At 69.1% G+C, this 56645-nt stretch carries 56 protein-coding genes (2 of these 56 only partly in view); 37 read left to right on the plus strand and 19 right to left on the minus strand.

Annotated features, from left to right (window positions below; translation table 11 throughout):
• Positions 1–1077, plus strand: the final stretch of a protein-coding gene (gene smc / locus DDQ50_RS06575) for a chromosome segregation protein SMC (protein WP_116755834.1). Its footprint begins 2475 nt before the window's first position; only the last 1077 of its 3552 coding nucleotides appear in the window; its start codon lies beyond the left edge, outside the window; it ends in the stop codon at positions 1075–1077.
• Between the two features lie 112 nt (positions 1078–1189).
• On the opposite strand, the gene DDQ50_RS06580 is transcribed toward smc, so the two are convergent.
• The 3 genes from DDQ50_RS06580 to DDQ50_RS06590 all read right to left on the minus strand — a co-directional run bounded on the left by DDQ50_RS06580 (position 1190) and on the right by DDQ50_RS06590 (position 4369).
• Entirely contained in the window at positions 1190–2833 is a 1644-nt protein-coding gene (locus DDQ50_RS06580; protein ID WP_116755835.1) for an alpha-amylase family protein, read from the minus strand.
• A gap of 186 nt (positions 2834–3019) precedes the next feature.
• Complete coding sequence (locus DDQ50_RS06585) at positions 3020–3637, minus strand: hypothetical protein (protein WP_116755836.1); 618 nt, start codon at positions 3635–3637, stop codon at positions 3020–3022.
• A 138-nt stretch (positions 3638–3775) separates the two neighbouring features.
• Positions 3776–4369 carry a hypothetical protein gene (locus DDQ50_RS06590; RefSeq protein ID WP_133245926.1) on the minus strand — a complete coding sequence of 198 codons (594 nt, stop codon included), beginning with the start codon at positions 4367–4369 and terminating at the stop codon, positions 3776–3778.
• Positions 4370–4405: 36 nt separating this feature from the next.
• On the opposite strand from DDQ50_RS06590, the gene ftsY reads away from it, so the two are divergent.
• A complete protein-coding gene (gene ftsY / locus DDQ50_RS06595; RefSeq protein ID WP_116755838.1) occupies positions 4406–5278 on the plus strand; it encodes a signal recognition particle-docking protein FtsY in 873 nt (290 codons plus the stop codon).
• Here ftsY and DDQ50_RS06600 read toward each other — a convergent pair whose 3' ends face one another.
• The 4 genes from DDQ50_RS06600 to DDQ50_RS06615 form a co-directional block, all read right to left on the minus strand.
• Entirely contained in the window at positions 5279–7216 is a 1938-nt protein-coding gene (locus tag DDQ50_RS06600; RefSeq protein ID WP_116755839.1) for a beta-galactosidase, read from the minus strand.
• A gap of 72 nt (positions 7217–7288) precedes the next feature.
• The gene (locus tag DDQ50_RS06605; RefSeq protein ID WP_116755840.1) at positions 7289–8155 is read right to left on the minus strand and encodes an LLM class flavin-dependent oxidoreductase; all 867 of its coding nucleotides are present in this window, start codon (positions 8153–8155) and stop codon (positions 7289–7291) included.
• Positions 8152–8688, minus strand: a complete 537-nt coding sequence (locus DDQ50_RS06610) for a gamma carbonic anhydrase family protein (protein WP_116755841.1) — start codon at positions 8686–8688, stop codon at positions 8152–8154. Before DDQ50_RS06610 ends, DDQ50_RS06605 begins: the two co-directional genes overlap by 4 nt.
• 48 nt (positions 8689–8736) lie before the next feature.
• Positions 8737–9702 (minus strand): aldo/keto reductase, encoded by a 966-nt coding sequence (locus tag DDQ50_RS06615; RefSeq protein ID WP_165829725.1) that lies wholly within the window; start codon positions 9700–9702, stop codon positions 8737–8739.
• A gap of 252 nt (positions 9703–9954) precedes the next feature.
• On the opposite strand from DDQ50_RS06615, the gene ffh reads away from it, so the two are divergent.
• From ffh to DDQ50_RS06630, 3 genes are all read left to right on the plus strand, one after another.
• A complete protein-coding gene (gene ffh, locus DDQ50_RS06620; RefSeq protein WP_116755843.1) occupies positions 9955–11511 on the plus strand; it encodes a signal recognition particle protein in 1557 nt (518 codons plus the stop codon).
• A gap of 60 nt (positions 11512–11571) precedes the next feature.
• Positions 11572–12108, plus strand: a complete 537-nt coding sequence (locus tag DDQ50_RS06625; RefSeq protein WP_116755844.1) for a YbhB/YbcL family Raf kinase inhibitor-like protein — start codon at positions 11572–11574, stop codon at positions 12106–12108.
• A gap of 90 nt (positions 12109–12198) precedes the next feature.
• Complete coding sequence (locus DDQ50_RS06630; RefSeq protein ID WP_116755845.1) at positions 12199–12999, plus strand: LLM class F420-dependent oxidoreductase; 801 nt, start codon at positions 12199–12201, stop codon at positions 12997–12999.
• Positions 13000–13062: 63 nt separating this feature from the next.
• Here DDQ50_RS06630 and DDQ50_RS06635 read toward each other — a convergent pair whose 3' ends face one another.
• On the minus strand, positions 13063–13485 hold the full coding sequence (locus DDQ50_RS06635; RefSeq protein ID WP_116755846.1) for an ester cyclase: 423 nt from the start codon (positions 13483–13485) through the stop codon (positions 13063–13065).
• 165 nt (positions 13486–13650) lie between these two features.
• On the opposite strand from DDQ50_RS06635, the gene DDQ50_RS06640 reads away from it, so the two are divergent.
• Positions 13651–14076, plus strand: coding sequence for a BP74-related protein (locus tag DDQ50_RS06640; protein ID WP_205663578.1), 426 nt, complete (start codon positions 13651–13653; stop codon positions 14074–14076).
• Positions 14077–14156: 80 nt separating this feature from the next.
• On the opposite strand, the gene DDQ50_RS06645 is transcribed toward DDQ50_RS06640, so the two are convergent.
• A complete protein-coding gene (locus DDQ50_RS06645) occupies positions 14157–15299 on the minus strand; it encodes a glutamate--cysteine ligase (protein WP_205663579.1) in 1143 nt (380 codons plus the stop codon).
• 128 nt (positions 15300–15427) lie between these two features.
• Between DDQ50_RS06645 and DDQ50_RS06650 the strand changes: the two genes are divergently transcribed.
• The 5 genes from DDQ50_RS06650 (at position 15428) to trmD (ending at position 18638) form a co-directional block, all read left to right on the plus strand.
• Positions 15428–16357: a DMT family transporter gene (locus DDQ50_RS06650; protein WP_116755847.1), complete on the plus strand. Its 930-nt coding sequence runs from the start codon at positions 15428–15430 to the stop codon at positions 16355–16357.
• Positions 16358–16571: 214 nt separating this feature from the next.
• Entirely contained in the window at positions 16572–17009 is a 438-nt protein-coding gene (gene rpsP / locus DDQ50_RS06655) for a 30S ribosomal protein S16 (RefSeq protein WP_116755848.1), read from the plus strand.
• Positions 17010–17012: 3 nt separating this feature from the next.
• Entirely contained in the window at positions 17013–17249 is a 237-nt protein-coding gene (locus DDQ50_RS06660) for an RNA-binding protein (RefSeq protein ID WP_116755849.1), read from the plus strand.
• Positions 17249–17938: a ribosome maturation factor RimM gene (rimM, locus tag DDQ50_RS06665; protein ID WP_116755850.1), complete on the plus strand. Its 690-nt coding sequence runs from the start codon at positions 17249–17251 to the stop codon at positions 17936–17938. The genes DDQ50_RS06660 and rimM overlap by 1 nt, the downstream gene beginning before the upstream one ends.
• Before the next feature lie 13 nt (positions 17939–17951).
• Positions 17952–18638, plus strand: a complete 687-nt coding sequence (trmD, locus tag DDQ50_RS06670; RefSeq protein ID WP_116755851.1) for a tRNA (guanosine(37)-N1)-methyltransferase TrmD — start codon at positions 17952–17954, stop codon at positions 18636–18638.
• A 76-nt stretch (positions 18639–18714) separates the two neighbouring features.
• Here trmD and map read toward each other — a convergent pair whose 3' ends face one another.
• Entirely contained in the window at positions 18715–19491 is a 777-nt protein-coding gene (gene map / locus DDQ50_RS06675; protein WP_116755852.1) for a type I methionyl aminopeptidase, read from the minus strand.
• Positions 19492–19621: 130 nt separating this feature from the next.
• Between map and DDQ50_RS06680 the strand changes: the two genes are divergently transcribed.
• From DDQ50_RS06680 to DDQ50_RS06715, 8 genes are all read left to right on the plus strand, one after another.
• Complete coding sequence (locus DDQ50_RS06680) at positions 19622–20104, plus strand: hypothetical protein (protein ID WP_116755853.1); 483 nt, start codon at positions 19622–19624, stop codon at positions 20102–20104.
• A gap of 138 nt (positions 20105–20242) precedes the next feature.
• Positions 20243–20584, plus strand: coding sequence for an STAS domain-containing protein (locus DDQ50_RS06685; RefSeq protein ID WP_116755854.1), 342 nt, complete (start codon positions 20243–20245; stop codon positions 20582–20584).
• The gene (locus tag DDQ50_RS06690) at positions 20581–20985 is read left to right on the plus strand and encodes an ATP-binding protein (RefSeq protein ID WP_116756146.1); all 405 of its coding nucleotides are present in this window, start codon (positions 20581–20583) and stop codon (positions 20983–20985) included. Before DDQ50_RS06685 ends, DDQ50_RS06690 begins: the two co-directional genes overlap by 4 nt.
• A 10-nt stretch (positions 20986–20995) precedes the next feature.
• The gene (locus DDQ50_RS06695) at positions 20996–22168 is read left to right on the plus strand and encodes a PP2C family protein-serine/threonine phosphatase (RefSeq protein ID WP_133245927.1); all 1173 of its coding nucleotides are present in this window, start codon (positions 20996–20998) and stop codon (positions 22166–22168) included.
• A gap of 202 nt (positions 22169–22370) precedes the next feature.
• Positions 22371–22721, plus strand: a complete 351-nt coding sequence (gene rplS / locus DDQ50_RS06700; protein ID WP_116755856.1) for a 50S ribosomal protein L19 — start codon at positions 22371–22373, stop codon at positions 22719–22721.
• A 243-nt stretch (positions 22722–22964) separates the two neighbouring features.
• Positions 22965–23684 (plus strand): signal peptidase I, encoded by a 720-nt coding sequence (gene lepB, locus DDQ50_RS06705; RefSeq protein ID WP_240614294.1) that lies wholly within the window; start codon positions 22965–22967, stop codon positions 23682–23684.
• A gap of 94 nt (positions 23685–23778) precedes the next feature.
• Positions 23779–24432, plus strand: coding sequence for a ribonuclease HII (locus tag DDQ50_RS17235; RefSeq protein ID WP_240614295.1), 654 nt, complete (start codon positions 23779–23781; stop codon positions 24430–24432).
• A gap of 40 nt (positions 24433–24472) precedes the next feature.
• Positions 24473–24796, plus strand: a complete 324-nt coding sequence (locus DDQ50_RS06715) for a DUF2469 domain-containing protein (RefSeq protein ID WP_116755858.1) — start codon at positions 24473–24475, stop codon at positions 24794–24796.
• Positions 24797–24799: 3 nt separating this feature from the next.
• On the opposite strand, the gene DDQ50_RS06720 is transcribed toward DDQ50_RS06715, so the two are convergent.
• The gene (locus DDQ50_RS06720; RefSeq protein ID WP_116755859.1) at positions 24800–25228 is read right to left on the minus strand and encodes a VOC family protein; all 429 of its coding nucleotides are present in this window, start codon (positions 25226–25228) and stop codon (positions 24800–24802) included.
• A 207-nt stretch (positions 25229–25435) separates the two neighbouring features.
• Here DDQ50_RS06720 and DDQ50_RS06725 point away from each other — a divergent pair, with 207 nt between their 5' ends.
• The 5 genes from DDQ50_RS06725 (at position 25436) to DDQ50_RS06745 (ending at position 30402) form a co-directional block, all read left to right on the plus strand.
• Positions 25436–25801, plus strand: coding sequence for a YraN family protein (locus DDQ50_RS06725; protein ID WP_116756148.1), 366 nt, complete (start codon positions 25436–25438; stop codon positions 25799–25801).
• Positions 25798–27330, plus strand: coding sequence for a YifB family Mg chelatase-like AAA ATPase (locus tag DDQ50_RS06730; RefSeq protein WP_116755860.1), 1533 nt, complete (start codon positions 25798–25800; stop codon positions 27328–27330). Before DDQ50_RS06725 ends, DDQ50_RS06730 begins: the two co-directional genes overlap by 4 nt.
• A complete protein-coding gene (gene dprA / locus DDQ50_RS06735) occupies positions 27327–28541 on the plus strand; it encodes a DNA-processing protein DprA (RefSeq protein WP_240614256.1) in 1215 nt (404 codons plus the stop codon). The genes DDQ50_RS06730 and dprA overlap by 4 nt, the downstream gene beginning before the upstream one ends.
• A gap of 61 nt (positions 28542–28602) precedes the next feature.
• Positions 28603–29439 carry a phosphodiesterase gene (locus DDQ50_RS06740; RefSeq protein WP_116755861.1) on the plus strand — a complete coding sequence of 279 codons (837 nt, stop codon included), beginning with the start codon at positions 28603–28605 and terminating at the stop codon, positions 29437–29439.
• 60 nt (positions 29440–29499) lie between these two features.
• Positions 29500–30402, plus strand: a complete 903-nt coding sequence (locus DDQ50_RS06745; RefSeq protein ID WP_116755862.1) for a tyrosine recombinase XerC — start codon at positions 29500–29502, stop codon at positions 30400–30402.
• A gap of 12 nt (positions 30403–30414) precedes the next feature.
• Here DDQ50_RS06745 and DDQ50_RS06750 read toward each other — a convergent pair whose 3' ends face one another.
• Positions 30415–30984: a M23 family metallopeptidase gene (locus tag DDQ50_RS06750; RefSeq protein ID WP_116755863.1), complete on the minus strand. Its 570-nt coding sequence runs from the start codon at positions 30982–30984 to the stop codon at positions 30415–30417.
• Positions 30985–31135: 151 nt separating this feature from the next.
• On the opposite strand from DDQ50_RS06750, the gene DDQ50_RS06755 reads away from it, so the two are divergent.
• The 3 genes from DDQ50_RS06755 (at position 31136) to tsf (ending at position 34899) form a co-directional block, all read left to right on the plus strand.
• Positions 31136–32596 (plus strand): sugar porter family MFS transporter, encoded by a 1461-nt coding sequence (locus DDQ50_RS06755; protein WP_116755864.1) that lies wholly within the window; start codon positions 31136–31138, stop codon positions 32594–32596.
• 245 nt (positions 32597–32841) lie between these two features.
• On the plus strand, positions 32842–33927 hold the full coding sequence (gene rpsB / locus DDQ50_RS06760) for a 30S ribosomal protein S2 (protein WP_116755865.1): 1086 nt from the start codon (positions 32842–32844) through the stop codon (positions 33925–33927).
• Between the two features lie 144 nt (positions 33928–34071).
• On the plus strand, positions 34072–34899 hold the full coding sequence (gene tsf, locus DDQ50_RS06765; protein WP_116755866.1) for a translation elongation factor Ts: 828 nt from the start codon (positions 34072–34074) through the stop codon (positions 34897–34899).
• 88 nt (positions 34900–34987) lie between these two features.
• On the opposite strand, the gene DDQ50_RS06770 is transcribed toward tsf, so the two are convergent.
• Positions 34988–35740 carry an aminoglycoside 3'-phosphotransferase gene (locus tag DDQ50_RS06770; RefSeq protein ID WP_116755867.1) on the minus strand — a complete coding sequence of 251 codons (753 nt, stop codon included), beginning with the start codon at positions 35738–35740 and terminating at the stop codon, positions 34988–34990.
• 237 nt (positions 35741–35977) lie between these two features.
• On the opposite strand from DDQ50_RS06770, the gene pyrH reads away from it, so the two are divergent.
• The 7 genes from pyrH (at position 35978) to DDQ50_RS06805 (ending at position 40768) form a co-directional block, all read left to right on the plus strand.
• On the plus strand, positions 35978–36694 hold the full coding sequence (gene pyrH / locus DDQ50_RS06775) for a UMP kinase (protein ID WP_116755868.1): 717 nt from the start codon (positions 35978–35980) through the stop codon (positions 36692–36694).
• 77 nt (positions 36695–36771) lie between these two features.
• On the plus strand, positions 36772–37326 hold the full coding sequence (frr, locus tag DDQ50_RS06780) for a ribosome recycling factor (RefSeq protein ID WP_116756150.1): 555 nt from the start codon (positions 36772–36774) through the stop codon (positions 37324–37326).
• 5 nt (positions 37327–37331) lie between these two features.
• Positions 37332–38303, plus strand: a complete 972-nt coding sequence (locus tag DDQ50_RS06785; RefSeq protein ID WP_116755869.1) for a phosphatidate cytidylyltransferase — start codon at positions 37332–37334, stop codon at positions 38301–38303.
• Between the two features lie 49 nt (positions 38304–38352).
• Positions 38353–38904: a DivIVA domain-containing protein gene (locus tag DDQ50_RS06790; RefSeq protein ID WP_116756151.1), complete on the plus strand. Its 552-nt coding sequence runs from the start codon at positions 38353–38355 to the stop codon at positions 38902–38904.
• Positions 38905–39086: 182 nt separating this feature from the next.
• Entirely contained in the window at positions 39087–39680 is a 594-nt protein-coding gene (locus DDQ50_RS06795) for an aggregation-promoting factor C-terminal-like domain-containing protein (RefSeq protein ID WP_240614257.1), read from the plus strand.
• Between the two features lie 47 nt (positions 39681–39727).
• On the plus strand, positions 39728–40027 hold the full coding sequence (locus tag DDQ50_RS06800; RefSeq protein ID WP_116755870.1) for a hypothetical protein: 300 nt from the start codon (positions 39728–39730) through the stop codon (positions 40025–40027).
• 6 nt (positions 40028–40033) lie between these two features.
• Positions 40034–40768 (plus strand): alpha/beta hydrolase, encoded by a 735-nt coding sequence (locus tag DDQ50_RS06805; RefSeq protein ID WP_116755871.1) that lies wholly within the window; start codon positions 40034–40036, stop codon positions 40766–40768.
• Between the two features lie 64 nt (positions 40769–40832).
• Here DDQ50_RS06805 and DDQ50_RS06810 read toward each other — a convergent pair whose 3' ends face one another.
• Positions 40833–41882: an AI-2E family transporter gene (locus DDQ50_RS06810; RefSeq protein WP_116755872.1), complete on the minus strand. Its 1050-nt coding sequence runs from the start codon at positions 41880–41882 to the stop codon at positions 40833–40835.
• 17 nt (positions 41883–41899) lie between these two features.
• A complete protein-coding gene (locus DDQ50_RS06815; protein ID WP_116755873.1) occupies positions 41900–43636 on the minus strand; it encodes a coiled-coil domain-containing protein in 1737 nt (578 codons plus the stop codon).
• A 349-nt stretch (positions 43637–43985) separates the two neighbouring features.
• Here DDQ50_RS06815 and DDQ50_RS06820 point away from each other — a divergent pair, with 349 nt between their 5' ends.
• On the plus strand, positions 43986–45806 hold the full coding sequence (locus tag DDQ50_RS06820; RefSeq protein ID WP_116755874.1) for a DUF8094 domain-containing protein: 1821 nt from the start codon (positions 43986–43988) through the stop codon (positions 45804–45806).
• Positions 45807–45811: 5 nt separating this feature from the next.
• A complete protein-coding gene (locus DDQ50_RS06825; protein ID WP_116756153.1) occupies positions 45812–46786 on the plus strand; it encodes a tetratricopeptide repeat protein in 975 nt (324 codons plus the stop codon).
• Positions 46787–47444: 658 nt separating this feature from the next.
• Here DDQ50_RS06825 and glgB read toward each other — a convergent pair.
• Positions 47445–49697 (minus strand): 1,4-alpha-glucan branching protein GlgB, encoded by a 2253-nt coding sequence (gene glgB, locus DDQ50_RS06830; RefSeq protein ID WP_116755875.1) that lies wholly within the window; start codon positions 49695–49697, stop codon positions 47445–47447.
• A 97-nt stretch (positions 49698–49794) separates the two neighbouring features.
• Positions 49795–51954 (minus strand): alpha-1,4-glucan--maltose-1-phosphate maltosyltransferase, encoded by a 2160-nt coding sequence (locus DDQ50_RS06835; protein ID WP_165829726.1) that lies wholly within the window; start codon positions 51952–51954, stop codon positions 49795–49797.
• A gap of 183 nt (positions 51955–52137) precedes the next feature.
• On the opposite strand from DDQ50_RS06835, the gene glgP reads away from it, so the two are divergent.
• The gene (gene glgP, locus DDQ50_RS06840; protein ID WP_116755876.1) at positions 52138–54708 is read left to right on the plus strand and encodes an alpha-glucan family phosphorylase; all 2571 of its coding nucleotides are present in this window, start codon (positions 52138–52140) and stop codon (positions 54706–54708) included.
• A gap of 69 nt (positions 54709–54777) precedes the next feature.
• Here the strand turns inward: glgP and DDQ50_RS06845 are convergent, their stop codons facing one another.
• Both DDQ50_RS06845 and DDQ50_RS06850 read right to left on the minus strand, forming a co-directional pair.
• Positions 54778–56079, minus strand: coding sequence for a glycosyltransferase (locus DDQ50_RS06845; protein WP_116756155.1), 1302 nt, complete (start codon positions 56077–56079; stop codon positions 54778–54780).
• A gap of 5 nt (positions 56080–56084) precedes the next feature.
• Positions 56085–56645, minus strand: partial view of a glycoside hydrolase domain-containing protein gene (locus DDQ50_RS06850; protein WP_116755877.1) — the end only. 1692 nt of this gene lie beyond the right edge of the window; 561 of the gene's 2253 nt are visible here — the last part of the coding sequence; its start codon lies beyond the right edge, outside the window; its stop codon occupies positions 56085–56087.

Genomic DNA, 56645 nt, shown 5'->3' on the forward strand with positions numbered 1-56645 from the left:
CGCCGTCGGCAGATGGACTCCGCCACCCGGGTCGCCGAGGCGCTGCCCGCGGTGCTCGATGCGGTCGGCGCCTCGGTCGCCGAGGCCCGCGTCGAGCTCGAACGCGCCGAAGCCGACCGCGCCCGGCGCAACACCGAGCTGACGGAAATCCGGCGCGGAGAGGCGGAGCTGCGAGCCCGTCTGCACACGATCACCGAGAGTGTGCACGGACTCGAGCTGCAGATCTACGAGAAGAGACTGCACGTGGCGTCGCTGCTCGAACGCGTCGGCGCACTGGGCCTCGACGAGGAGACCCTGCTCCGCGAGTACGGTCCGCACGTGCTCATCCCGGTGCCGCGCGACCCCGCCGACGCCGCGGAGCCGGAGAAGGAGGGCGCCGCCGAGCCCGACGGCATCCCGTTCGTCCGCGCCGAGCAGCAGAGGCGTCTCGATAAGGCCGAGCGGGGGCTCGCTCAGCTGGGCCGCGTCAATCCGCTCGCACTCGAGGAGTTCGCCGCGCTCGAACAGCGGCACAAGTTCCTGACCGACCAGCTCGCCGACCTGACCGACACGCGCCGCGACCTGATCACGATCATCGACGAGCTCGACGAGACGATGCAGCGCATCTTCCTCGAGGCCTTCGAGGACACGAAGGCGGCGTTCGGCGAGGTGTTCCCGGTGCTGTTCCCGGGTGGAAGCGGCAGCATCGAGCTGACGGAACCCGACGACCTGCTGAACACAGGCATCGAGGTGTCGGTGCGTCCGGCGGGCAAGAAGATCGAGCGCCTGTCGCTGCTGTCCGGCGGTGAGCGCTCGCTCGCGGCGGTCGCCCTGCTGATCGCGATCTTCAAGGCGCGGCCCAGCCCGTTCTACATCATGGACGAGGTCGAGGCCGCACTCGACGACGCGAACCTCGGCCGCCTGCTGACCGTGTTCGAGGACCTCCGCCGTTCGTCGCAGCTGATCGTGATCACCCACCAGAAGCGCACCATGGAGCTCGCCGACGCGCTCTACGGCGTCTCGATGCGCCAGGACGGCATCTCCGCCGTCGTCGGCCAGCGCGTCCAGCGCACCGAACCCGAACCCGTCGCCTCCTGACGTCTCCACGGATCAGGTTCCGTTGCACCGTTCAGGAGAAATCCCGAATTTGTCCTGATCCGTAGCGGAATCGTCCTGATCCGCGCAGATCTCCTGATCGGTGCAACGGGCCTCAGGAGGAGAGAACCCTCAGCCACCGATACCCGTACCCGTCAACCACGACGGTGGCCGCGCCGCCCTCGGGGATCGCCTCACGCCGTCCCTCGAGGATGTCGAAGAGGGCGACGCCGTCGAGCTGCAGCGTCACGGTCGCGGGGTCCGGTGAGAAGTTGTGCACGAAGACGACACGGCCCTCGTCCCAGGTCATCGAGTGCACCAGGAGGCCTGGGTCATCCTGGGGGAGCAGTGCGAAGTCGCCGTAGCCGATCTCGAACGATGTCCGGTAGCTGTGCGCGAGCGTCCGGATGAAGCTGAGCAGCGAGTCGGGATCGTGCTGTTGATCCTCGACGTTCACGAATCGCGGACCGTATCCGCCCTCGGTGACGGCCGCCGTGAGGTCTTTGGCCGCAGCGGTCGAGAACCCTCCGTTCTCGCCGGACGTCCACTGCATCGGGGTGCGGACCGCCATCCGCCCCTCGATCGCGAGGTTCTCGCCCATCCCGATCTCCTCGCCGTAGAACAGCGTCGGGGTGCCGGGCAGCGCGAAGAGCAGGCTGTAGACCATGCGGATGCGGCGCGGATCGCCGTCGAGCATCGGGGGAAGGCGGCGGCGGAGTCCCCGCCCGTAGAGCTGCATCTCGGGTTCGGGGCCGAAGGCGGCGAACACCTCCTCGCGCTCCTCCTCGGACAGCTTGTCGAGGGTGAGTTCGTCGTGGTTTCGGACGAAGATCGCCCATTGCGCTCCGTCGGGCAGCGCCGGTCGCTGCTTGAGCGCCTCGATCAGGGGGCCCGCCTCATGGCGCGCGAGGGCGAGGTACATGCGCTGCATCACGATGAAGTCGAACTGCATGTCGAGCTCGCCGCCTTCGGCGCCGCCGAAGAATCGCAGCTGTTCGGCGTAGGGCAGGTTGACCTCGCCGAGCAGGATGGACTCGCCCGAGCGCCGACTCATGAACGAGCGCAGTGCTCGCAGGTAGTCGTGCGGGTCGGCGAGCAGCTTGTGCGCATCGTCGACCCCTGCGGTGTCGAGCAGGAACGGCACCGCGTCGACCCGGAAACCGGCGACGCCGAGCTGCAGCCAGAACCCGATGACCTTGGCGATCTCGTCACGGACGGCGGGATTGGTGACGTTGAGGTCGGGCTGCTGCCGATAGAAGCTATGCAGGTAGTACTGCTTCGTCTTCTTGTCGAGGGTCCACACACCGTCCTCCTGATCGGGGAAGACGTTCTCGGGCTGGTCGGCGGGAGGCTCGTCGCGCCAGACGTAGTAGTCGCGGAACGGGGAGTCCCTGCTCGAGCGGGCATCGACGAACCAGGGGTGCTTGTCCGAGGTGTGGTTCACGACGAGGTCGACGATGACGCGGATGCCGCGGTCGTTCGCGATCCGGAGAACCTCGACGAACTCGCCGTGATGGCCGAGGCGGCGGTCGACGCCGTAGAAGTCGGTGATGTCGTAGCCGTCGTCGCGTTCGGGCGTCGGATAGAACGGCATCAGCCAGAGGCAGGTCACCCCCAGCTGGGCGAGGTGATCGATCCGGTGAGCGAGACCGACGAAGTCGCCTCGGCCGTCTCCGGTCCAGTCACTGTAGGTCTCGACGTCGAGGCAGTAGATGACCGCCGATTTCCACCACAGATCGCCCGTGTCGGTGAGCTTCATGCTGCTGTCCTCTCCCGGACCCGTTCGGCCTGCTCCGCCTGGGGGCGTTCGCGTGGCGAGATCTGCCCTTGAAATCCGACTACCGTCATGCGCCGCCCGTCGTTGAGGTTTCCTCCACGCTAGGGGGAGCGGTTCGGCGGCTTCGAGGTCACGATCCGATTGAGGGGGCTCTCCCAGCCGCGCCCGTCAGCGGATGATGAGCTTCTCGATGAGGACGCCTGCCGAGATGACGCCGACTCCGATCTGGGTGAGCACCTGCGGGTGCCTCTTGGGCCAGCTGAACGCCCAAGGATGCTGTTCGCGTACTCCGCGCTGATCGACTTCGGGGCGGATGATGATCGTGTCGATCCCTTTCGCCTGCATGTCCTCGGCCAGTAGGTAGAGGTCGGTGCTCTCCCAGAGATCGCCGCGAAGCCGGAGGGGACGCGTGCCGTCGCGTGGCTTCAGAGCGACCCGAGAGATCTCGTCGGTGTGGAATCGGCTCTCGAAGAAGAGCGCCTCCTCGACCTCCATCGCAGCGAGGGCCCGAACCCGCCCGAGGCTGTCCCGGAACCGGTACTCCCCGTCCCCGTATCCGATCCGTTCGCGAACCAGACCGCTGGCGCTGCTCGTCAGTCCGACGGCCAGCGCGATGCCGGCCGCGGTCCACAACGTCACGCTCGAGAGGAACATCGCGATCACGACGAAAAGCGCGATACACACGACAGCCAATGCGAGCCATGCCGCCCGCCCCGGAACGGTCGCTCGCAGGAATGCGCGGACCGACGGGCGGACGACGATCGGGGACCCTAGGCCGTTGCTCACCGCCCCATCATCGTCGACGCCTCCGCGGGGCGGGGGGGGGGGGGGAATGCCCGGGGCGCGGTCTCGAGCCGGCGACGAGTACCGCACTCCGCCACGCCGACGATCGCCGACAGTTCCGACTTCGGCGCAGCGCAGTCCTCAGCTGAGGAGGCGCTCGGCGACGAGGGCCCCGGCCAGTACTAGAGCGACGACGGGAAGCAGCCAGCGCGCTCTCGCCTCCCAGCGCTCGAGCGCCCACCCATGGTCGCGACGCAGGGCCGCCATGTCGTCGAGCACGACGACCTCGACTCCCCGCGCCCGCAGATCGTCCGCGAGTGCAGCGAGGTCCGAGCCTCTCCAGAACGCCTCCGTCATCCCGAGCAGACGTTCTCCGCTCGCGGAGCGCAAGTAGAGGCGTGACGGAGGAGCGCCGCGGCGCCGCAGGGGCACGACGACGGCCTCTGCCACCTCGCCGGCGGTGAACGATCGCCACGCGCCGCCCCGTTCGCGGACGCGGAACTCGTCCCCGCCCACCTCGATGCGTTCGCGCGACACGCTCGTGGCCAGGCGTGCGATCTCCGCCGCGAGACTCGCTGCTGCAGCAGTCCAGAACACGACGCTGCCGATCACTCCGCTGAGAACGAGAGCGGCGATCAAGAGGATGATCACGACATAGGTGATGGGCGGTGCGGTGAGCGCGCGGCCGAAGTACGCCCTCAGCGATGGTCGGATGATGGACGGTTCGCTCTGCACCACCCCATCCTGTCGCGGACGGTAGCCTCTACTTCCGTGGCACGCACTCCCTGGTCCCTTTCGGGCGCTCTTCGCGGCATGTTCGCGAAGCCGACCATCGACGAGTCGACGTGGGAGGACCTCGAGGCGGCGCTGATCGGCGCCGACTTCGGTCCGACCGTGACGGAAGAGGTCATCGACGACCTCCGCGCCAAGGTCGAGCGCTACCGCACGACCGACCCGAAGGACCTCCAGCGGATGCTCCGAGAGGGCATCGAGGAGCGCCTGTCGAAGTTCGATCCGACCCTCAAACTCACCGAACGTCCCGCCGTCGTGCTCGTCGTCGGCGTGAACGGGGTCGGCAAGACCACGACGATCGGCAAGTTCGCGAAATTCGTCCGCAACTTCGGACGGACCGTCGTCGTCGGGGCGGCCGACACCTTCCGCGCCGCGGCAGTCGAGCAGCTCGCCACCTGGGCCGAGCGCGCGGGCGCCGAGATCGTGCGCCCGCAGCACCCCGGCCAGGACCCCGCCTCCGTCGCGTTCCAGACGGTCGAACGCGCCAAGCGCGAGGGCATCGAGATCGTCATCATCGACACCGCCGGTCGACTCCAGACCAAGGCGGGCCTGATGGACGAGCTCGGCAAGATCCGCCGCGTCATCGAGAAGCAGGCACCCATCGCTGAGGTGCTGCTGGTGCTCGACGCGACCACCGGTCAGAACGGGCTCGCCCAGGCCGATGCGTTCCTCGAGGTCGCGGGCATCACGGGCCTCGTGCTGACGAAGCTCGACGGATCCGCGAAGGGCGGCTTCGTGCTCGCGGTGCAGGAGCGCACCGGCCTCCCGATCAAGCTCGTCGGGCAGGGCGAGGCGATCGGGGACCTGACCGGTTTCACCCCGCACGTCTTCGCGCAGAACCTCGTCGGCTAGCTAGCGCAGCACCCGCACCTCTCGCGGCGCGAGGGCGAGGGCCGCGCCGGCGACGGATGCTGTCCGCTCCTCGCCGCGGTGGTTGATGACGAACGTCGCATCGCCACGGCGGACCGCCTCGACGCCGTCGACCGGCTCGTCGAGCAGGCGTTCGACTCCGGAGTCGGCGAGCACGGCGTTCAGGATGGCGCGGATGCCGGCGCGGTCGGGCTGGGTCGCGACGTACCAGGCATCGCCCTTGCGCGTCACCGCGGGCTCGCCCGCCGCGTCACCGACGGCGAAGCTCATCACCACCTCGGCATCGACGACCCTCACGATCTCCTGCCAGAGCGTCGCCCCGAACGAACCCAGCTCGCCATCGATCGCGGTGCCGGGTGCCTCGCCCTGACCGAGGCCGTGGGGGTCGGCCGGGGCGAGCGGTGCGAACTCCTCGACCACGACGCCAAGGGTCTGCTGCAGCTCACCGAGGTAGCCGCCGGCCGTGATGTGCAGGTCGCGGTCGAGGATGGCCGTCTGGAACGTGACGAGCAGGCGCGAACTCCCGGCCGCCGCGGCGAGATGCGCGCGGGCCTCGTCGTCGAGCACGAAGGTCGACGCGGCGACGACGAGCGCATACGCGCCGAGGTCGTCGCCCGGCCGAACGAAGTCGACCGTGATCCCGAGATCCCAGAATCCCCGATACCAGTCGCGTACGAGGTCGGGATAGGCCAGCTGCGTGGGGGTCGCCCTCTGCTCGATCGCCCACCAGGAGTCCCAATCGAACAGGATGGCCACCTGCGCCCGCACGGTGTCGCCTTCGATCCAGGCGAGCGCGCCGAGCTCCGCTCCCAGCTGCTCGACCTCGCGGAAGATCCGGGTGTCGGCCCCGCCGTGCGGCAGCATCGCGGAGTGGAACTTCTCGGCTCCGCTCGTCGACTGCCGCCACTGGAAATACATGATCCCGTCGGCACCGCGGGCGAGCGCCTGCAACGAGAGCGCCCTGTTCACCCCGGGGGTCTTGCGGGCATTGCGGGGCCGCCAGTTCACCGCATTCGTCGCCTGCTCCATCAGGATCCACGGCTGACCGCCCCGGAGCGATCGCATGAGGTCCCGGCTCATGGCGGCGAGCACGGGGGAGTCGGGGTCGGCGGGATCGGGGTAGCTGTCGTCGGAGACGACATCGACCTCCCGCGCCCAGCGCCAGTAGTCGACCGCCTTGAATGCGCCGATGAAGTTGGTCGTCACCGGCAGTTCGCTGCGCTCGCGGATGACCGCTTTCTCCATCAGGAACAGTTCGAGCAGGGCGTCGGAGCTGAATCGGTCGAAGTCGATCAGCTGGGTCGGATTGATGAACGTCGGCGAATCCCGGGGCGGGTACACCTCGTCGAACGAGCCGTACCGCTGCGACCAGAACGTGGTGCCCCACGCCGCGTTGAGAGCCTCGATCGAACCGTATCTCCGCTCCAGCCAGATCCGGAAGGCTGCGGCGCCCTCGTCGCTGTAGCAGTGGCTCAGATGACAGCCGTACTCGTTGCTCACATGCCACGCGACGACTGCGGGATGGTCGGAGTAGCGGTCGACGACCGCGCGGACCAGGGACTCGGCGAGACGTCGGAACGTCGCGCTGTGCGGGCTGTACTGCTGGCGGCTGCCGCCCGAGAGCACCGTGCCGTTCGAGAGCACCGGCAGGGTGTCGGGGTAGCGGTGCGCCACCCACGGGGGCGGGGAAGCTGTGGCGGTGGCGAGGTCGACCCCGATGCCACCGGCGTGCAACCGGTCGAGGACGTCGTCGAGCCATTCGAACTCGAACCTCCCCTCCTCGGGCTCGAGCCACGCCCAGGAGAACACCGCGACGGTGACGACGGTCACGCCGGCCCTCAGCATGAGGGCGATGTCCTCGTCCCACACGTCGCGCGGCCACTGCTCGGGGTTGTAATCGCCGCCGAACCAGATCGTCATATCGCTCTCCTCATCGAGTGCGCACCGGCCGGGCGGGCGGTGCGGGGGCCGACGCGGGCGTCAGCGGGTACCTCAGAAGCGCGAAGCGACCTCGAACAGAACCTCTTCGTCGCCCGCGTAGATGCCGTCGCGGCGCGGCCAGTGCGCGATGATCTCGTCGAAGCCGAGTTCGGCGGCGCGGCCCGCGGCATCCTCGTAGGCGTCGACGCTCGACAGTGAGAAGACCGGAGCGGCGTCGAGATTGAGGTATCGCTCGACCTTTTTCCCTGCAGCCTGCTCGGCCTCGGCGAGTCGGTCGATCCGCTCCGCGACCGCCCGCCACCAGGCATCCAGGTCGTCCGCGTCTCCGCCCAGCGTGATCCAGCCGTCGCCTCGCTCGGCGGCCAGGCGGATGCCCTTCGGCCCCTCGGCTGCGATCAGGAGGGGGAGCCGCGGCCGCTGAGCGGGAACGCCGACCATGCGCGCCGAAACCGCCGTGAACCACTCGCCGTCGAAGGAGATGCCGTCGGACCCCTCGGGCTCGTGCCGCAGCAACGTGTCGAGAACCTCGACGAACTCGGCGAAACGGCGCGAGCGCTGACCGGGGGTCAGAGCATCTTGACCGAGCACGAAGGCGTCGAATCCGGTTCCCCCCGACCCGACGCCCAGTTGGAAACGGCCGCCCGAGATGTCGTCGAGGGTCGCCAGCTCCTTGGCGAACGGCACGGGGTTCCGGAAGTTGGGTGACGCCACGAAAGTGCCGAGCCGGATGTCGGTGGTGACGGTGGCCGCCGCGGTGAGGGTCGGGATGGTGGCATGCCACGGCTCGCCGGCGAGCGACCGCCAGGACAGGTGATCGTAGGTCCAGGCGGAGTCGAAGCCGAGCCCCTCGGCGCTGCTCCACAGCCGGCGCGCCTCGGCCCACGGCTGCTGCGGCAGGATGACGATCCCGTGCCTCACAGCGCGCTCTCTCCGTCGGCCGCCGCCTCGCGATACGCCGCGCTCAGTTCGAGGTAGGTCTCGGCATTGCGCCGGATGCCCGCGCGCTCGTCCTCGGTCAGCTCGCGGCGCACCTTCGCGGGCACCCCGGCCACGAGCGAGCCCGGCGGGATCACGGTGTCCTCGAGCACGACCGCGCCCGCCGCGACGAGCGAGCCGGTGCCGATCACCGACCGGTTGAGGAGGGTCGCGCCCATGCCGATGAGGCAGTCGTCCTCGACGACGGCGCCGTGCACGACCGCGCTGTGTCCGATGCTGACCCGCGCGCCGATACGGGTCGGGACGCCCGGGTCGCCGTGGAGCACCACGTTGTCCTGCACGTTGCTGCCCTCGCCGAGCACGATCTCGTCGCGGTCGGCCCTCAGCACCGCGCCGAAGAAGACGCTGGACCGAGGCCCGAGAGTCACCCGCCCGATGATCGTCGCGTTCTCGGCGACGAACGCCGAGGGATCGATCGCAGGGGACACGCCCCCGAAGGGCAGGATCACGGTCATGGCTTCACGTTACTGCCGGCCGCCGACAGCCGTGGAGGTGCGTGCGGCTCAGCTCGGGAAGAGAGCGCCCGCCGCCTCGAACTCCTCCTCGCCGAGGTCGAGTTCGAGGGCTTCGTCGACGGCCTGCCACTGGGCCTCGGTACGCGGCGAGATGATCGGGGCGGTCACGTCGGGGTGCCGGCGGAGCCACGCCAGGGCGAGTCCCGCCGTCGACACGTCGAGGTCCCGGGCGAGATCGGCGAGAAGTTGAACGCGGGCGAGGGCCGCGTCGGTCAGGAAGTCGGCGTAGAACGCGCGGGCGACGTCGATCCTGCTGCCGGGCACGACCTCGGCCCCCTTGAGGTACCTCTCCGACAGGACTCCGCCGGCGAGCGGTGAGTACGGCGTGTAGCCGAGCCCCTCGGCGGCCACGAGGGGGAGCAGATCGCGCTCGTCGCCGCGGAGAGCGAGGTTGAAACCGTTCTGGACCCATTCCGGCCGGGGGAGCCCCTCGCTGTCCGCGACCGAGAGAAGCGCCTCGAGGTCTCGCACCGTGACGTTGCTGCATCCCCATGCCCTGATGCGGCGCTCGCCGATCGCCTCCGCGAATGCGCTCATGGTCGCCGCCAGCGGGACCTGCGGGTCGGGTGCGTGGCTCAGGTAGAGGTCGACCCTGCCGAGGCGCCGGATGCTGACCGTGAGCTGGCGCTCGATGTGCTTCGGCGAGAGGTCGACGCGGTCCTCCCAGTGCTCGATCGGCGCCCCCACCTTCGTGGCGACGATCGCGCCGTCGGGTTCCCGCTCGCCGAGCCAGCGGCCGACCGCCTTCTCGCTGTCGCCCGCCGCGTAGGAGTCGGCGGTGTCGATCACCCGGATGCCGCGCTCCCATGCCTCGTCGAGCCGACTGAGACCCTGATCGAGAGTGAGGCCCTTGCCGATCGCGGTACGACTCGAGCCGACCCCTCCGATGCCGCCGGCGCCGAAGAGGAACTCGGAGACGTCGATCCCCGACCGGCCGAGGGGCAGCATGCGCATGCTGCTCACCATAGGTGCCGGGCGAGGCCTGCGGAGACGGCCCTTCGCGTCGCTGCGCTCTGCGGGCGGGTGTGGACCGGGTCCTTCGCGTCGCTGCGCTCTGCGGGCGGGGCGGGCGGGCACCCGGGCACCCGGCCGCCCGCTGAGCGCAGCGAAGCGAAGGCCCGCACGACCGGCGATCCCCGTCCGTTTCCTGCGGAGAGCGAGCGGCGGGGCGCAACCGCCGACACGGAAAGTAGAATCTTCTGCATCATGGCGACTTTCGGCACGCTCTCCGACCGGCTCACCCAGTCCCTTGCCAATCTGCGCGGCAAGGGTCGACTCAGCGCAGCGGACGTCGACGGCACCGTCCGCGAGATCCGCAGGGCCCTCCTCGAGGCCGACGTCAATCTCGACGTCGTCAAGCAGTTCACCGGCAAGGTCCGCGAGCGCGCGCTCGAGGCGAGCCAGAGCCAGGCTCTGAACCCGGCCCAGCAGGTCGTGCAGATCGTCAACGAGGAGCTCGTCGGCATCCTCGGCGGCCAGCAGCGCCGCCTCGAGTTCGCGAAGCAGCCCCCCACCGTCATCATGCTCGCCGGCCTCCAGGGCGCCGGTAAGACGACGCTCGCGGGCAAGCTCGCGAAGTGGCTCGTCAAGGAGGGGCACACCCCGCTCCTCGTCGCCGCCGACCTCCAGCGCCCCAACGCGGTCACCCAGCTCGAGATCGTCGGCGAGCAGGCCGGAGCCAACGTCTACGCACCCGAGCCCGGCAACGGCAAGGGCAACCCGGTCAGGGTCGCGAAGGACTCGATCAAGTTCGCGCGGGACAAGCAGTACGACGTCGTCATCGTCGACACCGCCGGTCGCCTCGGTGTCGACGCCGAGATGATGAAGCAGGCCGCCGACATCCGCAAGGCGGTCGACCCCGACGAGGTCCTCTTCGTCATCGACTCGCTCATCGGTCAGGACGCCGTCGCCACGGCCAAGGCCTTCCAGGACGGCGTCGACTTCACCGGTGTCGTCCTCACCAAGCTCGACGGCGACTCCCGCGGAGGCGCCGCGCTGTCGGTCGCCCAGGTCACCGGGCGCCCCATCCTCTTCGCCTCGGTGGGTGAGTCGCTCGACGACTTCGAGCCCTTCCACCCCGACCGCATGGCGAGCCGCATCCTCGACCTCGGCGACATCCTCACCCTCATCGAGCAGGCGCAGGGTGCGTTCGACGAGGAGGAGGCGCGCAAGGTCGCCGAGAAGTTCGCGACCGACACCTTTACGCTCGACGACTTCCTCAAGCAGATGCAGCAGCTGCGCAACATGGGTTCGCTGAAGAAGATGATCGGCATGCTGCCCGGCGCGAAGGGCATGCGCGACCAGCTCGACAACTTCGACGAGCGCGAGATCGTGCGCACCGAGGCGATCATCCAGTCGATGACCAAGGCCGAGCGGGTCAACCCGAAGCTTCTCAACGGTTCGCGCCGGCTTCGCATCGCGCGCGGTTCGGGCATGACCGTCACCGATGTGAATCAGCTCGTCCAGCGCTTCGAGCAGGCAGCGAAGATGATGAAGACGGTCGCCCGCGGCGGTGTGCCGCAGATGCCGGGCATGGGCCCCATGCCCGGTGCGGGCTTCGGCGGTCGCAAGAAGCAGCAGCCGAAGAAGGCCGGCTCGCGCTCGGGCAACCCCGCGAAGCGCGCCGCCGAGAATGCGGCGCGAGCGTCGGGTGCACCGGCTGCCGCCTCAGCCGGCGGCAGCGGGTTCGGGCTCGGCAAGGGAGCCGCAGGGGCGCCCACTGAGGACGAGCTCGCCGCGCTGCAGAAGATGCTCGGCCGCTGACCCCTTCCCCGCTCCGAGATCTCCCAGCCGCGGTTCACGGCCCGGTCGTAGGTTGAGGAGATGACAGGTAACAACCCCTACGAGGGCCTCACCGAACTCCCCGGATTCACCCTGACGAGCGAGGACGTCGCCGACGGTTCACCGCTGCTCGCGGATCAGTACGGCGCGAGCGCGGGCGGCTCCGACGTCTCGCCGCAGCTCAGCTGGTCGGGCTTCCCCGCCGACACGAAGACCTTCGCCGTCACCGTCTACGACCCCGATGCGCCCACGGCGTCGGGCTTCTGGCACTGGGCTGTGTTCAACATCCCCGTGGGCGTCACCTCCCTGCCGAGCGGCGCCGGGTCCCCTGACGGCGAAGCGATCCCGGAAGGCGCAGTGACGCTGCCCAACGAGATGCGGCTCCCGCACTTCATCGGTGCGACGCCGCCCGAGGGCACCGGCGTGCACCGCTACTTCATCGCGGTCCACGCGCTGCCCGATCGCCTCGACATCGACCCCGATTCGACGCCCGCGGTGCTGGGCTTCAACCTCAATTTCAACGCGACGGCACGTGCCGTGATCGTCGGCACCGCTGAGTTCGGCGGCGCCGAGAGCTGAACATCGATGAGCTGCTGCGGCGCCCGTGATCCGTCCCGAATCGGGCGTCTACGCAGCCATCGTCCCTTCGACGCGACCTAGGCTGAGGAGATGACCTCAGACCCCTTCGCCGCCGCAGAACGTCCCGTCCGTATCGGCGTCCAGATGGCACCGCAGCATGCCCTCTACCCGCTGATCCGCGAGACGCTGCAGCGCATCGAGGATGCGGGCGCCGACATCGCGTTCAACTGGGATCACTTCTTCCCCCTGAGCGGTGAACCCGACGGCCTGCACTTCGAGGCGTGGACCGAGCTGGCGGCATGGGCTGAGCAGACGGAGCGGATCGAGCTCGGCTCCCTCGTCAACTGCAACTCGTACCGCAACCCGAATCTGCAGGCCGACATGGCCCGCACGATCGACCACATCTCCGGCGGCCGGTTCATCTTCGGAACCGGCTCGGGCTGGTTCGAACGCGACTACGTCGAGTACGGGTACGACTTCGGCACGGTCGGCACCCGTCTCGACGCTCTCGCCCGCGACCTCCCCGTCATCCGCGACCGATGGACGAAGCTCAACCCCGCTCCGCTTCGCGACATCCCGATCCTCATCGGGGGCGGCGGTGAGAAGAAGACCCTTCGCCTCGTCGCCGAGCACGCCGACATCTGGCACAGCTTCTCCGACCTCGAGACGCTGCGGCGCAAGCTCGACATCCTGCGCGGTCACGCCGATGCGGTCGGTCGGGACGTCACGGAGATCGAACTGTCGACCGAACTCCGCAACCGTACGGTCGAAGAGGCCGACGATCTCTACGCGGAGGGTGTGCGCCTGTTCACCGTCGGCATCACCGGGCCCGAGTACGACCTCGAGACCGTGCAGAAGTGGATCGACTGGCGCGACGCGAAGAACGGCTGATCCCCGAGGGGACCAGCCGTCCGTCTTCCGCGCCGACAGGTCAGCAGCGGGGGTCGTGCGGGCTCAGACGAGTCCGAGCTGCGTGAGGATGCCGAGTTCGTCGGACGCGCCCCACCGTTCGACGAGTTTGCCGTTCTCGAACCGGCCGATCTGGATTCCGCGAGCCGTGAAGGACCGGCCGGTCGCGGCGTGCCCGAGGAAATCGCCCTGGTGGGTCCCGGTCAGCTCGAGGGCGACGGTCACGTGATCGTCGTCGGCGGAGACGAGCTGCGGCTTCGCCTCCAGGTCGGGGAACGCCGTCGTGAACGTCTTCCAGAAGTCGATGATGCCGGCGACACCCGGTGCCTGCCCCGGGGCGGGATCGTGGTCGACGACGTCGTCGGCGAACACCTCTGCGAGCCGGTCGAGGTCGCCGCCCTCCAGGATGGCGCCGAGTCGCTCCTGGGCTTCGAGGTTGTTCTGGCGGGTGTCGAGAGTCGTCGTCATCTGGATTTCCTCACATCTTGCGATTCGTGCTTCGTGTCTCCAGGTCTACGCCGCGAGGGTGGGCGGCGCCTCGGCAGCGCCTCCGTGCTGCTGCAACGTCACCCGGCAATGCGGTGTGAGCGATGGGCTTGCGCTCGACCTGCCGCCCCCGCCATCCTGACCGTTGTGACGCGCGCCCGTATTCTCGCTGTCCTCGCCCTGACCGCTTCAGTATCCGCAGGTGCTCTCGCCGGTTGCGCCCCCGCCCCGTCGACGCCTGCCGACGGCGCTCCTGCCGTGGCGACCTTCCGGGTCGCCGGGCAGGAGGATTACGCGATCGAGCTGAACACCGACCAGCTCGTCGAGCACGCGATCGAGCTCATGAACGGTGGCGAGGACGGCCGGATCCCGAACGGACTGATCGTCCGCGACGGCGACGAGGGAGTCAACGCGCCGTGGTCGTGGCACATCGACCCCGACAGCCTCGAGTTCGTCGACATGACCACGGAGGTCTGCGACGGTCTGCCGTCCTACGTCGAGGACGGCACGCTCACGTCGGACCGGTTCTGCCCCTGGCTCACCGAGGTGGTCTCGATCGAGCCGCTCGGCTGAGCTGCGCTCGCATTGATACCCGTCGACCGGAGCGCGCCGGGTGGCTCCCCGTCGCAGCGCAGCCCATCGCCGGGCTCAGCTCAGCGCAGGCCGTCTCGGAGTTCGGCGACGAGGTGCGCCACGACAGCCTTGAGGCTTCCGCCGTTCTGCGCGGCGACGGTCAACTGGCGCTGGTAGCTGGCCCCGCGGTCCAGGATCAGGTCGAGCTCGTGGAGCTCCTCGAGGCAGCCGAGGCGCTCCGCGATCGGCTCGAGACGGGAGATCAGCTCACGGGTGTCGAGATCGACGAGTCGCTCATCTCCCGCCGCGTTCTGGACGAGGATCGTCTCCATGCCGTAGCGGGCCGCGCGCCACTTGTTCTCGCGCACGAACCACGGCTGCATCGTCGGGATCTCCTCGCCGTTGTCGAGCATCGTCGACAGCTCCTCGACGAGGCATTGGACGAGCGCCGCCATCCCGCGCACCTCCTGGATGCTCGACAGTCCGTCGCACGCGCGGATCTCGATGGTTCCCCACTTGGGAGACGGGCGGATGTCCCAGCGGATCTCGTCGTAATGGTCGATGACGCCGATGTGCAGCAGGTCGTCGACCATGCCCTCGTAGTTGGCCCACGCGCCGAACTGAGGCGGCAGACCCGCGGTCGGCAGCTGCTGGAACAGCATCGCGCGGCTCGACGCGTACCCGGTGGGCTCGCCCGCCCAGTACGGACTCGATGCGGAGAGCGCCTGGAAGTGCGGGTAGTACGTCAGGAGGCCGTTGAGGATCGGCAGCACCTTCTCGCGGTCCTCGATGCCGACGTGCATGTGCACGCCCCAGATGAGCATCTGCCGCCCCCACCACTGGGTGCGGTCGATGAGGGTCGCGTAGCGCTCCTTGTCGCTCACCTTCTGCTGCGTCCACTGGCCGAACGGGTGAGTGCCCGCGCACATCAGGTCGACGCCGAGTGGCTCGGCGAGGTCCCGGACGAGATCGATGGTCTGCGAGAGGTCGTCGGCCGCGCCCCGGACTGTCCTGTGCACACCCGAGACGACTTCCACCGTGTTCGTCAGCAGCTCGCCGGTGAGCCGGGTGATCCCGTTCTCGTCGGTCAGGTCGAGCTGTTCGAGGATCTCGGGGGCCGTGGGGGAGAGATCCCCGCTGGCGTGATCGACGAGCGCGAGCTCCCATTCGAGCCCCAGGCTCGAGCGCTCCGAACTCCCGAATTCGATGGCCACGTCGATCATCCTGGCAGACCCCTCGAGGATCAGGCTGAGCCTGGCCTCCGTGACGTTCCCGCCGTCCTGAACGCGGGTTTCGGCCAACGTGCTCGCACGCGCCTCCGCGGGTCCGCGGTTGCTCGTAGCGTGGCCAGGTGAGCACCACCGAAACCCGTCCCGGCCGTTCCGCCGCAGCCCTCTCCGCACCCGTACTCCTCGCCATCGTCTTCACCCTCCTCGCCTGGGCGAGCGCTTTCGTGGTCATCCGCGGGATCGGCGACAGCTTCTCGCCCGGCGGCATCGCCCTCGGTCGTCTCCTCGTCGGAACGGCCGGACTCGCCGTCCTGCTCATCGGCCGCCGCTGGGTGCGCCCGACAGGATCCGACCTCGCTCTCATCGCGGTGTACGGCGTCCTCTGGTTCGGCGCCTACAACGTGCTGCTCAATCTGGCCGAACAGACCCTCGACGCGGGTACCACGGCCATGGTCGTCAACACCGGACCCCTGCTCATCGCGGCCGGGGCCGCGGTCTTCCTCGGCGAGGCCGTGCACCGCTGGCTGCTCGTCGGCCTCGCCGTCGCATTCGTCGGCGTGCTGCTCATCGGCTTCGCGAACGGAGTGAGGGGTGCCCACCTCGGGCTCGGCGTCCTCGCGGCGCTCGCCGCGGCCCTCACCTACGCGGCGGGCGTCCTCGTCCAGAAGCGGGTGCTGGGGCGACTGCCGACCGGCGAGATCACCTTCCTCGGCGTCGCGGCGGGACTCATCAGCTGCCTGCCGTTCGCCGGCGCGCTCATCACCGAACTCGGCACGGCCCCCGCCTCCGCGACCCTCGGGGTCGTCTACCTCGGCGTCGTGCCGACCGCTCTGGCCTTCAGCACGTGGGGGTACGCCCTCAGCCGCATGCCGGCGTCGCAGCTCGCCATCACCACCTACATCGTGCCCCCGCTCGTGATCGTCGCGGCTCTGCTGTTCTTCGGCGAGTTCCCCGCCCCGCTCGCGGTCGTCGGCGGGGTGCTCTGCCTGGTCGGGGTCGGTCTGTCCCGGCACCGTTCACGGGCCGCGCGAACGGTGCCGGGGACCCGCTGAACCACCCGACCGCGCCGTTCCACGGCTCCGCGGGCGAAGGTGTGGTCGTCTGCGGTGTCGATGGGGCTCGAAATCTGTCACAATGGTTGGTCGAGTCCCACGGCGTCCGACCCTCTAATCAGACGCCCGGCTCCATCTTCGAGCTTCCGCCGAGTGTGCCCCCACGCGCACGGCACGCGGTTCACCATTTTTCGCTCAGCAATCCAGGAGAACAGTGTCTGTCAAGATCCGGCTCAAGCGTTTCGGCAAGATCCGCGCGCCCTACTACCGCATCGTCGTCGCCGACTCGCGCACCAAGCGCGACGGTCGTGTGATCGAGGAGATCGGCAAGTACCACCCCACCGAGAACCCCTCGGTCATCGAGATCGAGTCCGAGCGCGCGCTCTACTGGCTCGGCGTCGGCGCGCAGCCGACCGAGCAGGTCGCCGCGCTCCTCAAGCTCACGGGCGACTGGGGCAAGTTCAAGGGTGACAAGAACGCCGTCAGCACCGTGCAGGTGAAGGAGCCCAAGGTTCCCTTCCAGGCCGACGAGAAGAAGAAGGCCGTTCTGCGTCCGAAGACCGAGACCAAGGCACCCGAGGCCCCCGCGGCCGAAGAGCCCGCCGTCGAGGATGCCGCCGCGTCCACCGACGACGAGAGCGCCAAGGCCTAACCGGTGCTCGCCAACGCACTCGAGCACCTCGTCAAGGGAATCGTCGACAATCCCGATCAGGTGCAGGTCACCGAGAAGTCGACGAACCGCGGCGAGCTGCTCGAGGTGCGTGTGCACCCCGACGACCTCGGCCGTGTGATCGGCCGCGCCGGTCGCACCGCCAAGGCGCTGCGCACCATCATCACCTCGCTCGCCGATGGTCGACGCGTTCGCGTCGACGTCGTCGACACCGACGAGTAGTGCCGCGCAAGCAGACGTCGGGGCCCTCGGCGCAGACGCAGCTCCGAGTCGGGCGACTCACCAAGGCCCACGGCCTGAAGGGTGCGCTCAAGCTCGAGCTGTTCACCGACGACCCCGACCGGCGGTTCGTCCCGGGGGCCGAGTTCACGCTGCAGGTGCCCGAGGACTCCCCGTGGCACGGCAAGAAGCTCTCGCTCTCCGAGCTCCGCTGGTACAACGGTCACCCCGTCGGATTCTTCGCCGGCGTCGAGGACCGTTCCGCGGCGGAGTCGCTCGCGAAGGCGATCCTCTGGGTCGACTCGAGCGCTGACGAGCCCGCCGAGGACGACGCCTGGTACGACCACCAGCTTGTCGGCCTCGACGTCGTGCGCGACGGCGTCAAGGTGGGCGTCATCGCCCGCCTGGAGCATCTGCCCGCTCAGGATCTGCTCGTGGTCTCGACCCCTGACGGCGAGGTGATGGTGCCGTTCGTCCGCGCCATCGTGCCGACGGTCGACATCGCATCGCGCACCGTCACGGTGACGCCGCCGACGGGGCTCTTCGAGGAGCTCCCCGAGGATGAGGACGACGCCGCTCCCGCAGATGCCGCGGGGCAGTCCGCCGGCGCGGGCGCCGAGCACGACGGTGCCGACGATCCGGCCGTCCCCGACGAGTCCTCGGGGTCCGTCGACGCGTCGCGCCAGGGCTGACTCCGGCGGTCCGATGCGCATCGACATCGTCACGATCTTCCCCGAGTACTTCGACGTGCTCGGCGTCTCGCTGCTCGGCAAGGCGCGCGATCAGGGTCTCCTCGAGATGCGCGCCCACGATCTCCGGCAGTGGACGCACGACCGTCACCGCACGGTCGACGACACCCCGTACGGCGGGGGAGCCGGCATGGTCATGCGACCCGAGCCGTGGGGTGAGGCGCTCGATGCGCTCGTCCCCGAGGGCGAGTCACCGGTGCTCATCGTCCCGTCACCGGCAGGCGAGCGGTTCACGCAGGCCATCGCGCGCGAGCTCGCGGTCGAGCCGCACCTGCTCTTCGCCTGCGGACGGTACGAGGGCATCGATCAGCGTGTCATCGACGAGGCGCGCAGCCGGATGCGGGTTCGCGAGATCAGTCTCGGCGACTACGTGCTGAACGGCGGTGAGGTCGCGTCCGCCGCGATGATCGAGGCGATCGGGCGACTGGTGCCCGGCGTCATCGGCAATCCCGAGAGCCTCACCGAAGAAAGCCACGAGGGCGGTCTCCTCGAGTACCCGAGCTACACCAAGCCCGGGTCCTGGCGCGGGCGGGATGTTCCGCCCGTCCTGCTGTCGGGCAACCACGCGGCCATCGCCGCCTGGCGCCGTGAGCAATCACTGGATCGCACGAGACGCATCCGCCCCGATCTCCTGCCCGACTGACCCGCCCGGACTCGGATATTCCGGACTTGTACGCACGTTCCGGACCGCGGAATCGTCCGGAACGTGCGTTCTCGCGTCAGCCCTTCGAGCGCTGAGTCAGGATGACGGGCCCGTCGGCGGTGATCGCGACGGTGTGCTCCGAGTGGGCGCCGCGCGAGCCGTCCGCGCTGCGGAGGGTCCAGCCGTCCTCATCGGTGTAGAGCTCGTCGGTCGACTCGAGCAGCCACGGCTCGATGGCGATGACCAGGCCCGGCTTCAGCTTGAGCCCGCGACCGGCTCGTCCGTCGTTCGGGATGTGCGGGTCGCCGTGCATCGTGTGCCCGACCCCGTGCCCGCCGAAGTCGAGGTTGATGGAGTAGCCGGCCGCCGTGCACACGTCGCCGATGGCGGCGGAGATGTCGCCGAGCTTGCCCCCGGGCTGCGCGGCCGCGATACCGGCGGCGAGGGCGCGCTCGGTGGTCTCGATCAACCGGATGTCCTCGGGACGACGGGTGGGGCCCGCGATGACGGTCAGTGCCGAGTCGGTCACCCAGCCGTCGACCGACGCGGCGAAGTCGACGGAGACGACGTCGCCGTCCTGGATGCGGTAATCGAAGGGGAGTCCGTGCAGCACGGCGTCGTTGACGGAGGTGCAGAGGACCTTGCCGAAGGGCATCGCACCGAACGAGGGGTGGTAGTCGATGTAGCAGCTCTCGGCCCCGCGCTCGCGGATCATCTGGTGCGCGATGCGGTCGAGGTCGAGGAGGTTGACCCCGACGGCGATCTCGCCCCGGAGGCGCTCCAGAACAGCGGCGACGAACGCGCCGGCGGGCCGCATGGCCTCGATCTCGGCGGGCGTCTTCAGCTCGATCATGACTCTCCTCGTGTGGTGCCTGCGCTTCGACACTAATGCTCCGGCAGATCCGAGCCGGCCGAGCGGCCCCGCCGTCTGCTGTCCGCGAACGACCTACCCGCGATGATCGTGTCCATTTAGGCTCGTCGCCATGCTGGTTCGACGCGGGTTCTTCTATTGGCAGACCGCTGCTGCGATCGTCCTCCCGGTGTGGCTCCTGATCGGATGGGGCATCTGGGGCACGAGCGCGGCCGGATTCATCGGTGTCGCGTTCCTGGCACCGGTTCTCGTCCTCGCGCTCCTCGTCATCGTGGGGCTGACCCTTGCTCGCAAGTCGGTGCGGGAGACGCGGGCCGTCTCGTGGCTCGACGTGGGCATCCTCACCGTTCTGCACCTCTCGCTGATCGGACTCGGCTTCTTCGGGCCGTCGGCATCCTGGTTCGCCATCGTCTCCGTGATCGCGGCGATCGCGGCATTCTGGTCGGCGATCTGGCAGCTCGTCACCGAGACCCGGAACCGGGTGCGGGCGGTGTTCGACGAGATCCAGCGGGCTGCGGCGCCGCAGGGCGCTCAGCGTCCGCCGATCGACGCCGGTGAGTACATCGTGATCGACCCGCCGAGTTCGTCCCGCTGACCCGCGACTCGGTGCGGCCTGCCGCCCGCCGCGCTGCGCAACCGCCCTCGATCTGGGGAGTTGTGCCCCTCCACGCTGTCACCGACACTCGGAGTCGGGGCAACAGTCGCGCCGTTCGCGCGCAGGGGGAGTACACGCATGGATATCAAGGTCGCTCACCTGCCCGGAGGTGTGGCCGTGGTCACCCCGTCGGACAAGCTCAACATGGCATCGGCGATGGAACTCAGGGAGGCCATCTCCGCGCTGGTCACCGCCGGCATGTTCTTCCTCGTCATCGACCTGTCCGAGGTCGACTTCATCGACTCGTCGGGACTCGGCGGCCTCGTCAGCGGTCTGAAGACGGCTCGCCAGCACGGCGGAGATCTGCGCCTCGCCGCCCCGAACGATCAGGTGAAGCTCGTTCTCGAGCTGACGAACCTCGACAAGGTGCTGGTCGCGTACGCCGATTCCGAGTCGGCGCTGCAGGCGTGGCCGCGATGATCGCGCGCACCCTCGAATTCTCCGTGCCGCCGGCCGACGTCGACACGGTGCACCAGCTGCTCGAAGAGGTGTGGACCGATGCTCCGCCGGTCGACATCATGGACCGGTACCGGTTCGAGACCGCGCTCGTGGAGCTCGCGTCGAACGTCATGCGGCATGCGGACGACGGCAGCGGTCTGGCCTGCGTGCTGACGGTCGAGGTCTCTCCTCGCTCGCTCCGGGCGTGCCTGCTCGACTCCGGCATCGAGGGCGACGTCGACCTCGATCGCGAGATGCCGCCGACCGACGACGAATCGGGTCGGGGAATCCCGCTGATCCGGGCTCTCGTCGATCGAGTCGAGTACTCCAGGGCGGACGGGGTCAACCGGTGGGAGATCCACCGCGCACTCCTCCGTGGCTGACCACACGAGCGTGAGCAGCAGCGGTTCGGCCGCGCTCCAGGCCATGATGGCCCAACGGGTGCGCGACACCCTGGGCAGCTCGGACCGCACCTCCGAGGATCGATTCGACCGGGTGTCCCGTCTGGCTCAGCGCCTGTTCGGGGTGAGTTCCGTGCAGATCCGCGTCTTCCGTCGCGACGCGGAGTGGGCGAAGTCGATCGGCGCCGCAGGACGAGATGTCGGGCGCGACGAGTTCGACCGGGCCGTGGCCGATGAGCCCGGCATCCTCATGGTCGCCGACGCCAGCGAGGATCCGCGCTTCTGGGACAGCCCCGCGGTGCTGGCCGATCCGGGCATCATCTTCTTCGCCAGTGTCCCGATCGCCGATTCGAGCGGGCAGCGCGTCGGCGCTCTGCAACTGTCGGACTCGCGTTCCCGGGTGCTGACCGAGCCCGAGCAGATGCTGCTCACCGAGGTCGCGGCCTGGGTTCAGACGGAGGTCATCGCGCAGGAGGAGCTGAGCCGCGCGGCGGTCGTCCAGCGCAGTCTCGCGCCGCGGCCGTTCGCCGCGATCGACGGATACGAGGTGGCGGGGGCGTGCGCGCCGTCGCGAGCCGTCGGCGGCGACTTCTACGACTGGTACCCGACCGGGGAGGGCGCGGCGTTCACCCTCGCCGACGTGATGGGCAAAGGCGTGGGGGCCGCGATCATCGCCGCAACGGTGCGCGCCGTCATCCGCACCGGAGCGCGCAACGACGATCTCCAGTCCGGTCTGGGCGCGGCGTGGGAGGTGCTCGAGGACGATCTCGATCGGGCGTCCGCATTCGTCACCATGTTCCACGCCCGTCTCGCATCCGATTCCGGGCTCGTCCGATACATCGATGCGGGCCACGGACTCTCGTTCGTCATGCGCGCCGACCTGACCGCGACACGGCTCTCGAGCACCGACCTTCCTCTCGGGCTCCAAACCGACGGCACCTTCACCGAGCATTCGGTCGTTCTCGAGCCGGGCGACTCACTCGTCTCGGTGTCGGACGGTGTCCTCGACTCGTTCGGAGGATCGCTCATCGGACTCGAGGAGGTGGAGGCGATACTCATCGACACGGTGACGGCGCAGGAGGCCGTCGACGAGATCCTGCGACGCGCGTCCGAGGGAGCAGAGGACGATGTGACAGCGCTCGTCGTCCACCGCCTCCCGGCGTGACCGTTCCGGGCTCCGTTGGCGCTGTCCGCGCCGGTATGACAGAATGGTCGATCGTGCCGCGGCTCGGTTCTGCCGCAGGGGAACCATCTCTTCCGCGCCACATCCATTCGACTATCTCAGGCTGAGATGAACGGCGTATCGCGCCGTGTCCGGCCAGACATCCGTATTCGACCAGCGGCGGGTACAGGAAGCGAAACTGCCCATGAGCAATCTTCTCGACCAGTTCGACGCGGCGTCCCTCAGGAGCGACGTCCCCGACTTCCGTCCCGGTGACACCGTCAAGGTTCACGTGAACATCGTCGAAGGCAGCCGCAGCCGTATCCAGGTGTTCCAGGGCGTCGTCATCCGTCGCCACAGCGCCGGTGTGCGCGAGACCTTCACGGTCCGCAAGATCAGCTTCCAGGTCGGTGTCGAGCGCACCTTCCCGGTGCACTCCCCGGTCATCGACCACATCGAGCTCGTGACCCGCGGTGACGTGCGTCGCGCCAAGCTGTACTACCTGCGCGGTCTCCGCGGCAAGAAGGCCAAGATCAAGGAGAAGCGCGACAGCTGATCGGCTGAGCGAACGCTCGACACGACCCCCGCGACGTACACTGTCGCGGGGGTTTTGTTTTTGCGCCGCTGTCCCCGGAGAGTGCGCGGCTTCGACGGATGGATGGGTGTCGTGACCGACAGCGCGGCCGCTCAGGCCTCGGGACGCAGCGATCCCGATCTCGCCTCCCAGGCAGCCGGCTCCGATGGCTCGGTCTCCGAGTCCGCTGCGACGACCGGGCCGCCTGGCAAGCGCAACAAGAGTCTGCTTCTGTTCCTCCGCGACGTGCTGATCATCCTGATCGTCGCGATCCTGGTGTCGTTCCTGATCAAGACGTTCCTGGTCCGCTCGTTCTACATCCCGTCGGCCTCGATGGAGCAGACGCTGCACATCGACGACCGGATCATCGTCAACCAGCTCACTCCCTCCGTGTTCCCGCTGGGTCATGGCGATGTGGTCGTCTTCCGCGACCCGGGCGGATGGCTGCCGCCGTCGGAGCCCGTCGCTCAGCCTCCGCTGACCGCGGCGATCGACTGGGTGCTCTCCATCGTCGGCCTCTCCGCGTCCGACAGCAACGATCACCTGATCAAACGCATCATCGGACTGCCCGGGGACGAGGTCGCGTGCTGCAATCCGCTCGGCCAGATGACCGTGAACGGCGTTCCGCTCGAGGAGCCGTACATCACCCTCCCTGCCGGGACCACCAAGGTGAGCGACGTCGACTTCGACGTGACGGTTCCCGAGGGGTACCTCTGGGTGATGGGTGACAACCGCTACAACTCGCGGGACTCGCGCTACAACACCGACAAGCCCGGCAACGGGTTCGTGCCGATCGACAATGTCGTCGGTCGGGCGATGCTGGTGTCTTGGCCGGTCTCCCGCTGGGCGTGGCTCGACAACTATCCCGAGGTCTTCCGCGACGTCGAGACCGCGGGAGCGAGTGCGGCCCCCGCTCTTCCCCGGACGGCGAGCAGTGGCGGCTGAGCCCGCTGCCCGCTCCTCGGCGCCCCGGACTCCGCGGCGCTCGGCGTCGACACCGAAGCGGTCGGCCGCACCCACTCTGCGCCATGAGCGGGCTCTGTCGGCGGAGGGCGCCCGTTGGGTGATCGGCTGCGACGAGGTAGGACGAGGTGCGATCGCCGGACCCGTCGGGGTCGGATTGTGCGTGGTCGACATCAGCCGACGTGTCCCGAAAGGGCTGCGCGATTCGAAGCTGCTCAGCGAACCGAAGCGCGTCGAGCTCCAACCGACCGTCGCCCGCTGGGCGCTCTGGTCATCGGTGGGTATGGCGAGCAACGAGGAGATCGACGCCTACGGATTGACGGCTGCGCTGGGCCTCGCGGGCATCCGCGCATTCGAGGCGCTCTGCGCGTCGGGCTTCGACGTGACCGATTCGGTGCTGCTCCTCGACGGCAAGTTCGACTGGTTCACCCCGGGCGCCCGGGCGGCAGGACTGACCGATGCGCCCCCGGTGACCATGCGGATCAAGGCCGACATGACCTGCGCGTCGGTGTCGGGTGCGTCGGTGCTGGCGAAGGTGGCGCGCGACAACCTGATGATCGGGCACCACGACACGCATCCGCACTACGGCTGGGTGAGTAACAAGGGCTATGGATCGGCCGCGCACTGGGCGGCGATCAACGAACGGGGCGCCACTCCGCTGCACCGCCACTCGTGGCTGCGGACGCCCTCGCTCTTCGATGACGCGTTCGAGGTCGAGGGTCTGTCCTGAACGAGTCGGTCCAGCTCCTGGGAGACGTAGGATTGGCCCGATGAACGAAGACGAGTTCGACGACTACGACCGTGAGGTCGAGCTGGCGCTGTACCGCGAATACCGCGATATCGTCGGCCAGTTCCGGTATGTCGTCGAGACCGAGCGCCGCTTCTACCTCGCCAACGAGGTCGAACTGGTCCGCCGCGACACCGAGCACGACTTCTACTTCGAGCTCACCATGAACGATGTCTGGGTGTGGGACGTGTACCGCTCCGACCGGTTCGTGAAGAGCGTTCGCGTGCTCACCTTCAAGGACGTCAACGTCGAGGAGCTCTCCTCGAAGGAGCTCGAACTGCCGCAGGAACTCGCCCTCGACGAGTAGCCGTCATCCGCCTGCCGGGCGTCGGGCATCGAGGATCGCGCGCGTGTGCGGGTTGTCCATGATGCCGAGGATGTTGCCGAACGGGTCGATCACCGATGCCGTGATGAAGCCCTCGCCTCTGTCGCGGGGCGCATCGTGCAGGGTCGCCCCGGTCGCCAGGAGCTGATCGAGGGTCGACTGCAGGTCGTCGACCTGCCAGAACACGATCGACCCCGCCGTGCCGGTGGTCGCCGGTGCCGGGGTCCTCGAGAGCTCGCTGCCGGCATAGGCGCTGTCGATGATCCCGAGTTCGTGTTGCAGGTCGCCGACACGGAACTCTATGTAGCCGGGGACGGAGAAGTACGGCGCGACGCCGAGGACGTCGGTGTACCACTTCGCGGCGGCCTCGAGGTCGGCGGCGTAGAAGCTGACGGTGCTGAGCGATCTGAACATGATCCGGTCCCTTCGATCGGCGGCGCTGACGATGATCCGACCCCAGTGTGCTCGTGACCACCGACACCGCGCCCGGAGCAGGCGCTCGAGCGACGGGCGGCCTCGTCCTGTCCCCAGGAGCGGTGTCGGCCGATCGCCGCACAGATGCCGGCTGCCGCCCATCCGACCGGTCCTTCGACATCGAGACTCGTCCCCGGAGGCGATGAGATGGCGAAGAAGGACGACGTAGGTCGATGGGGAGAGGACCTCGCGACGCGGTATCTGGCCGCACGCGGGTACGAGATCGTGGAACGCAATTGGCGGTGTCCGCAGGGCGAGATCGACATCGTCGCGCGCCACGACGGCGCGATCGTGGTCGTCGAGGTGAAGACCCGCTCCAGTGCGGTGTTCGGCCACCCTTTCGAGGCCATCACCCCGGCGAAACTCGCCCGGCTCAACCGGCTCGGCTTCGCCTGGTGCGTCTCCCATCCCGGATGGCACGGCAGGCTGCGAGTGGACGTCATCGCGATCGTCGGCCGGCCCGAGTCCGCCCATGCCGCGCACATCGAGGTGTTCGAGGCGGTGCGCGCATGACCGTCGGTCGCACGTGGGCGGTCGCCCTCCTCGGGCTCGACGGATCCCTCATCGAGGTCGAGGCCGGACTCGGCACCCAGACCCCCGGGGTGCGCCTGATCGGGCTGCCCGACTCGGCGCTGCGTGAAGCCGAGCATCGAGTCCGCGCCGGCATCATCAACTCGGGGCTCGAGTTCCCCGCCCGTCATGTGACGGTCAACCTCTCGCCGGCCGAGCTGCCCAAGCAGGGCGCCGGGTTCGACCTCGCGATCGCCATGGCGACGCTGGTGGCCGAAGGTTCGGTCCCGCCGGAGTCCGTCGCGCGCACGGCTCACCTCGGGGAGCTCGCGCTCGACGGCCGCCTGCGACCTCTGCGCGGTGTCCTCCCCGCTGTCCTCGCCGCGGCCAGGGCGGGGGTAGAGGTCATCCTCGTTCCGAGCGCCAACGCCGACGAGGCGTCGCTCGTACCCGATATCCGGGTGGTGGCCGTTCCCGATCTGCGCGAAGCGGCGATCTGGCACGGTGCTTCGCTCGAGTCGCTGCCCACGGAGCCCATCCCGGCCGGGTCGCGTCAGGCGCCGCCGCCGATGGAGTACGACCTCGCCGACGTCATCGGCAACGAGGAGGCGATCGACGCCCTTATCGTCGCCGCCGCGGGCGGACATCACGTCTACATGGTCGGGCCACCCGGGGCGGGCAAGACGATGCTGGCGGCTCGGCTCCCCAGCATCCTCCCTCCGCTCGACGAGCAGGCGGCGCTCGAGGTGGCGTCGCTCCGCTCGCTCGCCGGACTCGAGGTCGGCGACACCTTGAGCCCCGTCCCGCCGTTCGAGAGCCCCCATCACACCGCCACCGCGTCGGCGATGATCGGAGGCGGGAGCCGGGTGATCCGCCCGGGCAGCGCCGCTCGAGCCTCGAACGGAATCCTCTTCCTCGATGAGGCTCCCGAGTTCGGTGCCAAAGTGCTCGACACGCTCCGCCAGCCGCTCGAATCGGGGCGCATCAGTGTGGAGCGGGCGACGGCGGTCGCGCACTTCCCTGCACGTTTCCAGCTGGTGCTCGCCGCCAACCCCTGCCCGTGCGGCCACTACGGCAGCCGTGACGCGCTCTGCGCGTGTCCGCCGACTCTCCGTGACCGTTACCTCAAGCGCATCTCCGGGCCGCTTCTCGACCGGGTGGACATCCGACTCATGGTGCCGCGCATCACCGCAGCCCAGCTGCGCATGCAGTCACGCGAACCTCACGCGACCTCTTCGCAGGCGCGCCAGCGTGTGCTGGCCGCTCGCGCCCGGGCGTCCGCGAGGCTGCGAGGCACGCCCTGGCGGTTCAGCGGAGAGGTGCCGGGGCACTTCCTCCGCGGCCCGGATCTGCGCCTCGACCCGAGGGTGACCGAACCGCTCGACCGAGCGCTCGAGCGCGGCTCCCTCTCGATGCGCGGTTACGACAGGACGCTTCGAGTCGCGTGGACGCTCAGCGATCTCGACGCCGTCGACCGTCCGACCCTGTCCCAGGTCGGCCGGGCGCTGGCTCTGAGGAGGGGAGGCGTGTGACTCTGCTCGGACTCGAGGAGGACACGGTCCGCGCCGCCGTCGCGGGCGTCAGACGAGACTCCGGAACGGTCGCCTCCGATGACGTGGGCGACATCTTCGCCCGCGCCTCGTGGGCGGGCATCGCCGAGCCGGGCGACGGCACGGCCGGGGCCCTGATCTCCGCGCTGGGCGCCCGGCGTGCGTTGGCCGTCATGCTCGAAGGGGTCGCGGCTGATCGGATCGCGAACGAGGTGCTTGATCGCGCCTCCATTGAGCTGCGGGTCGACACGATCCGCAGCGGGCTCGACCGATGGCGACCTCGTCTCGTCGCGGGCGATGCACTCGCCGCGCTGCATCGTGCGGCGCAGCGCGGCGTCTCCCTCGTTCTCCCGGGCGACCTGCACTGGCCGTCAGGTCTGGACGATCTCGGCGATCACAAGCCCAACGTGCTCTGGATGCTCGGAGACCGCTCCGCCCTCACCTCCCTCAGCGCCTCGTTCGCGATCGTGGGGGCGCGCGCGGCGACCAAATACGGCGAGTACGTCGCGACGGAGGCGGCGGCGGGGCTCAGCGACCGCGGCTTCGCGATCGCGTCCGGCGGTGCGTATGGAATCGACGGGATGGCTCACCGGGCGACCATCGCGAGCGGGGGAGTCACCGTGGCGTTCCTCGCGGGCGGAGTCGACCGCTTCTATCCGTCAGGCCATCACTCCCTGCTCACCGAGATCACAAAACGGGGTGCTGTCGTCTCAGAACTTCCGTGCGGCGCCTCGCCCACGCGCTGGCGCTTCCTCCAGCGCAATCGGCTCATCGCCGCTGCGACGCAGGCGACGATCGTGGTCGAGGCGGGTCGACGATCCGGGTCCCTCAACACAGCCGGTCACGCGGCGACCCTGGGTCGTCCGCTCGGCGCGGTGCCGGGTCCGATCACCTCCGTCGCCTCCGACGGCTGCCATCGTCTGCTGCGCGAGTTCGCCGCGGTCTGCGTGACGAACGCCGACGAGATGGCCGAGCTCGTCACCGGTGAGGCGCCGCCGACCCTCTTCGACCTTCCCGGCGGCGACGGTGCCGGGGTGCGGGTGCTCGACTCGCTCTCGAAGCGGTCCGGCAGGAGCATCCACGACATCGCGAAGCGCAGCGGCCTCGCTCCCGCCGAGGTGCAGGGCGCACTCGGGCTCCTCGAACTCGAAGGACTCGTCGTCGAGGCGGCGGGCGCGTGGCGACGCCGATGAGGTCACGGGACCCGAGGTTGCAGGGAGGCGCCGCGTCCGAGGTGCGGTTTAGAGTGCCGCTATGCCACTCGGCTCGACTCCCACTCACGTCATCGCTCACATCAGCGACACCCACCTGCTCGCGGGCGGGCTCCCGCTGCACGGGACCGTCGACACGGTCGGCAATCTCCGCAGGGCGCTCGAGAGGCTCGAGAGTACCGGGCTCCGCATCGACGCGATCGTGCACACCGGCGACATCGCCGACCTCGGCGAGCTCGACGCCTACGAACGGGTTCGCGCCGCGGTCGCCCCGGTCGCCGAGCGCCTCGGCTGTCCCGTCGTCTGGGTCGCCGGGAACCACGATGTCCGCGGACCCCTCCGCCAGGGGCTCCAGCTCGGCGGCGACCCCGGCTCCCCGCTCGACACCGTCACCGAGGTCGGGGGTCTCCGCATCATCGGGCTCGACACCTCGGTTCCCGGGCAGCCCCACGGCGACCTCGACGACGCTCAACTCGAGTGGGTCCGCGATCAGCTGGCCGCCCCCGCGCCGCACGGCACGATCATCGCGCTTCACCATCCGCCGGTCGAGACGGTCGTCCACGAGCTGCAGACGCTGCAGCTGCGAGCCACCGACCGCCTGCGGGCCGTCATCGAAGGCAGCGACGTCCGCAAGATCCTCGCCGGACATTTCCACTACGCGACCAGCGGTGGATTCGCGGGCATCGGCGTCTCGGTCGCCACCGCCACGAGCTACACGATCAAGGTCGAAGCTCCCGACCGCGGTCTCACCGGCGTCGACGGCGGGCAGGCCATCGCCGTCCTCCACGTCTACGACGACGACACCGTGCACTCCGGGCTGCCGATCGACGATCACCGACAGGTCGTCCACCTGCCCTACGGGTTCTTCGACAACTACTGATCCCGGCCTCCCCGGGCGTGGCCGCTCGCCGCGGACGCGACCGCGTCGCACTCTGGAGACATGCAACTCACGCGAGCCGTCGACGATTTCGTCGCAGCGCTCTCGAGCGAGCGCGGGCTCTCCGAGCACACCGCCCGCGGCTACCGGTCGGATCTCACCGACCTCGCCGTCTTCGCCGCCGGGCAGGGCGCCGATGACGTCGGGGAAGTCACACTCGACCTGCTGAGGGACTGGCTCTACCAGTGCTCGCAGAAGGGCCTCGCCCGAGCATCCCTCGCCCGGCGGACCGCGTCGACGCGGGCGTTCTTCGCCTGGCTGCACCGCGAGCAGACGATCGCGACCGACCCTGCCCTGCGCCTTCGCGCGCCGAAGGCCCGGCATGCCCTCCCTCGAGTGCTCGCGGCAGCGCAGACCACCGACCTGCTCGCCTCCCTGCACACGGCGGCCGAGGAGGGGGAACCCCTCGCGGTGAGAGATGCGGCGATCGCCGAGCTGCTGTACGCCTCCGCGCTCCGCGTGTCCGAGCTCTGCGGGCTCGACATCGACGATGTCGACCTCGAACGACACGTCGTCACCGTGACGGGCAAGGGCGGCAAGCAGCGCGTCGTCCCGTTCGGACTCCCGGCGGCACGCGCCATCGACCGCTACCTGACCGTCGCGCGACCCGCCCTCTCCGCCGGGGCGACGCATGCGCTCTTCCTCGGTGCCCGAGGTGCCCGCGTCGGCCCGCGGAGTGTCTACCGCATGGTTGCGACCCTCCTCGAGCAGATCCCCGGGTCCGGGCCGGCAGGCCCGCACACCTTCCGGCACACCGCCGCCACCCACCTGCTCGACGGGGGAGCCGACCTGCGGGCGGTGCAGGAGATGCTCGGCCACTCGAGCCTCGGCACGACGCAGATCTACACCCACGTCACATCGGAGCGGCTCCGGGCCGTCTACGAGCAGGCGCACCCGCGATCCTGAGAGACCAGCCGCTCAGTCCTCGAGGGGCAGCAGCACCGCCCGCGGAACACCTCCGAGCAGAGCGAGCGGAGACAGGTACTCGCCATTCAGCCGGGCGCCGAGGTGGATGCATCCATCGCAGTGCTCGGACGTCGCGACCTGACCGATCACGTCGCCCCGACGGACGACCTGCCCGACGTGGACACCGGGTTCGACCGGCTCGAAGCTCGACACGATGCCGCCGACGTGCCTGATCGAGACGACGGGCCGGTCGACCACCCAGCCCGCGAAGGCGACCACGCCCGAATCCGGAGCCGTCACGGGCGTGCCGGAGGGCGCCTCGAGGTCGATCCCGCGGTGCCCCGGCGCGTAACGGGTCGCGGGCGCCTCGTATCCGCGCGTCACGATGCGCGGCGGAACGATCGGCCACGCCCACATCGACTCCGCCGCCGGGGCCGTCACCCGGGCCTCGGCTGGCGTCGGCGCGAGCGGGAGGGCCAGACCGAGGAGCACCCCGATCGAGGCGGCTCGAGCGATCCGGCGCCCGATCGATGAACGCACCCCTCCGATCGGGCGAGGGCAGGGGCGGGAGGTCGAAGCCATGTCGGCGACGAAACAGCAGAATGCGAACGAGCTGGGACGCGAAACGGGGTCCTGAGGGAATCACCTGGTTCCGATCTCCTGTGGAGGATAATCGCGACGGCGCCGCCTAGGGCAGTCGGCGCAAACACCCGGGTCGATGAAAGGACCTCCGATGGCACAGACGCAGTCGAGCAAGGATGCTGCACAGGTCGATCCCAAATTCCGGCGACGCGTCTACGCGCTCGCCATCGCGGCGGCCGTCGGTGGCTTCCTCTTCGGCTTCGACTCGTCGGTCATCAACGGAGCCGTCGACGCGATCGGTGAGCAGTTCGGTCTGACGGCCTTCATCCAGGGCTTCGCCGTCGCGATCGCCCTCCTCGGCTGCGCGCTCGGCGCCTACATCGCCGGATCCCTGGCCGACCGGCTCGGCCGCCTGAAGGTCATGCTCATCGGCGCGATCCTGTTCTTCGTCAGCTCCGTCGGCGCGGGATTCGCGTTCGGGGTCATCGACTTCATGTTCTGGCGCGTCATCGGCGGCCTCGGCATCGGCGTCGCCTCCGTCATCGCGCCCACCTACATCGCCGAGGTCGTCCCGGCTCTGGTCCGCGGGCGTCTCGCCTCCTTCCAGCAGCTCGCGATCACCCTCGGTATCTTCGCCGCGCTCCTCTCCGACGCCGTTCTCGCCGGATTCGACGGCAAGGACGGCGCCAGCCAGATCCTGCTCGGCATCGAGGCATGGCGCTGGATGTTCGTCGTCGGCGTGATCCCCTCCCTCGTCTACGGCATCCTCGCGCTGCGCCTTCCCGAGTCGCCCCGCTACCTGCTCGACAAGGGCAGGACCGACGAGGCCAAGAAGGTGCTCAGCACCGTCCTCCCAGGCGACGAGGTCGAACCCGAGATCGATCGGATCGCGAAGGCGATCGAGGAGGACAAGGAGAACCAGAAGAAGGCCAGCCTGCGCGGCAAGGCCCTGGGCCTCGCACCGGTCGTCTGGATCGGTCTCGCACTGTCCGTATTCCAGCAGTTCGTCGGGATCAACGTCATCTTCTACTACTCGACGACCCTGTGGAACGCCGTCGGGTTCAAGGATTCGTTCCTCATCTCCGTGATCTCCTCGGTCATCAACGTCGCCGTGACGTTCATCGCCATCGCGTTCGTCGACAAGGTCGGACGGCGCCCCATGCTGCTCGCCGGTTCCGCGGGCATGGCGATCACGCTGGCACTCATGGCGATCTCGTTCAGCCAGGCCGAGACCACCGACGGCGCGGTGTCCCTGCCGCAGCCGTGGGGCATCATCGCCCTCATCGCGGCCAACGGCTTCGTCGTGGCGTTCGGCGCGACCTGGGGTCCGCTGGTCTGGGTCCTCCTCGGCGAGATCTTCCCCAACCGCATCCGCGCCAAGGCGCTCGGCCTCGCGGCCTCGGCGCAGTGGATCGCGAACTTCCTCATCACCGTGTCGTTCCCGTCGATCTCCGAGATCTCGCTGGTCCTCGCTTACGGGTTGTACGCGGCGTTCGCGGCTCTCTCGCTGATCTTCGTGTTCTTCTTCGTCCCCGAGACGAAGGGCGTCAAGCTCGAGGACGTCGGCGGACTGGTCTTCGGCCGTGCGAAGAAGGCCGCCGCCCGCTCCTGACTCGCAATATCCGATCCGCGCGGGGTGGGGTAGTATTTGGTTCGCATCTCGAGCGATCGAGGTGACTTCGCGTGCCCGTCAGCGAGCCTCGCTCGCCGGTGCAGCATCCAGCGGTCCTTGGGACAACCAGGGCGGATGCGTGCCGGGCACCAGGATTCGCACGTCGTCCGACGTGCGATAACAACCGGATCGGCCGTCGCCGTGCGTTTCGCGTGCGCAGCGGCCGGAGAACAGGAGAGATGGCCATGGCCGTCGTCACCATCCGCCAGCTGCTCGACAGCGGCGTGCACTTCGGGCACCAGACCCGTCGGTGGAACCCGAAAGTCAAGCGCTTCATCCTCACGGAGCGCAGCGGAATCCACATCATCGACCTGCAGCAGTCGCTCGCCTACATCGACAAGGCGTACGACTTCGTCAAGGAGACCGTCGCCCACGGCGGCACGATCCTCTTCGTCGGTACCAAGAAGCAGGCCCAGGAAGCGATCGCCGAGCAGGCGAAGCGCGTCGGCCAGCCCTACGTCAACCAGCGTTGGCTCGGTGGCCTCCTCACCAACTTCCAGACCGTGCACAAGCGCCTCAACCGTCTGAAGGAGCTCGACCTCGTCGACTTCGACGACACGACTCGCGGCTACACGAAGAAGGAACTCCTCATCCAGCGTCGCGAGCGCGACAAGCTCGAGAAGACCCTCGGCGGTATCCGCAACCTGGCGAAGACCCCGTCGGCCATCTGGGTCATCGACAGCAAGCGCGAGCACCTCGCGGTCGACGAGGCCAAGAAGCTCGGCATCCCCGTCATCGGAATCCTCGACACCAACGCCGACCCCGACGAGCTCGCCTACCCGATCCCGGGCAACGACGACGCCATCCGGTCGGTCGCGCTGCTGACCCGCATCATCGCGGACGCGGCGGCCGAGGGCCTCATCCAGCGTCACCAGAAGCCCGAAGAGGGCCAGGCCGCCGAGCCCCTCGCCGAGTGGGAGCAGGAACTGCTCGCCTCGTCCGAGACCACCGCGGCCGTCGACGAGCAGATCGAGGTCGTTGACGGCGCTGTCGAGGGCGAGACCCCCGAAGCCGCTGCCGAGGACGTCGCCGCAACCGTCGCCGCCGAGGCCCCCGTCGAGGAGAACGACGCCGATGCTCAGGCATCGGCCGATCTCGCCGCCGAGGTCGACGAGTCGCTCGTCGTCGAGCACCGCCCCGAGACCGACGCCGAGATCGAGGCGAAGGAAGAGGCTTCGGCCACCGACGCCGAGAAGAAGCCCGCGACCAAGCGCAAGCCGTCCGCCGCCAAGGCGAAGGCCGAGAAGGAAGAGACCGCTTCCGCCGAATAAGGCCGGCAAGCATCTCCACCCGCGGCGGGGAGGATCCTCCCGGGTCCTCCCCGCCGGCTGGGTTCCACCGCGTCCATCCCGACGCGGTCGGCGGCCAGGCCGCCTCCATGACAGACAGATAGTCAGCAAAGAAGGAGTTGAAGCATGGCCAACGTGAGCCTGCAAGACGTCAAGGCGCTCCGCGAGCGTCTCGGCACCGGAATGGTCGACACCAAGAACGCACTCGTCGAAGCCGATGGCGACATCGAGAAGGCCGTCGAGATCCTGCGTCTCAAGGGTGCCAAGGGCAACGCGAAGCGCGCCGACCGCTCGACCAGCGAGGGCCTCGTGGCCGCCGTCGAGAGCGCGACCGCCGTCACCCTGATCGAGCTCGCCTGCGAGACCGACTTCGTCGCCAAGAACGAGCGCTTCATCGCCCTCGGCGAGAAGGTCCTCCAGGCCGTCGCCGACTCGGGCGCCGAGACCGTCGACGCCGCCCTCGCGGCCGGCTTCGAGGGCAAGACCGTCGCCGAGCTCATCGACGACGACGCTGCGATCATCGGCGAGAAGGTCGAGCTCCGTCAGGTCGCTCGCATCGCCGGCGAGAAGTTCGCCGTCTACCTGCACAAGACCAACCAGGATCTGCCCGCGCAGATCGGTGTCGTCGTCTCCTACACGGGTGACGACGCGGACACCGCTCGCAGCATCGCGCAGCACATCTCGTTCGCCGCCCCGATCTACCTCGACAAGGACGAGGTCCCCGAGGCCGAGGTCGAGAACGAGCGTCGCATCGTCGAGGAGATCAGCCGCAACGAGGGCAAGCCCGAGGCCGCTCTCCCGAAGATCGTCGAGGGTCGTCTCGGCGCGTTCTTCAAGCAGGTCGCACTGCTCGAGCAGGACTACGCGCGCGACAACAAGCTGTCGGTCAAGAAGGTCCTGGCCGACGCCGGTCTGACCGTGACGGGCTTCGCCCGCTTCAAGGTCGGCGCCTGATCGTTCGTCTCATCGGAACGCCCTCACTCCTCACAGGAGTGGGGGCGTTCTGCTGTTCCGGGATGCCGGCGCACGCGTGATCCGTGGATCAGGTCGCGTCCCAGAGGCGGCGGTAGAAGTGGATGCGCGCCGGATCGGGTTCGATGCCGTACGCGTCGAGCATCAGGTCGTCCCATCCCGGGCCGTAGTTCCACTCAAGACTCCAGCTCGCCACCGCGAGGTCGGCCCAGCGGTCGGCGACGCCGAGGCTGCCCAGATCGACGTGGGCCGTGAACCGTCCGTCCTCGTCGAGCAGGGTGTTCGGGGCGCACGCGTCCCCGTGGCAGACGACAGGGTGATCGTCGGGCGGGGGCGCCTCAAGCAGTGACTCGGGAACGTGGATGCCCTTCGCGGCGGCTCGCCTGACCCTCGATTCGATCGACCAGTCGAACGGGCACGCCTCGACCGGGAGTCGGTCGTGCAGTGCCCGGAGGCCTTCGCCGATCGCGCGCACTGCCGGTGCCGGGTCCGCTATCCAGCGCTCGGCGACCGCGCTCGTTCCCGCGACAGCGCGAGTCACGAGCCACTGGAATTCGTCGTCGCGCCCCGAGTCGAGCACCTCGGGAACCGGGGTGAAGCTCCGTGCCCATCCGAGTCGCCGGGCTTCGTCGGCGAGATCGACATCGTCTCCGGTGGCGGCCACTTTCACGAACACGTGGTGGAGGCCTGCGCGCCCCGCGATCTCGAAGGTGATGCCGTCGAGGTTGTTGCGCCAGACAGCCTCGACGTCGCGCCCTGCTGCGAGGTCGAGGACGACCGCCGGGATCGCCACAGGCCCGCGTGGGCGCCCTGCGATCTCCATCCCTCGATCGTGGCATGTCCTCTCGGTTCGGTTCACGGATCAGGAGATCGGCGCTGATCAGGACGGTTTCCGCACGGATCAGGACCGATCCGGGAAGTCTCCTGATCCGCGCAACGCCTCCTGATCCGCGCAGCTGCGTGCGCGCTCGCCCGGAACGCCCGTCCCTGGGAGGACTGGTCGGGAGGGTCGGGGGCGCCGAGCTAAAGTAAGGGGGGCCACGGGAAGGATCCGTTCACGATGACGACATCAGCCAGACGACGCGTGCTCCTGAAACTCTCAGGCGAAGCGTTCGGCAACGGGGCGCTCGGGGTCGATCCCGAAGTGATCATGGGACTTGCGCGCGAGATCGCCGAGGCGGCGAAGACCGCCGAGATCGCGATCGTCGTCGGCGGCGGCAACTTCTTCCGCGGCGCGCAGCTGCAGCAGGAGGGCATGGAGCGCGGCCGGGCCGACTACATGGGCATGCTCGGCACCGTCATGAACGCGCTCGCACTGCAGGACTTCCTCGAGCAGGCCGGCGTCGAGACGCGCGTGCAGTCCGCGATCGCGATGACGCAGATCGCCGAGCCGTACATCCCGCGCCGCGCCATCCGGCACCTCGAGAAGGGCCGCGTCGTCATCTTCGGCGCCGGCGCCGGGCTGCCGTACTTCTCCACCGACACCGTCTCCGCTCAGCGGGCGCTCGAGATCCGCGCCGACGTGGTGCTCGTGGCCAAGAACGGCGTCGATGGCGTGTACTCGGCCGACCCCCGCGTCGACCCCGACGCCGTGAAGCTCGACCGCGTGACCTACATCGACGCCCTGCAGAAGGGCCTCAAGGTCGTCGACTCGACCGCGTTCAGCCTGTGCATGGACAACGGCATGGACATGGTCGTGTTCGGCATCGACGGTCCCGGCAACGTGACCCACGCCATCCTGGGCGACCAGGAGATCGGCACCCTCGTCACCGCATGAGGCTCGGGGTGCGAACACCCCGGGACGACAACGACGCCTCTCCTAGGATGGAGGGGTTCACCACCGAAGGAGTCACCGTGATCGCGGATGTGCTGTCCGAAGCAACCGACCGCATGAAGAAGGCCGTCGAGGTCGCGAAAGACGACTTCTCGACGGTGCGCACCGGTCGTGCGAACCCCGTCCTGTTCCAGCGCATCATGGTCGACTACTACGGTTCGCCGACCCCGCTCGCACAGCTGGCGTCGCTCAACAACCCCGAGGCCCGCACCCTCATCATCACGCCGTACGACAAGACGGCGCTGAAGGAGATCGAGAAGGCGATCGTGAGCACGCCGAACCTCGGCGCGAACCCCTCCAACGACGGCAACATCATCCGCGTCACGCTCCCCGAGCTCACCGAGGAACGTCGCCGCGAGTTCGTCAAGATCGTGCGCGGCAAGGGCGAGGACGCCAAGGTCTCGGTCCGCAACATCCGTCGCCGGGCGAAGGACGACCTCGAGGCTCTCAAGGGCGAGGTCAGCGACGACGAGGTCACTCGCGGCGAGAAGGAGCTCGAGTCGATCACCAAGACGCACGTCGACGCGATCGACGAGGCTCTGAAGCGCAAAGAGACCGAACTCCTCGAGGTGTAGCCGACGTGGCCGACCCCGACCGCCCCACGCGGTGGCACGCTCCGCGCAACCGAGCGGAGTTCCAGGCTCAGCTCGATTCGGGCAAGTCGGAGTTCGAGGCTCAGATCCGCGACGCCCGCAAGCAATTCGAGGACGCCCAGGAGCGCATCAACGCGCGCACCGGGCGCAACCTGCTCTTCGCCATCGTCTTCGGACTGATCCTCGGGCTGAGCATGCTGTTCAGCCTCATCCTGGTCAAACAGCTCTTCCTCATCGTCGCCGCGTTCCTCATCACCTTCGCCGTCCTCGAGCTGACGGCGGCTCTGCGTCACGCGGGACGCGAGGTGCCGCGCATCCCGAGCGTGCTGGTCAGCGTGGCGACCCTGCCGATCGCCTACTTCCTCCCGCCGGGCGGCCAGTGGTGGGCGATCGCCGGAGCGATCGTCGTCGTGACCCTCTGGCGCCTCGCCGAGCACATCCCTCCGTCCGGGCGGCGCCCGTGGGAGGAGGTGCGGAAGGACCTCGGAGCCGGCATCTTCGTTCAGCTCTACGTCACATTCCTCGGCGGCTTCTCCGTCGTGCTCGCATCGCAGGACCGCGGGCAGTGGTGGACTCTCGCCTTCCTCATCATCGTGATCTCGGTCGATGTCGGCGCCTACGCGAGCGGTCTCTCCTTCGGCAAGCACCCGATGGCGCCCCGGATCAGCCCCAAGAAGACGTGGGAGGGGTTCGCCGGGTCAGCGGTGGCGGCCGTCATCGCCGGCATCCTGCTCTCGGTCCTCATGCTGCAGATGCCGTGGTGGTTCGGCATCATCTTCGGCCTCGTCATGGTGGGCACCGCCACGATCGGCGACCTCACCGAGAGTCTCATCAAGCGGGACCTCGGCATCAAGGACATCAGCTCCTGGCTGCCGGGTCACGGCGGGTTCCTCGACCGGCTTGACTCGGTGCTGCCGTCCGCGTCGGCCGCCTTCGCGCTCTACCTGATCTTCACCTGAGCCGAAGGTCGCCCGTCCTCCTCGCCCTCGATGGGTGAGAATGGGACGCATGGGGACGACTTTTCCGCGCACCGCGCGGTCGCGTCAGGGGTACCGCGTGGCCGAGGTGGAGCAGTTCCTCGAGGATGCGCGACAGGCCTACGACCGTCCGCCCGGTGACCTGGGCGGTCTCGACGCCGAGACCATCCGGCACACGGCGTTCGGCATGGAGCGAGGCGGCTACTCGACGGCTCACGTCGATGCCGCTCTCGAGCGCCTCGAAGACGCCTTCGCGATCCGCGAACGCGAGATCGCCTATCGCACCGTCGGCGACAAGGCCTGGTTCGGTCAGGCCCGTGAGACGGCGCAGGAGATCCTGGCACGTCTCGCCCGCCCCGACAATCGGCGTTTCGCCCGGGTCGGCGGGCTCAGCGAGGGCTACAACCGACGCGACGTCGACCGTTTCTGCGCGCGCCTGCGCCGGTATTTCCGCGAGGGCGAGGTCGTCGGCATCGACGAGGTCCGCTCCGTCGCCTTCCGCGCCCAACGCGGCGGGTACCGCGAGCAGCAGGTCGATCTGCTCCTCGACAGCGTCGTCGACGTGATGCTCGCAGTGCGCTGAGATCCGCTCCCGGCGGGTCCGAGAAGGCGGTTGACACGTCCCGTGGAGCCCGCCTCCCAGGTGAGTTCCCAATGCTTTGCTACCCTTGACGGATCGTGGGTAGGCATACAGGCCGTTCGCTGGCCGTTCCAGCGGGGCAAGAAGTGGGAGTCGCACCGGTGACTCGTCCTTCGGCGACCCCGATGCAGCGCAGCAGATTCCGCGGCAACCTCGCTCTCTCGCTCTTCGGATTCCTCGCCGCGTTCGCGTTCATCCTCGTCAACGTGACCGATCCGTACGCCGGCGCCGTGGCGTCGCCGTACTATCACGCGTCCGGCGCCGAGATCGAGCCGCAGATCCTCGCCTCCGCCGATGCGTACGAGGTCTCGGCGATCACGCGCGACGACTTCACCGTGACGGAGAAGCCCAAGGTCGTCGAGGTCGCGCCTGCCGCGTCGGCATCCTGGGCTCCGCCCGCCGCCGCCGTGCCCGACCCGGGATCCGCGCAGGCGATCGCCGCCGAGAAGGTCGCAGCTCGTGGCTGGGGCACCGGAGAGTTCGACTGCCTCGTCGCACTCTGGAACAAGGAGTCGGGCTGGCGCGTCAACGCCTACAACGCCTCGAGCGGTGCCTACGGCATCCCGCAAGCACTTCCCGGCAACAAGATGGCCTCCGCGGGTGCCGACTGGGAGACCAGCGCATCCACTCAGATCGACTGGGGACTCGGGTACATCACCGGACGCTACGGCACCCCCTGCGGCGCCTGGCAGTCCTCGGTCGACCGCGGCTGGTACTGACCCGCCTCGCCTCTCGGCCTTCGAGCGGCTCGGAAGAGAATACGGTCATGCCACGAAGCAACCGCCCCCGGGGCAGAGCCGCCCGGGCTGATGACGTCGCCGACCTCGACCTGTCCCGCGCGATCGCAGGATGGCGTCGTACGGAGACCCGACGCGGTGCCTCCTGGAACGTGCAGCCGGTGGCGGCCAGCAAGTCGACGAAGGTCTATGTCTGCCCGGGTTGCGGCAACGAGATCGAAGCCGGTGCTGCGCACCTCGTCGTGTGGCGGGCGGACGGCGTCCTCGGCGACGCCAACGACCTCGAGGCTCGCCGGCACTGGCATTCCCACTGCTGGAAGGTGGCCTGACCCCCGATGAGCATCGAGATCCGCGGCGGAGTCGAACTGCCCGCCACACGCGAACCCATCGAGTTGGTCACGGCCGACGGGCTGACCCTCGTCGGCGAGTTGGCCACCCCGGTCGACCGCGACCCGGTGGCGACGCTGGTGACCCTCCATCCGCTCCCGACAGCCGGCGGGTTCATGGATTCGCACCTGCTGCGCAAGGCCGCGGGCCGGCTGCCCGCTCTCGCCGACCTGGCCGTGCTGCGGTTCAATACGCGCGGCACCGCTTCGCCGCGTGGCCGGAGCGAAGGCGAGTTCGACGGCGGAGTGGCTGAACGGGCCGACCTCGCCGCCGCGATGTCATTCATCGACGAACGCGGCCTGCCGCACCCGTGGCTCGTCGGCTGGTCGTTCGGCACGGAGCTCGCGCTCAAGTACGGGCTCGACCACATCCTCGACGGCGTCATCCTGCTCTCACCGCCTCTGCACCGCACGAGCGAGGCCGAGGTGGCCGCATGGGCCGCAGCGGAGATCCCGGTGGTCGCTCTCGTGCCGGAGCACGACGAGTTCCTGAAGCCCGACGAGGCGCGCGTCAGATTCGCGGCCGCGCCGAACATCGAGGTCATCGGCGTCGACGGAGCGAAGCACCTCTGGGTCGGGGAGAACTACACACGGGTGGTTCTCGACGAGATCGTGCGCCGGGTCAACCCCGACGCACTGCCCCTGCCGACCGAATGGGACGACGAGCGACCAGCCGTCCCGTAACAGGATCGAGCTGCCGCAAGCGTCAGACGCTACTCGACCCGGATCGAGGTCGAGCTGCGCTCGTTCACAATTCGTTCTGGCGGGGGAGCACGACCTGCTTGACGATCAGCAGGACCGCCGCCGCGACGGGGATCGCGATGAGCGCCCCGAGGATGCCGAGGAGAGTGCCGCCGGTCAGAGCGGCGATCACGACGATGACTCCCGGCACCTTCACCGCGCGGTTCATGATGTTCGGGCTGAGGACGTACGCCTCGAGCTGCATGTACACGAGGTAGTAGATGCCTGCTGTGATCCAGGTGCCGGGGGAGTCGGGCAGGAGAAGGATCTGGCCGAGAACGATCAGCACCGAACCGCTGATCGTTCCGACGAGCGGGATCAGCGAGGCCAGGAACGCGATGAACGCGAAGACGGCCGGCAGCTGGGCGCCGATGATGCTGAGGAAGATGAAGCTGAGCACGCCGTTGCAGAGGGCGAGGGCGGCCTGCCCGATCACGTATCGGCCGACGGAGCTGCTGATCTGCTCGGCGAGGTCGGCGAATTTCGCCCGCTTGGTCGCCGGGACGAGCTGGTACAGGGCGCGCTTGAAGCTGTCGAGCGACGCGGTGAAGTAGAGGGTGAGGATCAGCACGATGATCGCGCCGAACACCCCGTTGACCACCACCAGCCCGGCGGCGAGCACGCCGCCGCTGATCGTGTCGAGGTTGTCCTGGATGTACTTGACGACCTGATCGGCGACATCCTGGACATTGATGGACGAGCCCACGAACGACTGCACGTTGTTCAGGAAGTCGGTCCAGGTGATGCTCGAGGTGTAGTCGACCACCTCGTTGACCAGCTTGCTCGCCTGCTGCACGATCGTCGGCACGATCAGGTAGAAGATCCCGACGAAGGCGCCCAGGGCGACGACGACCGTGACGAGGAGTGCCGCCCAGCGGGGCAACTTGCGCCGCTCGAGGAACGACACGATCGGGTCGAGGCCGAGCGCCAGGAAGATCGCGGCACCCACGTAGGTGATGATCGTGGCGAGCTGCCCGACCATCGCTCCGATGGCGAGCGCCACGAGGACGCCGAGTCCGGCCAGGAGCCCCAGTCGGAACGGGTTCTGAATCTTCATCTAGTGGGTCCGGCCCGTCAGTCGTCGGAGGGGCGCGCGGCCGCGGCGACCTTGTCCGCCTGCTGCAGCACACCCTTGAGGTTCTCGAAGTATGCCGCAACACCGTCGCGTTCGAGCTTGATCTGGGCCAGACGCTCCTCCGCGTCCTCGATGAGGGCCCGAGCGCGCTCGTCCGCATCCTTGACGATCTCGCGGGCGCGGTCCTCGGCCTCGTGGATGCGGGTCGCGGCGGCCTCGTCGGCCTCCTCCCGCTTGAGACGGCTGTCACGCTCGGCGGCGATCTCGAGCGTGTCCGCTTCGAGTCGCTTGTCGGCTGCCCGGCGCACGGCTTCGGACAGCTGCGCGTTGGCTTCGTCGAGGTACTTCTGCGTCTGGGAGACGGCCTCCTGATGACGGGCCAGGTACTCCTGCTCGGCCTCGTCGCGGCGGGCACCGAGCTCGACCTCGAGGTCGAGTCGGGACTGCTCGATCTCGCGAGCGTGCACGGCGCGTCCGTCGGCGATCTCGTCCGCCAGCGCGGCCCGGGCGTCTGCCGCCTCGCGCTCGAACTCGGTGCGGACACGATCGATCTCGGCGGCCAGGGCTGCGCGGGCGTCGGCGGCCTCGGCGGCGACGGCCGCGAGGGTCTGCTGGGTCTCGGCGAGGCGTGCGGCCCGTGCGGCCGCGGCCTCGGCGGCGAGCTCGGCACGGGTCGCCTCGACCTCGGCCGCCGCCGTCGCGCGCTCGTGGGTGACCTCTCGGTCGACGGCGGCTCGGGCCGCCTCGACCTCGGCTGTGATCGCGGCGCGCTCGTCGGCGATCTCTCGCTCGAGCGCGGCTCGGGCAGCCTCGACCTCCGCGGCGACCGTCGCCCGCAGGTCGGCCACCTCGCGCTCGATCGCGGCGCGTGCGGCCTCGGCTTCACGGGCGAGGTCGGCGCGCGTGGTCGTGACGTCGCGCTCCAGATCGGAGCGGGCGGTGTCCACCTCGTGGGCCAGATCGGCACGGGTGGTCTCGACCTCGCGCTCCAGGGCGGCGCGCGTCTCGGTGACATCGCGGATGAGCCCGGTGCGGTTCTCCTCGAGCTCGCGTTCGAGGGCGGCGCGCGCGGACTCGGTCTCGCGGGCGAGGCGGGCGGCCTCGTCGCGCGCGACGGCGGTCTCGCGGTCGGCGACGGCGCGGAGCTCGGTCGCCTCGCGCTCCGCTGTGGCGCGGACGGCTGCGGCCTCGCGTTTGGCGGTGCCGCGGACCTCGGCGGCCTCCGTGGCGACGGCTCCGCGGATGGCTGCGGCCTCGCGGGAGGCGTCCTGCACCATGTGCTCGGCGTTCTCCTCCGCGCGGGCCGTCATGTCGTCGGCTTCGGCGCGGGCGGACTCGAGCGTCGAAACGGCGCGCGAGCGCGCCTCGCTGATCGTGCGCTCCGCGAGGTCGGCGGTGTTCGCCTTCAGCCGGTCGATCTCGCCCTGAACCGAGGCGCGGAGTCGTTCGGCGTCGATGTCGGCCTGGGCGATCAGACGGGTGGACTGCTCCTCGGCGACGCGCAGGGTGTTCTCGAGCTTGTGTCCGAGGCCCGAGTAGGTGGGGCTTCCCACCTCGTCGAGCTCGGCGTCGAGCTCGGCGATGCGTGCGCTCAGACGCTTGATCTCCTTGCTCGCCTCGGCGCGCTCGGTGTTCGCCTTGATCAGGTCGCGGCGCAGATCGACAATCGCCTTGTCGACCTCTTCGCGGTTGTAGCCGCGCATCGCCTGGCTGAAATTCGCTTCGTCGGTGGCCACGTTCACTCCTGCTGTAGATCGCCTCTGTCGCCGGCGGCTGTGGACTTGCCCCGTTGACGTGAGGCCCCTGCTGTCGATCGCCTCGGCCGGGCGCGGGGCCCGTCAGAGCCGGTCTCAGCATAGACCGGCGACCTCTCGCGGAGCCGGTGCGGCGGACCCCGTGCCGCGTTCACTCAGAGAGAACTCGGGGTCCTCGCTCAGCGCCGCTCCCGTAGTGTTGAGTGATTTTGTCCGCAGCGCACCGTGTCCTCACGGCATGGTGCGCCTCGAACGTGCCGCCCGAACCGCCTCCTACGATGAGCGAAGGCACGCACGACACGTGCCCGCAGCGCGGAAGGAGTTGTCCACCATGCGCTTCGTATTCGCCATCGTCGCCTTCGTCGTCGCGGCGGGGATGATCACCCTCGGCATCGCTCAGAGGACCGTCCTGGCCCCCGAGCCCCGAGTCGCGTCGGAGATCCAGACCCAGACGGACGCCGCATACACCGTCATCGACGGTCCCGTCCTCAATACCTACACCGGACAGCAGCGCCTCGTGGCGAGCGGCTCCGACACCGTGTTCGCCGCCTACGCCCGCACCACGGACGTCGACGCATGGCTCGGCAGCGAGCCGTTCAACCGCATCGGCTACGACGCCGAGACGGGCGAGCTGACGTCGACCCTCGTCGAGGCCGCGCCCGCCGACGGCACCGACGCGAGCGGCAGCGCGACGGACGGCGGAACCGCGGCGGTCACCGGTCCGCCTCCCGCCCCGTCCGGATCCGACCTCTGGCTCGAGGAGACGAGCGCCGAGTCGACTCTTCGCTGGACCGTCAACGTCCCCGACGACATCTCGATCATCCTCGCGAGCGACGGCACCGCTCCCGCACCCGCAGACATCACCGTCAGCTGGCCCGTCGTCTACTCGACGCCGTGGGCGGGGCCGCTCGTGATCGGCGGGGGGATCCTCCTCCTCGTCGGACTGGGGCTCTACATCTGGGGTCTCATCCACATGCGGCGCACCCGCGGGCCGCGACGCAAGAACCAGCCGAAGATGCCGAAGGTCCCGCAGCCTCCCCGCATCAAGGCTCCACGAGGCCGTGCGCTCGAGCCGACCACCACGGCCAAGGGTCGACGCTCCGTGCGCCGCACCTTCGCCGCCCTGGCTCTCGTGGGTGCCGGAACCCTCGTGCTCTCGGGCTGCGCGACCGACGAGGTCTCCGAGTACTTCGGCGACGCGCCGGCACCGACCCCGTCCGCGTCGGCCTCCGCCCAGGTCGACGCCGAGATCACTCCCGTCGCCGTCACGCAGTCGCAGGTCGAGCGCATCGTCAGCACCGTGTCAGCCGTGGCGACCGAGGCCGACGAGTCGCGCAACGCCGACCTGCTGAAGACTCGCTTCACCGGTCCCGCCCTGCAGGTCCGCGAGGCGAACTACGCGATCCGCGGGGCGGACGGGAGTGTGCCCGCGCCTGACGCGATTCCGGCCTCGCCGCTCAGCCTCGATCTCCCCGAGGCGACGGAGACCTGGCCCCGCCGTGTCCTCGCCGTCGTCGGCGACGGAGCCGACACGACTCCGCCGACTGTGCTGGTGCTCGTGCAGCAGACCCCGCGGGACAACTACATGGTCACCTACGCGATGCGTCTGCAGGCCGACACCGAGTTCCCGGCTGTCGCCCCGCCGACGGTCGGAGCGCCCGTCGTCGCGCCCGACAACCGTCTGCTCTCGATCCAGCCCGACCTGCTCGGTCCGGAGTTCGCCGACCTGCTCCTCAAGGGGCAGGAGAGCGAGTTCTATTCGGTGTTCGCCGAGAAGCCCGACGGACTGCGCACGCAGGTCGGCGTCGACTACAAGAACGCCAAGAAGGCCGCCTTCCCGAGCACGGCGACCATCGAGTTCTCCAACGCTCCCGGCACGGGGCCCGTCATCGCGTTCGCGAGCAACGAATCCGGTGCGATCGTCGCCACCGACATCATCGACCGCGAGACGGCACGGCCCGTCGAAGAGGGCGCGACGATCGATCCCACGGGTCAGGTCAAGGCCCTCTCGGGCATCACGTCCACCGAGAAGGGCGTCGAATCGTCCTACGGATACCAGCTCCTCTTCTACGTGCCCCCGAGCACCGACGAGACGAGCCAGGTCGTCCTCCTCGGATACGCTCAGGGTCTGATCTCTGTTAGGGAGTTGTGAGTCACGTGAGCACACCCATGCCGCCGATCGGAAACCTTCGCGGGGGCATCGACCTCTCCCCGCTCCTGAACCGGGGCAGTGGGCCGGCCGGTGCACCTGCCGCACCGGGATCGCCCGCTCCGGCAGGCGCCCCCGCCGCGGGCGCCATCCCCGTACCGGGGCTCGTGCTGCAGGGCACCGATGCGAACTTCACCCAGGTGCTCGACCTGTCGCGCAGCATCCCCATCGTCGTCGACCTCTACGCCGACTGGAGCGAGCCGAGCAAGGCGCTGTCGCCGCTCCTCGAGCAACTGGTCACCGAGTACGGCGGCAGGCTGCTGCTCGTCACGATCGATGTGGACGCGAACCCGCAGCTCGCGCAGGCGTTCCAGGCGGAGTCCGTGCCGACGGTCGCCGCGGTGATCGGTGGTCGACCCGTCTCGCTGTTCGCGGGTGCGCTCCCCGACGATCAGGTCCGTCAGGTCTTCGACCAGCTGCTCGTGCTGGCCGGCCAGAACGGTGTCACCGGGACCGCAGCGGTCGCGGGTGCTCCCGACGGCGCTGAGGTCGAGCCTGTCGAGGAGCCGCTGCCGCCGCACCACGCGGAGGCCTACGCCGCCATCGAGCGGGAGGACTACGACGCGGCGATCGCGGAGTACAAGCTGGCCATCGCCCAGAACCCGTCTGACTCGCTCGCCGTCGCCGGTCTCGCTCAGGTCGGGCTGATCGCCCGCCTGCGGGGCAAGACGCTCGACGGGGTGCGCACGGCCGCGGCCGAGAACCCCTCCGACCTCGACGCCCAGATGGATGTCGCCGACGTCGACGTCTCGGGCGGTCATCTCGATGACGCCTTCGGTCGCCTGCTGGCGATCTTCCCGACGCTCGACCAGGCGGGCAAGGATCGGGTTCGGACCCGGCTGCTCGATTACTTCGAGATCGCCGGCCCCGAGGATCCACGGGTCGGTCCGGCGCGGCGGGCTCTCACCAACCTGCTCTATTGAGCCATCCCGTACCACCCGGCGAATGCGCCGGGTGAGGCCGGGACGCCGGGCGATCCCCTGACGTCGATTCCCTGACGTCGATCGACCGGCGGAATCGGGCTGTCCGCGGGCGGTCCCGGCTCGGTCGCGCGGGACGGCTGAGGACGTTCATCCACGGGTGCCCGCGCGGCGATCGCCGTCGGGGAGGGGTGTTCCGCTGGTCGGGGCGAGATGCGGGCGCCGAGCTGGGGGAGGCTCGATGGGGGGAGTGCGCCGGCAAGATCTCGTGGGTGGGGGGGGGACTCCCCGACCAGCGGAAGCGGGTTCGACCGGTCGCTCGCGCGACGGGCCGGAAGCAGGTGGGTGCTGCGCGATGCGCGCGGTCAGACGGGCGCGAAGACGAGGAGTCCGTAGGCAGCGGCTCCTGTGGTCGGAGCGCTCGCAGAACGGCGATCGAGCATGGGTGGGCTCTTTCGGGTAAGACCCGTCACACGGCGGAACAGCTGCGCGTGGCGACGGAGGTGGGGGTGGACCATGGACCGGGTGAGTCCTGGCGCCGATCGAAGGCGATGAGTCGTCGGGTGAACGAACCTGTCGATCGGTATCTACAAACTACCGCCCCGGTCGCACGCCCGACAAGGAGGTCGAGCCCATCCGGATCCCCCTAAAACAGGGGGTATCAGGCGGGAAGGGCCGGCGTTGCGGCGTCGGAGGCTGCGGCGGGCTTGAAGTAGAGGATGCCGAGCGGGGGCAGCGTGAGCTCGACCGACGCCGGCTGCCCGTGGTGGGGTGTCGACGTCGCGGTGACCTGCCCGAAGTTCCCGACTCCTGAGCCGCCGTACTCGAGCGCATCGGAGTTGAGCAGCTCGAGCCAGACGCCTTCGTGCGGCATGCCGACGCGGTAGTTGCCCACCGGTCGCCCACCGAAGTTGACGATGGCGACGATCGGCGCGCCCGTCGAGTCCTTGCGGATGAAGGCCACGACGTTGTTCGCCGAGTCGCTGCCGTCGATCCACTCGAACCCGCCGCCGTCGCCGTCCAGCTCCCAGAGGGGCGGGTTGTCGCGGTATACGCGGTTCAGTTGGGCGACGAAGTCGAACAGGCCGCGATGGGCGGGCTGCTCGAGGATCCACCAGTCGAGACCCCGCTCCTCGCTCCACTCGGAGGGCTGCCCGAACTCCTGTCCCATGAACAGCAGCTGCTTGCCGGGGTGAGCCCACTGGAAACCGAGGAACGCGCGGACATTGGCGAGCTGCTGCCAGTGGTCGCCCGGCATCTTGCCGAGGAGTGACCCCTTCCCGTGCACGACCTCGTCGTGGCTGATGGGGAGGAGGAAGTGCTCGGACATCGCATAGACGAACGAGAAGGTGATCTCGTTGTGGTGGTACGACCGGTTCATCGGGTCCTCATGCATGTAGCGGAGACCGTCGTTCATCCAGCCCATGTTCCACTTGAGCCCGAAGCCGAGCCCTCCCGCGCTGGTCGGGGCGGTGACGCCGGCCCAGCTGGTGGACTCCTCGGCGATCATCGCGATGCCAGGGAAGAGGCGGTAGGCGGTGGCGTTGACCTCCTGCAGGAAGCTGATCGCCTCGAGGTTCTCGCGGCCGCCCTGAGCGTTGGGCAGCCACTCGCCCTCGGCACGCGAGTAGTCGAGGTACAGCATGGAGGCGACGGCGTCGACGCGCAGACCATCGACGTGGAACTGCTCCAGCCAGTACAGCGCGTTGGCCACGAGGAAGTTGCGGACGTGCGATTCCCCGAAGTCGAAGATCAGCGTGCCCCAGTCCTGCTGCTCGCCGCGTCGGGGGTCGGTGTGCTCGTAGAGCGGCTGACCGTCGAACTGGGCGAGGGCGAAGGCGTCCTTCGGGAAGTGCGCGGGAACCCAGTCGACGATGACGCCGATCCCGGCCTGGTGGAGCCGGTCGATCAGGTAGCGGAGGTCGTCGGGGCTGCCGAAGCGCGAGGTCGGGGCGTAGTAGCCGGAGACCTGGTAGCCCCACGAGCCGCCGAACGGGTGCTCGGCGAGCGGAAGGAACTCGACATGGGTGTAGCCCAGCTCGTGGATGTAGTCGATCAGCTGGTCGGCCATGTCCCGGTAGCTGAGACCCGGGCGCCACGAACCCATGTGCATCTCGTAGACGCTCATCGGCCGTCGGGCGGCGTCGCGGCCGACACGGTCGGTCATCCACGATTCGTCGCCCCACAGGTAGGTGCTCTCGGTGACGACGGAAGCGGTGGCGGGCGGGACCTCGGTGTGCTGCGCCATCGGGTCGGCCTTCTCGATCCACCTGCCGTCGGCGGTCAGGATCTCGTACTTGTAGGAAGTGCCGGGCTCGACGCCGGGCACGAACAGCTCCCACACCCCGTTGCCGTCGAGGCGGCGCATCGAGTGCATGACGCCGTCCCAGCCGTTGAAGTCGCCGATCACACGCACGGCTCGCGCGTGAGGCGCCCACACCGCGAACGCGGTGCCCGTGCCGTTCTGCGCGACGCCCATGTGCTGGCGGTGGTGCGCGCCGAGCATGTCCCAGAGACGCTCGTGCCGCCCCTCGCCGAACAGGAAGAGGTCGACCTCTCCCACGGTGGGCAGGTAGCGGTACGGGTCGTCGACGGTCCACTCGGTTCCGTCGGGGTACCGCGCTTCGAGCACGTAGTCGTGGAAGCCGATGAGGCTGGTGCCCTGCCAGACGCCGTGGGCGACGTGCGAGAGCTCGATGCGGGCGCCCGTCGAGAGGATCGCGGCGACCGAGTCGGCGAGCGGGCGCAGCGCCCGGATGACGATGATCGGATCCGCGACCTGGTCGATCGTGACGGCGTGGTGGCCGAGGACCGAGTGCGGACCGGAATGCGTGCCGGCCGCGATCTGGGCGAGGGTCGCGTCGTCGGGCGTGGGCAGCGTGAGAGGTGCTCGACCGCCGGTCACTCGGGCCATGAGCTGCCTTTCGGGTAGTGGACGCCGCCGGTGGTGGACGGGTCGCAGATATCGGAGGTGGTGCGGGCCACCGTATCGAGGTGGGGGAGGACGCCGATCACAGGAACTGTTCGGGAGTCCGCGGACTCACGTGGAGGATGTGAGCGGGCTCGATGAACGGGTCGAGCCGCACGTAGTTGGACGAGCCCCAGGTCCACACGGCGTCGGAGATGAGATCCCGCGCCTCGAAACTCGTCGCGTCTCCCAGGCCGAGGGCGGCGAGGTCGAGGTGCACGGTGGTCTCGCGGACCGAATGCGGATCGAGGTTGGCGACGACGATGATCGTGTCGCTCGCCCCGCTCGCCGTGAACCGGCCCTCGATCGTCTTGCTGAACACCAGGATCTCCGGGTCCTCCGACCAGTGGATCGTGATGTTGCGCAGCTGCCCGAGCGCGGGATGCTCGCGCCGGATCGTGTTGAGGCGCGTCATGTAAGGAGCGAGGGACAGCCCGAGCTGCTGGGCCTTCGCCCAGTCACGCGGCTTGTACTCGTACTTCTCGTTGTCGATGTTCTCCTCGGACCCGGGCCGTGCCACGTCTTCGAGAAGCTCGTAGCCGGAGTAGACGCCCCAGGTGGGAACGGCGGTCGCGGCGAGGGCGGCGCGCACCTTGTACGCGGCCCGCCCTCCGAACTGGAGGTACGGGGTCAGGATGTCGTGGGTGTTGACGAAGAAGTTGGGCCGCAGGTAGTCGGCCGTCTCGGTGGCGAGCTCGACGAGGTACTCCTCGAGCTCCTCCTTGGTGTTGCGCCAGGTGAAGTAGGTGTAGCTCTGCTGGAAGCCGACCTGGGCGAGACCGCGCATCATGGCCGGCTTGGTGAACGCCTCCGACAGGAAGATGACCTCGGGGTGCTCGGTGTTGATGTCGTGCAGCAGTCGTTCCCAGAACGCGAGGGGCTTCGTGTGCGGATTGTCGACGCGGAAGATGTGGACGCCGAGCGAGATCCAGTGACGGAAGACCCGCAGCATCTCGACGTAGACGCCCTCGGGGTCGTTGTCGAAGTTGAGCGGGTAGATGTCCTGGTACTTCTTGGGCGGGTTCTCGGCGTAGGCGATGCTGCCGTCGGGCAGCGTCGTGAAGAACTCGGGGTGCTCGGTGACCCAGGGGTGATCCGGCGACGCCTGGAGGGCGATGTCGAGTGCGATCTCAAGACCCGTCCTCTCGGCCGTCTCGAGGAAGAACCTGAAGTCCTCCTCGGTTCCGAGATCGGGGTGGATCGCGTCGTGTCCGCCCTCGGCGGCGCCGATGCCGTACGGCGATCCCGGGTCGTTCGGGCCCGCCGTGAGGGTGTTGTTGGGGCCCTTGCGGTTGGTCTTGCCGATGGGGTGCACCGGCGGGATGTAGACGACATCGAAGCCCATGGCGGCGATGTGGGGCAGGCGGCGGGCGGCGCTGCGGAAGCTGCCGGACTGCCACGACCCGTCGGGCCGCTGACGGGCGCCCTCGGAGCGCGGGAAGAACTCGTACCAGGATCCGCGACCGGCGCGTTCGCGCTCCACCCGCAGTGTGCGCTCGGGGGAGTAGGTGATGAGGCTGGCGATAGGCGCCTTGTCGATGATCGCCCGCACCCGCGAGTCCTCAGCGACCCGCATCCTCGCCTCGAGCGACAACCCGGTGTCGAGGAGGGCCTTCGCTCCGTCGGCGAGGGTGCGCCTGTCGGCGTCCGGTCGCTTCTCGGCCGCCGCGCGGGTCAGGAGCGCGGCACCGAGGGCGAACATGACCTCGACATCGACGCCTGCGGCGATCTTCACCTCGGCGTTGTGCAGCCAGGTTCCGAAGTCGTCGGACCACGCCTTGACGCGCCAGGTGTGGGCTCCCTCGCTCGTGACCAGAGCCTCGGCCGTCCAGCGGTCGGTGCCCGCGGTCGTCAGGCGCATGCGGTGCTCCGTGGTCACCCCGGCGGGGTCGGTCAGCACGAGATCGGCGCCGAGCAGATCGTGTCCTTCGCGGAAGACGGTGGCCGAGAACGGTACGACCTCTCCGACGAACGCCTTGGCGGGCCAGAGGTTGTCGGGCTGCTGAGGTGAGAGCCGGACGATCGGGATGCGGCCGATCACCGTCTGGTAGCCGGCGGGGGAGTCCGGGATGGGTTTGTCGATGTTCGCGCGCGAGACAGTCGACCTCGGCACGTTCACCCGTCGGGACGAGGTGCTCGTCTTCGAGACGGCTGCCGACTGTGTGGGCGCCGCAGCGTTATTGGCGTTCTGTGGAGTGGCCACCGACCCAGACTAACGCGGCGCCCTTGACGCCTACCTAGTGAAGTCCTGGGTGTCTTCCGGGCGGCGGCGGTGAGCGGTCTTATCGCGCGCTGGTTTCACGCTGTGGGGAGCGGGCCGGAGTTAACCGATCGGCAATGCACGCGTCCTAATGTTGGGTGCACTCGGTCAAACGGAGGACGACGCATGAAAGCCATCCGCAGATTCACAGTTCGCACGGTGTTGCCCGAGTCGCTCGCCGCGCTCGACGAACTCGCGGGCAACCTGCGATGGTCGTGGCACGAGCCCACCCGCGAACTCTTCGACTACATCGACTCGGAGCTCTGGGAGAAGACCAACGACCCCGTCTCCCTCCTCGGGGCGGTGAATCCCGAGCGCATCGACGCGCTCGCGGCGGACGAGTCGTTCGTCCGGCGCGCTGGCCAGCTCCGCGACGATCTGCGCCGGTACGTGAGCGAGCCGCGCTGGTATCAGAGCGTCACCGACGCCCCGTCGTCGATCGCCTACTTCTCTCCGGAGTTCGGGATCGCAGCAGCCCTTCCCCAGTACTCGGGGGGCCTCGGCATCCTCGCGGGCGATCACCTGAAGAGCGCATCCGACCTCGGTGTGCCGCTGCTCGGCGTCGGCCTGTTCTACCGGTCCGGGTACTTCAAGCAGTCCATCTCCGCGGACGGCTGGCAGCAGGAGGCGTACCCGGTGCTCGATCCCGACGGGCTGCCCCTGTCGGTCCTCCGCGGTGCGGACGGGGCGCCCGTGCAGGTCGCCCTCGCCCTGCCGACCGGCACGCTCTTCGCGCGGATCTGGCAGGCCGACGTCGGGCGTGTGAAGCTGCTGCTCCTCGACACCGACATCCCCGAGAACGAGGAGGCGCTCCGCAGCGTCACCGACCGCCTCTACGGAGGCGGCGGCGAGCACCGCCTGCTGCAGGAGCTGCTGCTCGGCATCGGCGGCGTCCGTGCGATCAAGGCGTACGTGGAGCTGACCGGCACCCGCTTCCCGAAGGTGTTCCACACGAACGAGGGGCACGCCGGCTTTCTCGGCCTCGAGAGGATCAGCGACCTGGTCGCCGGCCACGGCCTCTCGTTCGACGAGGCGCTGCAGGTGGTGCGCGCGGGAACCGTGTTCACGACCCACACCCCGGTGCCCGCCGGCATCGACCGCTTCGAGTCGACACTCGTCGACACCTACTTCTCCACCGATCTCCTGCCCGGGGTCGACGCACCCGACGTGCTCGCGCTCGGCGCCGAGGACTATCCCGGCGGCAACCCGGCCGTGTTCAACATGGCGGTCATGGGGCTCCGACTGTCCCAGCACGCGAACGGCGTCTCCAAGCTGCACGGCTCGGTGAGCCGCGGCATGTTCGGCGGGCTCTGGCCGGGATTCGACAACGCCGACGTCCCGATCACCTCGGTGACCAACGGGGTGCACACGCCCACCTGGACCGACCCCATCCTGCAGCGCCTCGCGGCGGACAAGCTCGGCACCTACGACACCTCCCGCGCCGACTGGTCGTCGAAGTCGGTCACCGACGCCGAGCTCTGGGATGTCCGCCGAGACATGCGCCAGCAGCTCGTCGAGGACGCTCGTCGCCGCATCCGCAGCTCCTGGAAGAGTCAGAACCCCGGTTCGGTCGTTCCGACGTGGGTCGACGAGGTCCTCGACCCCGAGGTGCTCACCATCGGCTTCGCGCGGCGCGTCCCGACCTACAAGCGGCTCACCCTGATGCTCCACGACGAGGATCGTCTGCGCGCGATCCTCACCTCGAAGAAGCGTCCGGTCCAGCTCGTCATCGCCGGCAAATCGCACCCCGCCGACGACGAGGGCAAGCGGCTCATCCAGAAGCTCGTCCAGTTCACGCAGGACCCCTCCGTGCGCGGACGGATCGTGTTCCTCCCCAACTACGACATCGCCATGGCCCAGGTGCTGTACCCGGGCACCGACGTCTGGCTCAACAACCCGCTGCGACCGCTCGAGGCGTGCGGCACGTCCGGCATGAAGGCGGCGCTGAACGGCGCGCTCAACCTGTCGATCCTCGACGGCTGGTGGGACGAGTTCTACGACGGCGAGAACGGGTGGGCGATCCCGTCCTCCGACGCGGCGGGGGACGCCGACGAGCGCGACGCCCTCGAGGCGAACGCCCTGTACGACCTCATCGAGCATCAGGTCGCGCCCCGGTTCTACGACCGTGACAAGGACGGCGTCCCCAAGCGCTGGTTGAAGTCGATCCGGCACACGCTGTCGACCCTGTCGCCTGCGCTGTCGGCTGATCGCATGGTCAAGCAGTACGTCGAGAACCTGTACACACCGGCCGGCCGGGCCGCGTCGGTCATCGCCGAGGACGACTACGCCGCAGGGCGCGAGCTCGCCGCGTGGAAGCGGCACGTCGACGGCGCGTGGAACGGGGTGCACGTCCTGCACGTCGAATCGGGCGGCCTCGCCGCCGTCCCCCGCATCGGCGACGAGCTGCACGTCCGGGCCCAGGTGCAGCTCGGGGGACTCAGCGTCGACGACGTCAGCGTCGAGGTCGTCTACGGGCGCAGCCTCGAGGGCGACACCCTCACCGGCACGATGCTCGTCGAGCTCGTTCCGCTCTCCGAGGACGGCGGCGACGCCCACGCCGCCGACGGGTCGATCACCTTCGCGGGCACCGTGACGCTCACGAGCCCCGGTTCGTTCGGCTACAACGTGCGCGTCGTGCCCAAGAACCCGTACCTCTCGAGTCCCGCGGAACTGGGCCTCATCGCGGTCGCCCAGTAGCCGAACCGCCCACTTCGGGCAGTGTTCCTCGCAGAACACCGCCCGAAGCGGGCGACCCGGAGTCTCGGATCAGACCTCCGGGACCGGTTCGCGGTCGAGGATGGGGCGCGGGACGCGGGCGAAGAGGCGGTCGAACACGTTGCGGCGGTCGAACTGCAGGGCGTACTCGCGCGCCGCGACCGCCTGCCGTTCGCGTTCCATCCGCGTGGTGCGCAGGATGGCCCGGTCGAGGGCGGCACCGATCGCGGCGGCGTCCTCGGCGGGCACCATGATCGCGTGCTCGCCGACCGCCTCGCCGATCCCGCCCGTCGGGACGGTGATGATCGGTCCTCCGCCCGCGAGCATCTTCTCGGCGAGCGCGATTCCGAAGGTCTCGACGAACTCGGGCCTCGGCTTGCTGGGGAGCGCGAACGCGGCGCAGCCGGCCATCAGGTAGGGCTTCTCGGCGTCGCCGACATCGGTCAGGAAATGGATCCGATGAGCGAGCGGCGACTCCTCGGCCCGCGCCCGGAATGCCTCCTCCTGGGGACCGCGGCCCGCGATGACGAGCTGGACGCCATCGTCGAGGTGGCTCAGTTCGAAGCCGGCGATGAGATCGTCGACGCCTTTCGCCGCGGCTAGACGGGACAGGAACAGCACGTAGCCGTCGCGCTCGAGTCCCCGCGAGGCCAGCACCTCCTCGATCCGCGCGTCGTCGAGGTCGAGATACGGGTCCGAATCGATCGCCGGGTAGGAGATCGCGATGCGGGCACGGCACTGCTCGGCGAACCGGGTGCCGTGACGCGCGTCGATCTGCTCCGCCTCGGCGACGATCAGGTCGCGCGTGTACTCGGAGACGGCGACGCAGACATCCTGAGACAGGTAGCTGGAGAGGATGTGCGCGGCGGCACCGAGCCGGCCTTCCTCCACCGCCGTGCGGACGACGTTCGTCACGTCGGAGCCGACAGCCTCCGCGACGGTCGTCACATCGACGGGGAGTCCGGTGCCCCACGCCGCGCGCAGCGCGTCCGACACCGCGAGGGTGTGCGGGCTGAGGTAGAGCGACAGGGCGACGGTCGGCACGCCGTCGGTGAAGAGCTCGATCAGGCGGCCGGTGATCCCGGCGACGTAACGGCCGTCGGGCACCTTGTAGTCGCCGACCGGCGCGGGCCGTTCGACGGTGATCCCGGGGCTGTAGGGGAGGACGGCGTCGAGCGGCTTGAGCGGCAGTCCGGCCGCCTGGAGTCGCTCGATCGGCCAGGTGACGATGCGCACGTCGGTGAAGCCGCGTTCCAGCGCCGTCTCGGCCAGATTGCGGGCCTCCACGGAATGGCCGCAGATCACCGGATCGGCTCTGACGACGATGACGAGTCGACGGTCTGTCTCGCTCATGGGGTTCACCCTTCTGCTGCGGTCGGCGGTGCGGGGGTCGTCGGAACGGGAGGGAAGGTCGTCGTGCGGCGTGGCGACGAGGGCGGGCGCGTCGTGGTGCCCCACGCGCCGGGTTCGGCCCCGAGCGTGATCACGAGCACGCCGCCCGCGCGGACGTCGTCGCCGCGCAGCCAGGAGCGGTCGAGCGGCTCCCCGTTGAAGCTGACCCCGTGCACGTACTGGACGGGGCCGCCGGCGACGGGCTCGGCGAATCCGTCGGCGATGACGGTGAGCGTGCCGTCGCCGACCGCGATGGTCGACCTCGCGAACGACGGCGGTCCGATCAGCACCAGGTTCTGTCCCGCGATCGGGAACAGGCCCAGGGATGCCCAGACGTACCAGGAGCTGAGCCCGCCGGAGTCGTCATTGCCGGGCAGTCCGCCGCGGCCCGTCGAATACTGTTGGTTGATGACCGCGTGCACGATCTCGGCCGTCCGGTCGGGTCGGCCGGCCCAGTAGTAGGCCCAGGGGACCTCCATGTCGGGCTCGTTGTTGAGCCCCTCGAAGCGCCCCAGCCGGTAGCCGGC

Source organism: Amnibacterium flavum (assembly GCF_003097495.1).
Lineage (GTDB): Bacteria > Actinomycetota > Actinomycetes > Actinomycetales > Microbacteriaceae > Naasia > Naasia flava.

Coding starts and splice junctions, on each gene's coding strand:
- DDQ50_RS06730 (WP_116755860.1), top strand. CDS start 25,798: ATGACCGTCGGTCGCACGTGGGCGGTCGCCCTCCTCGGGCTCGACGGA.
- DDQ50_RS06610 (WP_116755841.1), bottom strand. CDS start 8,688: ATGACCGTGATCCTGCCCTTCGGGGGCGTGTCCCCTGCGATCGATCCC.
- rplS (WP_116755856.1), top strand. CDS start 22,371: ATGAGCAATCTTCTCGACCAGTTCGACGCGGCGTCCCTCAGGAGCGAC.
- DDQ50_RS06770 (WP_116755867.1), bottom strand. CDS start 35,740: ATGGAGATCGCAGGGCGCCCACGCGGGCCTGTGGCGATCCCGGCGGTC.
- DDQ50_RS06690 (WP_116756146.1), top strand. CDS start 20,581: ATGATCGCGCGCACCCTCGAATTCTCCGTGCCGCCGGCCGACGTCGAC.
- DDQ50_RS06820 (WP_116755874.1), top strand. CDS start 43,986: ATGCGCTTCGTATTCGCCATCGTCGCCTTCGTCGTCGCGGCGGGGATG.
- DDQ50_RS06625 (WP_116755844.1), top strand. CDS start 11,572: ATGACAGGTAACAACCCCTACGAGGGCCTCACCGAACTCCCCGGATTC.
- tsf (WP_116755866.1), top strand. CDS start 34,072: ATGGCCAACGTGAGCCTGCAAGACGTCAAGGCGCTCCGCGAGCGTCTC.
- DDQ50_RS06635 (WP_116755846.1), bottom strand. CDS start 13,485: ATGACGACGACTCTCGACACCCGCCAGAACAACCTCGAAGCCCAGGAG.
- DDQ50_RS06750 (WP_116755863.1), bottom strand. CDS start 30,984: ATGGCTTCGACCTCCCGCCCCTGCCCTCGCCCGATCGGAGGGGTGCGT.
- DDQ50_RS06800 (WP_116755870.1), top strand. CDS start 39,728: ATGCCACGAAGCAACCGCCCCCGGGGCAGAGCCGCCCGGGCTGATGAC.
- DDQ50_RS06755 (WP_116755864.1), top strand. CDS start 31,136: ATGGCACAGACGCAGTCGAGCAAGGATGCTGCACAGGTCGATCCCAAA.
- DDQ50_RS06790 (WP_116756151.1), top strand. CDS start 38,353: ATGGGGACGACTTTTCCGCGCACCGCGCGGTCGCGTCAGGGGTACCGC.
- DDQ50_RS06600 (WP_116755839.1), bottom strand. CDS start 7,216: ATGACGATCTGGTTCGGCGGCGATTACAACCCCGAGCAGTGGCCGCGC.
- DDQ50_RS06845 (WP_116756155.1), bottom strand. CDS start 56,079: ATGAGCGAGACAGACCGTCGACTCGTCATCGTCGTCAGAGCCGATCCG.
- DDQ50_RS06680 (WP_116755853.1), top strand. CDS start 19,622: ATGCTGGTTCGACGCGGGTTCTTCTATTGGCAGACCGCTGCTGCGATC.
- trmD (WP_116755851.1), top strand. CDS start 17,952: ATGCGCATCGACATCGTCACGATCTTCCCCGAGTACTTCGACGTGCTC.
- DDQ50_RS06685 (WP_116755854.1), top strand. CDS start 20,243: ATGGATATCAAGGTCGCTCACCTGCCCGGAGGTGTGGCCGTGGTCACC.
- DDQ50_RS06795 (WP_240614257.1), top strand. CDS start 39,087: ATGCAGCGCAGCAGATTCCGCGGCAACCTCGCTCTCTCGCTCTTCGGA.
- rpsB (WP_116755865.1), top strand. CDS start 32,842: ATGGCCGTCGTCACCATCCGCCAGCTGCTCGACAGCGGCGTGCACTTC.
- glgB (WP_116755875.1), bottom strand. CDS start 49,697: ATGGCCCGAGTGACCGGCGGTCGAGCACCTCTCACGCTGCCCACGCCC.
- DDQ50_RS06805 (WP_116755871.1), top strand. CDS start 40,034: ATGAGCATCGAGATCCGCGGCGGAGTCGAACTGCCCGCCACACGCGAA.
- DDQ50_RS06745 (WP_116755862.1), top strand. CDS start 29,500: ATGCAACTCACGCGAGCCGTCGACGATTTCGTCGCAGCGCTCTCGAGC.
- glgP (WP_116755876.1), top strand. CDS start 52,138: ATGAAAGCCATCCGCAGATTCACAGTTCGCACGGTGTTGCCCGAGTCG.
- DDQ50_RS06740 (WP_116755861.1), top strand. CDS start 28,603: ATGCCACTCGGCTCGACTCCCACTCACGTCATCGCTCACATCAGCGAC.
- DDQ50_RS06715 (WP_116755858.1), top strand. CDS start 24,473: ATGAACGAAGACGAGTTCGACGACTACGACCGTGAGGTCGAGCTGGCG.
- DDQ50_RS06725 (WP_116756148.1), top strand. CDS start 25,436: ATGGCGAAGAAGGACGACGTAGGTCGATGGGGAGAGGACCTCGCGACG.
- DDQ50_RS06615 (WP_165829725.1), bottom strand. CDS start 9,702: ATGCGCATGCTGCCCCTCGGCCGGTCGGGGATCGACGTCTCCGAGTTC.
- map (WP_116755852.1), bottom strand. CDS start 19,491: ATGATCGAGCTGAAGACGCCCGCCGAGATCGAGGCCATGCGGCCCGCC.
- DDQ50_RS06580 (WP_116755835.1), bottom strand. CDS start 2,833: ATGAAGCTCACCGACACGGGCGATCTGTGGTGGAAATCGGCGGTCATC.
- DDQ50_RS06810 (WP_116755872.1), bottom strand. CDS start 41,882: ATGAAGATTCAGAACCCGTTCCGACTGGGGCTCCTGGCCGGACTCGGC.
- pyrH (WP_116755868.1), top strand. CDS start 35,978: ATGACGACATCAGCCAGACGACGCGTGCTCCTGAAACTCTCAGGCGAA.
- ffh (WP_116755843.1), top strand. CDS start 9,955: ATGGCGACTTTCGGCACGCTCTCCGACCGGCTCACCCAGTCCCTTGCC.
- DDQ50_RS06645 (WP_205663579.1), bottom strand. CDS start 15,299: ATGATCGACGTGGCCATCGAATTCGGGAGTTCGGAGCGCTCGAGCCTG.
- DDQ50_RS06630 (WP_116755845.1), top strand. CDS start 12,199: ATGACCTCAGACCCCTTCGCCGCCGCAGAACGTCCCGTCCGTATCGGC.
- DDQ50_RS06720 (WP_116755859.1), bottom strand. CDS start 25,228: ATGTTCAGATCGCTCAGCACCGTCAGCTTCTACGCCGCCGACCTCGAG.